Annotated in this window: 35 protein-coding genes and 2 pseudogenes; 22 read left to right on the forward strand and 15 right to left on the reverse strand. The window is 64.1% G+C overall.

Annotation, left to right across the window (positions count from 1 at the left end; genetic code table 11):
• Positions 1 to 409 (forward strand): AMP-binding enzyme (locus JZZ72_RS10875; RefSeq protein WP_210014453.1); only part of this gene is annotated, 409 nt, incomplete at its 5' end.
• 90 nt (positions 410 to 499) lie between these two features.
• Here the strand turns inward: JZZ72_RS10875 and JZZ72_RS10880 are convergent.
• Both JZZ72_RS10880 and JZZ72_RS10885 read right to left on the reverse strand, forming a co-directional pair.
• Entirely contained in the window at positions 500 to 1,807 is a 1,308-nt protein-coding gene (locus JZZ72_RS10880) for an NAD(P)/FAD-dependent oxidoreductase (RefSeq protein ID WP_054914947.1), read from the reverse strand.
• Between the two features lie 27 nt (positions 1,808 to 1,834).
• On the reverse strand, positions 1,835 to 3,199 hold the full coding sequence (locus JZZ72_RS10885; RefSeq protein ID WP_210014454.1) for a glutamine synthetase family protein: 1,365 nt from the start codon (positions 3,197 to 3,199) through the stop codon (positions 1,835 to 1,837).
• 444 nt (positions 3,200 to 3,643) lie between these two features.
• On the opposite strand from JZZ72_RS10885, the gene hrpA reads away from it, so the two are divergent.
• The 6 genes from hrpA (at position 3,644) to JZZ72_RS10915 (ending at position 12,458) form a co-directional block, all read left to right on the forward strand.
• Positions 3,644 to 7,555, forward strand: coding sequence for an ATP-dependent RNA helicase HrpA (hrpA, locus tag JZZ72_RS10890; protein ID WP_210014455.1), 3,912 nt, complete (start codon positions 3,644 to 3,646; stop codon positions 7,553 to 7,555).
• 194 nt (positions 7,556 to 7,749) lie between these two features.
• A complete protein-coding gene (locus JZZ72_RS10895) occupies positions 7,750 to 8,871 on the forward strand; it encodes a beta-ketoacyl-ACP synthase III (RefSeq protein ID WP_043864158.1) in 1,122 nt (373 codons plus the stop codon).
• 12 nt (positions 8,872 to 8,883) lie between these two features.
• Complete coding sequence (locus tag JZZ72_RS10900) at positions 8,884 to 9,492, forward strand: RNA polymerase sigma factor (RefSeq protein WP_210014456.1); 609 nt, start codon at positions 8,884 to 8,886, stop codon at positions 9,490 to 9,492.
• Positions 9,486 to 9,719: an anti-sigma factor family protein gene (locus tag JZZ72_RS10905; RefSeq protein ID WP_054914943.1), complete on the forward strand. Its 234-nt coding sequence runs from the start codon at positions 9,486 to 9,488 to the stop codon at positions 9,717 to 9,719. Before JZZ72_RS10900 ends, JZZ72_RS10905 begins: the two co-directional genes overlap by 7 nt.
• A gap of 206 nt (positions 9,720 to 9,925) precedes the next feature.
• Complete coding sequence (locus JZZ72_RS10910; protein WP_043864155.1) at positions 9,926 to 11,239, forward strand: OprO/OprP family phosphate-selective porin; 1,314 nt, start codon at positions 9,926 to 9,928, stop codon at positions 11,237 to 11,239.
• Between the two features lie 94 nt (positions 11,240 to 11,333).
• On the forward strand, positions 11,334 to 12,458 hold the full coding sequence (locus JZZ72_RS10915) for a GNAT family N-acetyltransferase (RefSeq protein WP_088514506.1): 1,125 nt from the start codon (positions 11,334 to 11,336) through the stop codon (positions 12,456 to 12,458).
• A gap of 77 nt (positions 12,459 to 12,535) precedes the next feature.
• Here JZZ72_RS10915 and JZZ72_RS10920 read toward each other — a convergent pair whose 3' ends face one another.
• The 4 genes from JZZ72_RS10920 to JZZ72_RS10935 all read right to left on the reverse strand — a co-directional run bounded on the left by JZZ72_RS10920 (position 12,536) and on the right by JZZ72_RS10935 (position 16,736).
• Entirely contained in the window at positions 12,536 to 14,365 is a 1,830-nt protein-coding gene (locus JZZ72_RS10920; RefSeq protein ID WP_058541540.1) for an ABC transporter ATP-binding protein, read from the reverse strand.
• A gap of 68 nt (positions 14,366 to 14,433) precedes the next feature.
• Complete coding sequence (locus JZZ72_RS10925) at positions 14,434 to 14,991, reverse strand: peptidylprolyl isomerase (protein ID WP_043864152.1); 558 nt, start codon at positions 14,989 to 14,991, stop codon at positions 14,434 to 14,436.
• Positions 14,985 to 15,800, reverse strand: a complete 816-nt coding sequence (locus tag JZZ72_RS10930; protein ID WP_043864151.1) for an alpha/beta fold hydrolase — start codon at positions 15,798 to 15,800, stop codon at positions 14,985 to 14,987. Before JZZ72_RS10930 ends, JZZ72_RS10925 begins: the two co-directional genes overlap by 7 nt.
• A gap of 12 nt (positions 15,801 to 15,812) precedes the next feature.
• The gene (locus tag JZZ72_RS10935; RefSeq protein ID WP_123753012.1) at positions 15,813 to 16,736 is read right to left on the reverse strand and encodes a LysR family transcriptional regulator; all 924 of its coding nucleotides are present in this window, start codon (positions 16,734 to 16,736) and stop codon (positions 15,813 to 15,815) included.
• Positions 16,737 to 16,786: 50 nt separating this feature from the next.
• On the opposite strand from JZZ72_RS10935, the gene JZZ72_RS10940 reads away from it, so the two are divergent.
• The 5 genes from JZZ72_RS10940 (at position 16,787) to JZZ72_RS10960 (ending at position 20,835) form a co-directional block, all read left to right on the forward strand.
• Positions 16,787 to 17,101 carry a hypothetical protein gene (locus tag JZZ72_RS10940; RefSeq protein WP_043864149.1) on the forward strand — a complete coding sequence of 105 codons (315 nt, stop codon included), beginning with the start codon at positions 16,787 to 16,789 and terminating at the stop codon, positions 17,099 to 17,101.
• Between the two features lie 107 nt (positions 17,102 to 17,208).
• Positions 17,209 to 17,808, forward strand: a complete 600-nt coding sequence (locus JZZ72_RS10945; RefSeq protein ID WP_210014457.1) for an FMN-dependent NADH-azoreductase — start codon at positions 17,209 to 17,211, stop codon at positions 17,806 to 17,808.
• Between the two features lie 249 nt (positions 17,809 to 18,057).
• Positions 18,058 to 18,879: a hypothetical protein gene (locus tag JZZ72_RS10950; protein WP_210014458.1), complete on the forward strand. Its 822-nt coding sequence runs from the start codon at positions 18,058 to 18,060 to the stop codon at positions 18,877 to 18,879.
• A 45-nt stretch (positions 18,880 to 18,924) separates the two neighbouring features.
• Complete coding sequence (locus JZZ72_RS10955; protein ID WP_210014459.1) at positions 18,925 to 19,863, forward strand: hypothetical protein; 939 nt, start codon at positions 18,925 to 18,927, stop codon at positions 19,861 to 19,863.
• Between the two features lie 93 nt (positions 19,864 to 19,956).
• Positions 19,957 to 20,835, forward strand: coding sequence for a carboxylate/amino acid/amine transporter (locus tag JZZ72_RS10960; protein ID WP_043864146.1), 879 nt, complete (start codon positions 19,957 to 19,959; stop codon positions 20,833 to 20,835).
• Here the strand turns inward: JZZ72_RS10960 and JZZ72_RS10965 are convergent.
• A complete protein-coding gene (locus JZZ72_RS10965; RefSeq protein ID WP_210014460.1) occupies positions 20,776 to 22,077 on the reverse strand; it encodes a mechanosensitive ion channel family protein in 1,302 nt (433 codons plus the stop codon). The two genes, JZZ72_RS10960 and JZZ72_RS10965, sit on opposite strands and share 60 nt — an antisense overlap.
• Before the next feature lie 142 nt (positions 22,078 to 22,219).
• Here JZZ72_RS10965 and JZZ72_RS10970 point away from each other — a divergent pair, with 142 nt between their 5' ends.
• A complete protein-coding gene (locus JZZ72_RS10970; RefSeq protein WP_043864144.1) occupies positions 22,220 to 23,548 on the forward strand; it encodes a DEAD/DEAH box helicase in 1,329 nt (442 codons plus the stop codon).
• A gap of 74 nt (positions 23,549 to 23,622) precedes the next feature.
• Here the strand turns inward: JZZ72_RS10970 and JZZ72_RS10975 are convergent, their stop codons facing one another.
• On the reverse strand, positions 23,623 to 23,892 hold the full coding sequence (locus JZZ72_RS10975) for a hypothetical protein (RefSeq protein WP_043864143.1): 270 nt from the start codon (positions 23,890 to 23,892) through the stop codon (positions 23,623 to 23,625).
• A gap of 128 nt (positions 23,893 to 24,020) precedes the next feature.
• On the opposite strand from JZZ72_RS10975, the gene JZZ72_RS10980 reads away from it, so the two are divergent.
• Entirely contained in the window at positions 24,021 to 24,416 is a 396-nt protein-coding gene (locus JZZ72_RS10980; RefSeq protein ID WP_043864142.1) for a hypothetical protein, read from the forward strand.
• Positions 24,417 to 24,559: 143 nt separating this feature from the next.
• Positions 24,560 to 25,444, forward strand: coding sequence for a DMT family transporter (locus tag JZZ72_RS10985; protein WP_370409175.1), 885 nt, complete (start codon positions 24,560 to 24,562; stop codon positions 25,442 to 25,444).
• On the opposite strand, the gene JZZ72_RS10990 is transcribed toward JZZ72_RS10985, so the two are convergent.
• Positions 25,392 to 26,567: an MFS transporter gene (locus JZZ72_RS10990; protein WP_210014461.1), complete on the reverse strand. Its 1,176-nt coding sequence runs from the start codon at positions 26,565 to 26,567 to the stop codon at positions 25,392 to 25,394. The genes JZZ72_RS10985 and JZZ72_RS10990 overlap by 53 nt on opposite strands.
• A 105-nt stretch (positions 26,568 to 26,672) precedes the next feature.
• Between JZZ72_RS10990 and ptrR the strand changes: the two genes are divergently transcribed.
• Together ptrR and JZZ72_RS28090 are read left to right on the forward strand one after the other, a co-directional pair.
• Positions 26,673 to 27,572 carry a putrescine utilization regulator PtrR gene (gene ptrR, locus JZZ72_RS10995; protein ID WP_088514513.1) on the forward strand — a complete coding sequence of 300 codons (900 nt, stop codon included), beginning with the start codon at positions 26,673 to 26,675 and terminating at the stop codon, positions 27,570 to 27,572.
• Between the two features lie 111 nt (positions 27,573 to 27,683).
• Entirely contained in the window at positions 27,684 to 27,809 is a 126-nt protein-coding gene (locus tag JZZ72_RS28090) for a PA1414 family protein (RefSeq protein WP_286900691.1), read from the forward strand.
• Positions 27,810 to 28,305: 496 nt separating this feature from the next.
• On the opposite strand, the gene JZZ72_RS11000 is transcribed toward JZZ72_RS28090, so the two are convergent.
• Together JZZ72_RS11000 and speB are read right to left on the reverse strand one after the other, a co-directional pair.
• Positions 28,306 to 29,685: a sodium:solute symporter gene (locus JZZ72_RS11000; protein ID WP_043864137.1), complete on the reverse strand. Its 1,380-nt coding sequence runs from the start codon at positions 29,683 to 29,685 to the stop codon at positions 28,306 to 28,308.
• Positions 29,686 to 29,823: 138 nt separating this feature from the next.
• Positions 29,824 to 30,774 carry an agmatinase gene (gene speB / locus JZZ72_RS11005; RefSeq protein WP_043864136.1) on the reverse strand — a complete coding sequence of 317 codons (951 nt, stop codon included), beginning with the start codon at positions 30,772 to 30,774 and terminating at the stop codon, positions 29,824 to 29,826.
• Between the two features lie 223 nt (positions 30,775 to 30,997).
• On the opposite strand from speB, the gene JZZ72_RS11010 reads away from it, so the two are divergent.
• The 4 genes and pseudogenes from JZZ72_RS11010 to JZZ72_RS11020 all read left to right on the forward strand — a co-directional run bounded on the left by JZZ72_RS11010 (position 30,998) and on the right by JZZ72_RS11020 (position 34,262).
• Positions 30,998 to 31,891 carry a LysR family transcriptional regulator gene (locus JZZ72_RS11010; protein WP_043864135.1) on the forward strand — a complete coding sequence of 298 codons (894 nt, stop codon included), beginning with the start codon at positions 30,998 to 31,000 and terminating at the stop codon, positions 31,889 to 31,891.
• Positions 31,892 to 32,027: 136 nt separating this feature from the next.
• Positions 32,028 to 32,309: pseudogene (locus JZZ72_RS28240) on the forward strand (PAS domain-containing protein); the annotation flags it as partial.
• A 786-nt stretch (positions 32,310 to 33,095) separates the two neighbouring features.
• A pseudogene (locus JZZ72_RS28245) lies at positions 33,096 to 33,593 on the forward strand (methyl-accepting chemotaxis protein); the annotation flags it as partial.
• Positions 33,594 to 33,668: 75 nt separating this feature from the next.
• Positions 33,669 to 34,262, forward strand: coding sequence for a tRNA-uridine aminocarboxypropyltransferase (locus JZZ72_RS11020; protein ID WP_058541545.1), 594 nt, complete (start codon positions 33,669 to 33,671; stop codon positions 34,260 to 34,262).
• Between the two features lie 6 nt (positions 34,263 to 34,268).
• On the opposite strand, the gene JZZ72_RS11025 is transcribed toward JZZ72_RS11020, so the two are convergent.
• The 4 genes from JZZ72_RS11025 to JZZ72_RS11040 form a co-directional block, all read right to left on the reverse strand.
• A complete protein-coding gene (locus JZZ72_RS11025) occupies positions 34,269 to 35,624 on the reverse strand; it encodes an HlyD family type I secretion periplasmic adaptor subunit (RefSeq protein ID WP_043864132.1) in 1,356 nt (451 codons plus the stop codon).
• An 11-nt stretch (positions 35,625 to 35,635) separates the two neighbouring features.
• Entirely contained in the window at positions 35,636 to 37,789 is a 2,154-nt protein-coding gene (locus JZZ72_RS11030) for a type I secretion system permease/ATPase (RefSeq protein ID WP_210014462.1), read from the reverse strand.
• A 28-nt stretch (positions 37,790 to 37,817) separates the two neighbouring features.
• A complete protein-coding gene (locus JZZ72_RS11035; RefSeq protein WP_043864130.1) occupies positions 37,818 to 39,191 on the reverse strand; it encodes a TolC family outer membrane protein in 1,374 nt (457 codons plus the stop codon).
• Between the two features lie 225 nt (positions 39,192 to 39,416).
• Positions 39,417 to 39,665 (reverse strand): hypothetical protein, encoded by a 249-nt coding sequence (locus JZZ72_RS11040; protein WP_153046109.1) that lies wholly within the window; start codon positions 39,663 to 39,665, stop codon positions 39,417 to 39,419.
• Between the two features lie 36 nt (positions 39,666 to 39,701).
• On the opposite strand from JZZ72_RS11040, the gene JZZ72_RS11045 reads away from it, so the two are divergent.
• Positions 39,702 to 41,959, forward strand: a 2,258-nt coding sequence (locus JZZ72_RS11045) for a retention module-containing protein (RefSeq protein ID WP_210014473.1), incomplete at its 3' end; no start/stop codon positions are given.

Raw genomic sequence — 41,959 nt, forward strand, 5'->3', positions numbered from 1 at the left:
TGCCGACGGCTGGCTCAAGACCGGTGATATCGCGGTGATCCAGACCGATGGCTACATGCGCATCGTCGACCGCAAGAAGGACATGATTCTGGTGTCTGGCTTCAACGTTTACCCGAACGAACTCGAAGACGTGCTGGCGACCCTGCCGGGCGTGTTGCAGTGCGCCGCCATTGGCGTGCCGGACGAGAAATCGGGCGAACTGATCAAGATCTTCATCGTGGCGCGGCCGGGTGTGACCCTGACCAAGGACCAGGTGATGGAGCACATGCGCGCCAATGTCACGGCGTACAAGGTGCCGCGCCTGATCGAGTTCCGCGATGCCTTGCCGACCACCAACGTGGGCAAGATCCTGCGGCGCGAGTTGCGCGATGAAGAGTTGAAGAAGCTGGGCCTCAAGAAGATCGCCTGAGGTTTAACCTTCGGGCCTCATCGCGGGTCAAGCCCGCTCCCACAAGGACAGTAGTGATCCCTGTGGGAGCGGGCTTGACCCGCGATGTTTTCAACGCAGTTTCTCAAGCATCTGGTAGTACCACATCCCCGCCGCCAGCAATGGGTTGCCCAGCACATCGCCCATCGGCACCTTGATGTGGCTGCAGCCGGCAAAGGTATCGAATCGGCTCAATGTGCCGGTGATCGCTTCGGCCATGATCTCGCCCATGATGTGGCTGGTGGCAATGCCATGCCCCGAATACCCCTGGCAGTACCACACGTTGTCCGACAGCTTGCCCAACTGCGGAATGCGGTTGACCACGATGCCCATCGCGCAGCTCCACTGGAACTCGATCGGCACGCCCTTGAGCGCCGGAAAGGTCGCCTCGATGCACGGGCGCAGCTCCCCCGCGATATCCCGCGAATCACGTCCCGAATAATTGGCCCCGCCACCGAACAGCAGGCGCCCGTCTGCGGTCATGCGGTAATAGTCGAGCACGAAGCGGCAGTCGTACACCGCCAGGTCCTGCGGGTTGAGCTTGCGGGCCAGCTCGCCCAGTGGGGTGGTGGTCACGATGCCGCCCATGGCCGGGAAGATCTTGCCCTTGAGCTGGGGCTTTTCCAGCTTGTGGTACACGTCGCCGGCCAGCATCACCTGGCGTGCGTTGACCCGGCCCTTGGCCGTGACAACCGCAGGTTTGTCACCATGCACGATCTCCAGCACTTCGGAGTTTTCGAAGATCAGCGCGCCCAGCTGGTGCGCCGCCCGCGCCTCGCCCAGGCACAGGTTGAGCGGGTGCAGGTGCAGGTTGCGCAGGTTCTTCAGCGCGCCCAGGTACAACGGGCTGTCCAGGTGCTGGCGCACCGCCTCGCGGTCGAGCATCTGCACCTGCTCGCCCATGCCGCGCCGCTGGGCTTCGTCGGCGAAGGCCTGCAGTTCGGTCATGTGCGCAGGCTTCATGGCCGCGTGCAGGTGGCCGTGCTTGAGGTCGCAGTCGATGGCGTAGCGTTCGACCCGTTGCTGGATGATGTCGTGGCCGCGAAAGCGCAGTTGCCAGATGAAATCGTCCACGTCATCGCCCAGGCGCTTGCGCATCTGTTTGCGCATGGCCTCGTCACCCGACAGGCTGCCGGTGACCTGGCCGCCGTTGCGCCCGCTGGCGCCCCAGCCGATACGGTTGGTTTCGACGATGGCCACCTTCAGGCCGCGCTCGGCCAGTTCCACCGCGCTGGCCACGCCGGTGAAGCCGCCACCGATGATCACCACGTCGACCTCGACCGTGCCCTGCAGGGTCGGGTACTGGGTGGTGTCGTTCAGGCTGGCGGTGTAGTAGGAGGCGCTGCGCTGGGCGGTGCCGTGGTTGAGGGCTGCATTCATGGGTGTGTTCCTTGAAGAATAGGGGGCTCAGGCCTGGGTCAGGTACCAGCGCCAGTCCTGCTCGCCGACCTCGGCCATGAACTGGCGGTACTCGGCGCGCTTGACCGCCAGGTACACCCCGAGGAAGGCCTCGCCGAACGCTTCGCGCGCCCAGCTGGAGCGCTCCAGCGCGGTCAGCGAGGTCAGCCAGTCGGTGGGCAGCAGCGTCTTGGCCTGGGCGTAGCCGTTGCCCTGCACCGGGGCGCCGGGGTCCAGTTGCTGGCGGATGCCATGGTGGATGCTGGCCAGAATGGCTGCGGCTGCCAGGTACGGGTTGGCATCGGCGCCGCAGATGCGGTGTTCGATATGTCGGGTATTGGCCGGCCCGCCGGGCACGCGCAGGCTCACGGTACGGTTGTCCACACCCCAGGTCGGCGCCAGCGGTGCATAGCTGTTGGCCTGGAAGCGGCGATAGGAGTTGGCGTTGGGGCAGAACAGCAGCAGCGAGTCGAGCAGCATGGCCAACATGCCGCCCACCGACTGGCGCAGCAGGGGCGTGCCGGCCTTGTCTTCGCTGGCGTACAGGTTGTGGCCGGCGGCGTCGGCCAGGCTCACGTGCATGTGCATGCCGGTGCCGGCCAGGTGCTCGAACGGCTTGGCCATGAAGCAGGCCTGCATGCCGTGCTTGTGTGCCACGCCCTTGACCAGGCGCTTGTAGCGCACCGCCTGGTCCATGGCCAGCAAGGCGTCGCCGTGCTCCAGGGTGATCTCCACCTGGCCGGGGGCGTATTCGGAAATCGCGGTACGCGCAGGAATGCCCTGGGCCTTGCAAGCGCTGTACAGGTCGGCCAGAAACGGTTCGATCTGCTCCAGCTCGCGCAGGCCGTATACCTGGGTAGCGCGGGGGCGACCGCCGTCGGTATCCAGTGCCGGTTGCGGGTGGCCCAGGTGATCGCGCTTCTGGTCGAGCAGGTAGAACTCCAGCTCGCAGGCCATTACCGGCTCATGGCCATCGGCCTTGAGCGCGTCGATCACCTTGGCCAGCAGTTGGCGTGGATCGGCGACGCTGGCCGGCAGGCCTTCGCTGGGGTGCATGCTCACCTGCACTGCCGCCGTGGGGATCTGCCGCCACGGCATGCGCACCAGGCTGCCGGCCAGCGGGTATGCGCGGCAGTCGATATCGCCCACGTCCCACACCAGCCCCGAGTTCTCCACATCGTCGCCATTGAGGGTCAGGCCGAGGATGGTGCTGGGTAGCGGCCGCCCGCTTTCATACACGGCCAGCAACTCCTCGCGGTGCAGCAGCTTGCCGCGGGGCACGCCGTTTGCGTCGAGGATGAACAACTCGATCATCTCGATATCGGGGTTGGCGGCCAGGAAATCCTCGGCCTCGGAAACAGGGGCAAACTGCATGGTGCACTCGCTTACGCCGTGACGGCGTACAGGATCGCGCGCCAGTGGGCACGTCGATCGGTCGACAGGGTTGGCCGCAACCGGGCCAGCGGTATCAGTGGGGTGCGAGGGCGGTATCTGGTGGGCGGGCATGGCGGCAATGCCACAAGGCCCAGAACGCGAGGATGCTATTGAACAGCGGATTTTCACCGGGGCGCGCCCGCACCTTCGGGAACGAAGGGCGCATCAGGGGGCGGGGCGTACACGCTGGCAAAGTCATGCACGGATACTCCCACGCGTGGGAAGGTTCATTAAATCGGCCTTTGTATACCTTCAGTTAATCAATGGCTAAACAATGGCCCTGCATGGCGAACCGTGCCGTGGCAGGGCAAATCTGCGACAATCCCCGACCAAACTACGCCGATCATGTGAAAGCAGGCTCACCTGCATTATTAAAAAGACGTCATGACTGACCAGAACGCCGCCATCGAGCAACTGCTGAAAAACCTTGACCACGCCATGATCGCCGAGCGCCATCGGCTGCGTCGGCAACTGCATGACCTGCGCAAGCGCCCCGACGAGGCCAAGCTGGCCCAGTGGGCCGCCCGGGTACAGGCCTCCTGCGATCAGGTCGCCGCGCGCAAGGCCAGCGTGCCGCGCATCCACTACGACGACAGCCTGCCGATCGCGGCCAAGCGTGACGAAATCAAGAAGGTGCTGGCCGCCCACCAGGTGCTGATCATCGCGGGCGAAACCGGCTCGGGCAAGACCACCCAGTTGCCCAAGATCTGCCTGGAACTGGGCCGCGGCCAGCATGGCCAGATCGCCCACACCCAGCCGCGCCGGATTGCCGCGCGCAGCGTGGCCACCCGCGTGGCCGAAGAGCTGGGTACGCCGCTGGGCGCGCTGGTCGGCTACCAGGTGCGCTTCGAAGACCAGAGCGATGCCAACACCCTGGTCAAGCTGATGACCGACGGCATCCTGCTGGCCGAAACCCAGCACGACCGCTTTCTGGAACGCTACGACACGATCATCGTCGACGAAGCCCACGAACGCAGCCTGAACATCGACTTCCTGCTCGGCTACCTCAAGACCCTGCTGCCGCGGCGCCCCGACCTCAAGGTCATCATCACCTCCGCGACCATCGACCTGGAGCGCTTTTCCAGGCACTTCAACGATGCGCCGATCATCGAGGTGTCCGGGCGTACCTACCCGGTCGAGACCTGGTACCGGCCGCTGACCAGCGAGCAGGACGAGGAGGGCAACCGCGTCGAGGACGATCTGACCGTCGACCAGGCGATCCTGGCCACCCTCGACGAGATTGCCGCCCATGAGCGCAGCATCGGCAAGGGCCCGGGCGACGTGCTGGTGTTCCTGCCCGGCGAGCGCGAAATTCGCGATGCCGCCGAGATGCTGCGCAAGGCACAGCTACGCCACACCGAAATCCTGCCGCTGTATGCACGGCTGTCGCCGGCCGAGCAGCAGAAGATCTTCCAGTCCCATCCGGGGCGGCGCGTGGTGCTGGCCACCAACGTTGCGGAAACCTCGCTGACCGTACCGGGCATCCGCTACGTGATCGACAGCGGCACGGCGCGCATCAGCCGCTACAGCTACCGTGCCAAGGTGCAGCGCCTGCCCATCGAGGCGGTGTCCCAGGCCAGTGCCAACCAGCGCAAGGGCCGTTGCGGGCGGGTCGAACCGGGCATCTGCGTGCGCCTGTACAGCGAGGACGACTTCAATGGTCGGCCCGCCTTTACCGACCCCGAGATCCTGCGCACCAACCTGGCTGCGGTGATCCTGCAGATGCTGCACCTGCGCCTGGGCGAGATCGACGCCTTCCCGTTCATCGAGCCGCCGGATGGCAAGGCCATCAGCGACGGCTTCAACCTGCTGCAGGAACTCTCGGCAGTCAATCGCGAGAACCAGCTGACCCCGCTGGGCCGCCAGCTGGCGCGCCTGCCGGTGGACCCGCGTCTGGGCCGCATGCTGCTCGAAGGCGCCAAGCAGGGCAGCCTGCAGGAGTTGCTGATCGTGGCCAGTGCACTGTCGGTGCAGGACCCCCGCGAGCGTCCGCCCGAGCGCCAGCAGGCTGCCGACCAGGCCCATGCGCAGTGGAAGGACAGCGACTCGGATTTCGCCGCGCTGGTCAACCTGTGGCGCGGCTTCGAAGAACAGCGCCAGGCCCTGACGGCCAGCCCGCTGCGCAACTGGTGCCGCAAGAATTTCCTGAATTACCTGCGTCTGCGCGAATGGCGCGATGCACACCGGCAACTGAGCCTGATCTGCCGCGACCTGCAGTTGAGCATCAACAAGGAGCCGGCCGACTACCCGCGCCTGCACAAGGCGATTCTGTCCGGGCTGCTCAGCCAGATCGGCCAGAAGACCGAGGACGGCGACTACCTGGGCGCACGCCAGCGGCGGTTCTGGGTACACCCGTCCTCGGGCCTGGGCAAGAAACGCCCGCAATGGCTGATGACCGCCGAACTGGTCGAGACCACCAAGCTGTATGCGCGCATGGTGGCCAAGATCGAGCCGGACTGGATCGAGCCGCTGGCCGGGCACCTGATCAAGAAGAACCACTTCGAACCGCACTGGGAGAAGAAGCGCGGCCAGGTGGTGGCCTTCGAGCAGGTCACGCTGTACGGCATGATCGTGGTTGGCCGGCGCCCGGTGCACTACGGGCCGATCGACCCGCAGGCCTCGCGCGAGCTGTTTATCCGTCAGGCCCTGGTGGGCGGTGAGATCCAGTCGCGGGCCAAGTGCCTGGCGGCCAACACGCGCCTGCTCGAGCAGCTCGACGAGCTGGAGGCCAAGGCCCGCCGGCGCGACATCCTGGCTGATGAAGAGACCCTGTACGCCTACTACGAGGCGCGCCTGCCGGCCGAGATCCACCAGACCGCGACCTTCGACAGCTGGTACCGCGTCACCAGCCAGAAAGACCCGCAGTTGCTGATCATGCGCGAAGAGGACGTGCTGGCCCGCGAGGCCAGTGAAGTCACCGCCACGCAGTACCCCGATACCCTGCGCATCGGCGACCTGAGCCTGGCGCTGAGCTATCACTTCGAGCCCAACCACCCCCGCGACGGCGTTACCGTGAGGGTGCCGGCGCCGCTGCTGCCCAGCCTGCCGGGCGAGCGCCTGGAATGGCTGGTGCCGGGGTTGCTGGAAGCCAAGTGCATTGCGCTGGTACGCAACCTGCCCAAGGCCTTGCGCAAGAACTTCGTGCCGGTGCCCGACTTCGTCAAGGCCGCCTTGCAGCGCATGACCTTCGCCGACGGCTCGCTGCCCCAGGCGCTGGGCCGCGAACTGCTGCGCATGACCGGTGCGCGGGTCAGCGACGAGGCCTGGGCCGAGGCGGCTGCGCAGGTGGAAGGCCATTTGCGCATGAACATCGAAGTGGTCGATGCCCAGGGCAAGTTCCTGGGTGAAGGCCGCGACCTGACCGAGCTGACGGCGCGCTTCGTTGCTGCCAGCCAGGCCGCGCTGGCCGTGCCGCAATCGGCCAAGGCCCAGCAGCCGGTGCAAGCCAAGGTGTTTGCCGAGGTGGCCCAGACCGCCCAGCAGAAGATCGCCGGGCTGTCGATGACGGTGTACCCGGCGCTGGTGGAAGAGGGCGGTACGGTCAAGGAAGGGCGCTTCTCGACCCAGGCCGAAGCCGAGTTCCAGCACCGCCGAGCCTTGCAGCGGCTGCTGCTGCAGCAACTGGCCGAGCCGGCGAAGTTCCTGCGCGGCAAGCTGCCGGGGCTGACCGAACTGGGCCTGCTGTACCGCGAGCTGGGGCGTGTCGATGCGCTGGTCGAGGACATCCTGCTGGCCAGCCTGGACACCTGCATCCTCGACGGCGAGAGCAGCCTGCCGCGCGACGGTGCCGGGCTTGCTTCGCTGGCCGAACGCAAGCGCGGCCACTGGGCCGATCACGCCGAGCGCCTGGCCCGCCTGACCCTCGAGATACTCAAGCTCTGGCACGGTCTGCAGAAGCGCTTCAAGGGCAAGATCGACCTGGCCCAGGCCGTGGCGCTCAACGACATCAAGCAGCAACTGGCCAACCTGGTGTACCCGGGTTTTGTGCGGGAAACCCCGGGCATCTGGCTCAAGGAACTGCCGCGCTACCTCAAGGCGGTGGAGCTGCGTCTGGAAAAACTCGGTTCGCAGGTGCAGAAAGACCGCGTGTGGAGCGGCGAGCTGAGCGGTCTGTGGGCACAGTACAAGGCGCGTGCCGACAAGCATGCCCAGGAGGGCAAGCGCGACGAGCAACTGGTGCTGTACCGCTGGTGTATCGAGGAATACCGCGTGTCGCTATTTGCCCAACAGTTGGGTACCAAGGTACCGATTTCCGACAAGCGCCTGGCCAAGCAATGGAGTCTGGTGGAAGCCTAATCCCCGGAACTTGTGGCACACTTGGCGAACTTCGCTACCGTGTCAGGTACCTGCCACGGTAGCTACAGAATGCAGCACAGCGTACTGCCCCGCTCGTCGGGTGCATTGCCTGTATTAATTGGTACTTTCGTGCCATTTGACCGACAGAACAGGCCGTTGCCCGGCAGGCAGCGGCCCCGAACAGAGGAACGACCGTGCATAACGTCGTCATCAGCGGCACCGGCCTGTACACCCCGGCCAACAGCATTTCCAACGAAGAGCTGGTCGAGTCTTTCAACACCTATGTGCAGCAGTTCAACGCCGACAATGCCGCTGCCATCGAACGGGGCGAAGTGCAGGCACTGGCCGAGTCGAGCGCTGCGTTCATCGAGAAGGCCTCGGGCATCAAGAGCCGCTTCGTGATGGACAAGGCCGGCATCCTCGATCCGCAGCGCATGAAGCCGCGCCTGCCGGAGCGTAGCAACGACGAGCCGTCGATCCTCTGCCAGATGGGCGTGGCAGCCGCCGAACAGGCCCTGGCGCGTGCCGGGCGCACCGCAGCCGATGTCGACGCGGTCATCGTCGCCTGCTCCAACCTGCAGCGTCCTTATCCGGCAATCGCCATCGAAGTGCAGCAGGCTTTGGGTATCGCCGGTTTCGGTTTCGACATGAACGTGGCGTGTTCGTCGGCGACCTTCGGCATTCAGGTCGCCTGCAACAGCGTGCAACTGGGTCAGGCCCGTTCGGTGCTGGTGATCAGCCCCGAGATCTGCACCGGCCACCTGAACTTCCGTGACCGTGACAGCCACTTCATCTTCGGCGACGCCGCCACGGCGGTGCTGGTCGAACGTGCTGACCTCGCTACCTCGGCGCACCAGTTCGATATCGTCAGCACCAAGCTGCTGACCCAGTTCTCCAACAACATCCGCAACAACTTCGGCTTCCTCAACCGCGCGGCGGAAGAGGGTATCGGTGCGCCGGACAAGCTGTTCGTGCAGGAAGGCCGCAAGGTGTTCCGCGAGGTGTGCCCGATGGTGGCCGAGCTGATCGGCCAGCACCTGAGCGAAAACAACCTCAACGTCAGTGACGTCAAGCGCTTCTGGCTGCACCAGGCCAACCTGAGCATGAACCACCTGATCGTCAAGAAGCTGCTGGGCCGCGACGCGCTGGTCGAGGAGGCCCCGGTGATTCTCGATACCTACGCCAACACCAGTTCGGCCGGCTCGGTGATCGCGCTGCACAAACACCAGGACGACCTGCCCAAGGGTGCCCTCGGGGTGCTCAGTTCGTTCGGTGCCGGCTACTCGATCGGCAGCGTGATCCTGCGCAAACGTTGATCGCCCACGCCAGTGACGGCTGACGAACAGCGCTTGCTCGACCGCCTGCTGGCGGGAGAGCAGCGCGCGTTCGCCGAACTGGTTCAGACCTGCCAGGGCGCCATGCGCGCGGTGGCCTATGCCATCGTCGGCGAACGTGGCGCCGACGAGGTGGTGCAGGATGCCTGGCTGGCGGCGGTACGCGGTCTGGCGGGCTTCCAGCGCCGCTCCAGCCTCAAGACCTGGCTGCTGACCATCACCGCCAATACGGCCAAGACCCGTTACCGGCAAGACCGCCGCGAGGTGCTGCTCGACGACCTGCCGGCCCCCCATGGCAGCATCGACGACGCGCGTTTTGCCAGCGACGGTCACTGGCTGCTGGCGCCTTCGGCATGGCACGAAGACAGCCCCGAGGCCCTGCTCAGCCAGGAGCAGTTGCGCGAATGCCTGGAGCACACCCTGCTCAGCCTGTCGCAACTGCAGAGCAGTGTGCTGTTGTTGCGTGAGCGCCAGGGCCTCGAACTGGTGGAAATCTGTAATCTGCTCGACCTGTCGCTCTCCAATGTACGTGTGCTGCTGCACCGTGCACGCCTCAAGGTCTTCGCGACCCTGGAACATTTCGAGGACACCGGCCAATGCTGACCTGCAAGCAACTGGTCGCCTGCTCCAGTGATTACCTGGACGGGCAACTGACCCTGGGCGAGCGCCTGATGACGCGCCAGCACCTGCTGTTCTGTCGCAATTGTCGTCGCTTCATCAAGCAGTTGCGCCTGGCCCAGGCAACCCTCAAGGCGCTGCCGCCGGCGCCTGTGGAGGGGGCCGAGGCCCTTGCGGCGCGGCTGGCCGCCGAGCGCCGGGCAACGCGCTGAAACCCCGCAACCAGCCCTGCAACGGGGCTGATTGTCTTATTCACATTCGAAGTAAAAAGTTCCCCTGTCACTAAATATTTATCTAACAGCCACTGATCTGAAATAACCCCCCGCCAAGATTCGTCCCCAGCACAAGTGGCCTGAGCCGCGTGTTTTTTCAACGTAATCAAGACCATAAACGTTATGAACGTAGGGGAGTTCCTTCGATGATCCGTAAGCACTTCGCAGGTTTCGCAGCCAGCGCCTTGGCAATGGCCGTTACCGCCCAGGCTTTCGCGGGCACCGTGACTACTGACGGCGCCGATATCGTAGTCAAGACCAAGGGTGGCCTGGAGGTCGCTACCGCTGACAAGGAATTCAGCTTCAAGCTGGGTGGCCGGGTCCAGGCCGACTACAGCCGCTTCGACGGTTTCTACACCAAGAACGGCGATACCGCCGATGCGGGCTACTTCCGCCGTGCCTACCTGGAACTGGGCGGTGTGATGTACACCGACTGGGCCTACCAGATCGCCTACGACTTCTCGCATAACTCCGGTGGCGACAACCGTTCCGAAGACGGTTACTTCGACGAAGCGTCGCTGGCCTACAACGGCTTCAAGCCGGTATCGATCAAGGTCGGTCGCTTCGATCCCGAGTTCGGCCTGGAAAAAGCCACCAGCTCCAAGTGGGTGACTGCCCAGGAGCGAACCGCTGCCTACGACCTGGTGGACTGGACCAACTCGCACAACGGCGGCTTCGGTATCCAGGCATCGGGTAACGCCGGTGACTCGCTGTACGGTTCGGCCGGCCTGTTCGCCAAGGACGCCACCAACCAGGACAAGGACGGCGACAGCTCCAAGCAGTTCAACCTGCGCGGTGTGTTCGCACCGATGCACGAGGCCGGCAACGTACTGCACGTTGGCCTGAACTACGCCCAGCGCGACCTTTCCGACACCGCGTTCGACGGCCGTATCCGCAGCCGCCTGGGCATGCGTGGGGTGAGCACCGACGGTGGCCAGGACGCCGGCAACAACGGCAACCGCCTGGTGCTGGGCGGCAACGCCACCACCCCGGCCGGTGCCTACGACACCGACAAGGCCTGGGGCCTGGAAGCCGCCTACGCGCTGGGCCCGTTCTCGGTGCAGGGCGAGTACATCAAGCGTGATGTTCAGGCAGACGACTCGGCCTTCTCCGACATCAAGGCCAAGGGTTACTACGGCCAGGTGGCCTACACCATCACCGGTGAAGCGCGTGGCTACAAACTCGGCAAGTTCGACAGTATCAAGCCTTCCAACAAGCAGATTGGTGCGTGGGAAGTGTTCTACCGCTACGACCACCTGAGCGTCGACGACAACAACGGCGCATTTGCCGACATCGGTGACGTGGAAGCCAAGGTGCACAACCTGGGTGTGAACTGGTACGCCAACGAGTCGATCAAGCTCAGCGGCGTGTACGTCAAGGCCAAGACCGACAACGCGCAGAACGCTGCCGGCGACGACAGCGGCGACGGTTTCGTGATGCGCGCGCAGTACGTGTTCTAAGCGTTACCCCTGCAACACACTCCTTCATCCGTTAGATCTTCGCCCCGCACCTGCGGGGCTTTTTTTTGCTCGCACGAGGGGGCAGACTGCGCGCATGCCCATCTCAATTCTGCCGCACCTTGCCGATATCGACGCCGCCACCTGGGATGCCCTGGTGCCGGATGCCCAGCCGTTCCTGCGCCATGCCTTCCTGCGCAGCCTGGAAGACAGCGCCAGCGTCACCCCACGCACCGGCTGGGCACCGGCCCACCAGGTCCTGACGGACACTCAGGGCCAGGTGCGGGCGGCCATGCCGGCCTACGTGAAGACCCATTCGTTCGGCGAGTACGTGTTCGATCACGGCTGGGCCGACGCCTGCGACCGCGCCGGTATCGACTATTACCCCAAGCTGCTGTGCGCGGTGCCGTTTTCACCGGTCAGCGGCGCGCGCCTGCTGGGTGACGCGCAGGCGGCGGGTGAGCTGATCGACGGCGTCAGCGATGCTTTGCTCGAACAGGGGCTGTCGGGCCTGCACGTGAACTTCACCGACCCGGCCAGCGACGAAGTATTGCGTGGGCGTGCGGGCTGGATGGAGCGCCTGGGGTGTCAGTTTCACTGGCGCAACCAGGGTTATCGGGACTTCCAGGATTTTCTCGACAGCCTCAGTTCGCGCAAGCGCAAGCAGATGCGCAAGGAACGCGAGCAGGTGGCGGGGCAGGGTATCGAGTTTCAGTGGTACCACGGCCATGAGCTAAGTGAGGCGCAGTGGGATTTCGTGTACGCATGCTATGCCAACACCTACGCCGTGCGCCGCCGTGCCCCGTACCTTACCCGGGCGTTTTTCAGCCTGCTGGCCGAACGCATGCCCGCGTCGATCCGCGTGGTGATGGCGCATCAGGGCGGGCGGGCGGTGGCGATGGCGTTCAGCCTGGTGGGTGGTGACAGCCTGTATGGGCGCTACTGGGGCTGCCTGGCGGAGTTCGACCGGTTGCATTTCGAGACGTGCTTCTATCAGGGTATGGACGTTGCCATTGCCGAAGGGTTGCAGCGTTTCGATGCCGGGGCGCAGGGCGAGCACAAGCTGATTCGCGGGTTCGAACCGGTGATCACGCGGTCCTGGCATTACCTGCTGCATCCGGGGTTGAAGGCGGCCGTGCAGGACTTTCTGGCGCAGGAGCGGGTGGGGGTGCTGGGGTATGCCGAGGAGGCGCGTACGGCGCTGCCCTTCAGGCAAGTCTGAACGCCGAGCCAGCACCCGCAGGCGCAGTGAAATCCCTGTGGGAGCGGGCTTGACCCGCGATACCGTCGCCGCAGTGTTCAATCGACCCCGACAAACCCACCCGTCTGGTGATGCCACAACCGTGCGTACAGCCCCTGGTGCGCCAGCAGTTCGGCATGGGTGCCCATCTCGGCAATCCGCCCCTGCTCCAGCACCACCAGCCGGTCCATCCGCGCGATGGTCGACAGGCGGTGCGCAATGGCGATCACCGTCTTGCCCTGCATCAGGGTCTCCAGGCTCTCCTGGATGGCTGCCTCCACTTCCGAATCCAGCGCCGAAGTGGCTTCGTCCATGATCAGGATCGGCGCATTCTTGAGCAGCACCCGCGCAATCGCGATGCGCTGGCGCTGGCCGCCGGACAGTTTCACGCCACGCTCGCCCACATGCGCATCGAAACCGGTGCGCCCCTGGGCATCGGACAGCTGAGGGATGAACTCATCGGCCCGCGCCCGGCGCACCGCCTCCCACAACTCCTCTTCTGTCGCATCCGGCCGGCCATACAGCAGGTTGTCGCGAATCGAGCGGTGCAGCAGCGAGGTGTCCTGGGTGATCATGCCGATCTGTGCGCGCAGGCTGGCCTGGCTCACCTGGGCAATGTCCTGGCCGTCGATCAGGATACGGCCACTTTCCAGGTCGTACAGGCGCAGCAGCAGGTTGACCAGGGTGGACTTGCCGGCGCCCGAGGGGCCGATCAGGCCGATCTTCTCGCCGGGGCGAATGTCCAGGGTCAGGTTGCTGATGATCCGGCTGCCCTGACCGTAATGAAAGTCGACATTGTCGAAGCGCACCGCGCCGCGATCGACCTTGAGCGCCGGAGCATCTGGCGGATCGGTGACGGTGACCGGCTGGGCGATGGTCTTGAGGCCATCCTGCACCATGCCGATGTTCTCGAAGATGCCGTTGACCACCCACATGATCCAGCCCGACATGTTGACGATGCGGATCACCAGGCCGGTGGCCAGGGCGATGGCGCCCACGGTGATCAGCGACTGGCTCCACAGCCACAGCGCCAGGCCGGTGGTGGTGACGATCAGCAGCCCGTTGAGGCTGGTGATGACCACATCCATGCTGGTGATCACCCGCGAGGCCAGCTGGGTCTTTTCGGTCTGCTCGCGAATCGCTTCGCGGGCGTACTGGCGCTCGAAGTCGGTGTGGGCGAACAACTTGAGGGTGGCGATGTTGGTGTAGCCATCGACAATGCGGCCCATCAGTTTGGAGCGCGCATCCGATGACACCACCGAGCGTTCCTTGACCCTGGGCACGAAATAGCACAGTGCGCCGATGTAGGCGAAGATCCAGACGGTCAGGGGCAGCATCAGGCGCCAGTCGGCCTCGGCGAACAGTACCAGCGAGCTGATCGCGTAGATCAGCACGTGCCACAGGGCGTCCACCGCCTGCACGGCCGAATCGCGCAGCGAGTTGCCGGTCTGCATGATGCGCTGGGCGATGCGCCCGGCAAAATCGCTCTGGAAGAAATTGAGGCTCTGCTTGAGCACATGGGTGTGGTTCTGCCAGCGGATCATGCTGGTCATGCCCGGGCTGATGGTCTGGTGCACCAGCAGGTCGTGCAGGCCGAAGAACAGCGGGCGCAGCAGCAGCGTGACCACCACCATCCAGATCAGCTCGCTGGCGTGATCGCTGAAGAAATCGGGGTTTGGCGCGCCCTGGGCCAAGTCGATGATACGGCTCAGGTAACTGAACAGCGCCACTTCGATGAGCGAAGCCACCAGCCCCACCACCAGCAGTGCGGCAAAGCTGGGCCACACCTGGCGCAGGTAGTAGAAATAGAACGGCAGGACCTTGCCCGGCGGCGATGCGGTCGGTGCTTCGCGAAAGATGTCGATCAGCTTTTCGAAATAGCGATACAACCTCAAAACTCTAACTCCTGTCTGACTCGACCGGGCCGGTCGTGGTTCACGTCCCTGTGAACACGGGCTCAGTCAATGCGTTTGGCGGACTTGATCAGCACGGGATCGACCGGTACATCGGCCATGCCGTTCTTGCGCGTGGTCGGCGAGTTGACGATCTGGTCGACAACGTCCATACCCTTGACCACCTTGGCGAACACGGCGTAGCCGGCATCGCGGCCCGGATCAAGGAAGGCGTTGTCGGCCACGTTGATGAAGAACTGGCTGGTGGCCGAGTTCGGGTTGGATGTGCGGGCCATCGACAGGGTGCCGCGGGTGTTGTGCAGGCCGTTGCTGGCCTCGTTGCGGATCGGGTCCTTGGTCGACTTCTGTTGCATCTGCGCGGTGAAGCCGCCGCCCTGGACCATGAAGCCCGGGATCACGCGGTGGAAGATGGTGTTGGTGTAGAAGCCGCTGTCGACATACTCGAGGAAGTTCTTGGTCGAGATGGGCGCCTTGACCGGGTCCAGTTCCACTTCGATCTGGCCGAAGCTGGTGTCGAGCAGTACGTGCGGGGCTTTTTCGGCAGCCATCAGGCTGGTGGCGAAGACGACCGAGCAGGCGCCAAGCAGAAGTTTTTTCAGCATGAACTCAATGATCCTTGAGAAGTGGTTGAAGCCGTTGCCAGAAACTGCAGCAGGGTCTGGTTGAACAGCCGGGGTTGATCCAGCGGTGTAGCGTGCCGTGAATCTTCGATGACCGCCAGTCGTGCTTGAGGAATAAGCGCGACGTAGCGCTGCTTGAGCTGTATCGGGGTGTAATCGTGGTCGGCGCTGATGACCAGCGTAGGACAGCGGATCTGGCCCAGGCGTTCCTGTACCCCCCAGCCGACGATGGCATCGAAGCTGGCCAGGTACGCACGCTTGTCGTTGCGCGCCCAGCGCTCGGCCATCTTGCGTCGCAACTCGGCCTGCTCCGGCTTGGGAAACAGGCGTGCGGCCAGGCCTTTGCCGATGGTCTCCAGGCTTAGCAGGCGGGCTAGGCTCCAGCGCTTGAACCATTGCCAGTAATCGTCGCGGCTGCGCAGCTTGACCTCGGGTGCGCTGTTGACGATGCACAGGCTGCGCAACCGGTGGGGATGGTCGACGGCAAACTGGAAGCCGATCATGCCGCCCATCGACAGGCCAGCCAGGTGCACCGGGCCGGTGTTCAGGTGCTCCAGCAGGGCCAGCAGGTCGGCGCTGAAGCCGGCGATGCTGTAGCGCTCGCGAGGCTTGTCGGAGCGCCCGTGGCCGCGCACATCGAGCAGGATCACGCGGTACTGACGGGCCAGCTCCGGTACCTGGTATTCCCAGTCCTGGCAGCTCGAGCCCAGGCCGTGCAGCAGTACCAGGGGCTCGCCCTGGCCATATTCCTCGTAATGCAGGGTGCAACCTTCATGTTCGAAATAGGCCATGGGCGTTACCTGTCAGGCTTGGGCGGGGGCGGCGAAGGGCGCGTCCAGCGGCGCAGTGTCGAAGTTGCGCAGCAACTCGATGAGGATCTGCGTGGCCGGGCCCAGGGGTTTGTCCTTGTTCGAGTAAAGGTAGAACAGCGGGTGACGGCTGCCACCCTGGTCCAGCGGCAGTGGCTTGAGCACGCCTTCGCGCAGTTCGCGCTCGATCAGGTGGCGTGGCAGCCAGGCAAAGCCCAGGCCGCTGCTGACGAAGGTGGCGGCGGTGGCCAGGCTGCCGACCGTCCAGCGCTGTTCGGCGCCCAGCCAGCCCACATCCCGCGGTTGTGCCCGGCCAGAGTCGCGGATCACCACCTGCAACTGGCTCTCCAGGTCCTGGAAACTGAGCTCGCGGCCCAGGCGGTGCAGGCTGTGCTCGGGGTGTGCAACGGCCACGAACTCCACCGCGCTCAATTCGGTGCCCAGGTAGCCGGGGATGCTGAAGCCGCTGATGGCAAGGTCCGCCACCCCTTCATGCAGCACTTCCTCGACCCCTGACAGCACCTCCTCGCGCAGGCGCACCCGGCAGCCGCGACTTTGCGGCATGAACGCACTCAGGGCACGTACCAGTCGGGCATTGGGGTAGGCGGCATCGACCACCAGGCGCACCTCGGCTTCCCAACCCTGCTCCATGTGATGGGCGAGGTCTTCGAGTTGGCTGGCCTGCTTGACCAACTGGCGCGAGCGGCGCAGCAGCACGCTGCCGGCATCGGTGAGCACCGCCTTGCGCCCGTCGATGCGCAGCAACGGCACGCCGAGCTGGTCCTGCATGCGGGCCACGGTATAGCTCACCGACGATTGGGAGCGGTGCAGGGCTTCGGCGGCCTGGGCAAAGCCGCCGTGGTCGACCACCGCCTGCAGAGTCCGCCACTGATCCAGGGTAACGCGCGGCGCTTTCATCTTCGGCTCCTGTTGTCCTAAGCTGGCGCACTTTCATGGAGAGCGCCGTTATGAAGAAAATCTGTGTTGCACTGCTGGCCCTGCTGCCGCTGACGGCCCTGGCCTACCCCATCGACGTGACCAAGAACACCGACGGGGTGAAGCTTGACTACACCACCTACGACACCGACCGTGACATCGGCTCGATCAGCCTGAACAACTACGGCGATGTGGCAGCGACGTGCAAGGTCACCTTCCGCAACGGCCCGGAGGCCCCCAGGGTACGGCGCATACAGGTACCGGCGAAAAAGAGCGTCGACGTGACGGCCAAATTCAACCGCGAAATCCTCAAGCTGCGCATTGCGCTGGACTGCAAACCGCAATAAAACAGGTTAACTGATAGATTTAACCCAGTTTTTACGCTTTTTTATCGATAGGTCAATCTCTAATCTTGCCTCCATCGACTTAGCGAACTTGCCGATGGAGGCAACCCATGTCCCGCGTACTGATCATCGAAAGCAGCGCCCGCCTGCAGGACTCCGTGTCTCGTCAGCTGACCCGTGATTTCATCAGCCAGTGGCAGGCGGCCAACCCGGCCGACCAGATCAGCGTGCGCGACCTGGCATTGAACCCGGTACCCCACCTGGACAGCCATCTGCTGGGTGGCTGGATGAAGCCCGAAGCCCAGCGCAGCGCCGAAGAAGTGCAGGCACTGGCACGTTCCAACGAACTGACCGACGAAGTGCTGGCCGCCGATGTACTGGTGCTGGCGGCGCCGATGTACAACTTCACCATCCCCAGTACGCTGAAGGCCTGGCTCGACCATGTGCTGCGTGCCGGCGTCACCTTCAAATACACCCCGACCGGCCCGCAGGGCTTGCTGACCGGCAAGCGCGCCTATGTGCTGACGGCCCGCGGCGGTATCCACGCCGGGGCCGGTAGCGACCATCAGGAGCCCTACCTGCGCCAGGTGATGGCCTTCATCGGCATTCACGACGTGACGTTCATTCACGCCGAGGGCCTGAACATGGGCGGCGACTTCCACGAAAAAGGCCTGAACCAGGCCAAGGCGCTGCTGGCTGCGGTAGCTTGAGCCGTACCGATTTTCCCCCCGCCTGACACCTTTGCTCCTTTGGGTGTACCTGCCCGGTCAGACACTGGTTTGACCGGGCTTTTTTGTGGGTGGTTATAAAACTTGTCATTGCCAGGTTGATTGTTTATAGAGAACTGACAGTTTTGTCAGGTGCGCGCTTGAATTCCTATCTGTTTATATACAGGTGATGGACAGACTTTCCGCCGTGAAAGTTTGTAACTTGCCTCGCGGATATAAGGATGCGTACCTATGCCTGCTAAAATTGAGTCCAAGCTATATGCCTGGGATGCCCCGACGATCGACTGTTCGATTCCACATCCCGATTACCCCCAAGACCCGTCAAGAAGGTATTTCCTGATAAGGGGGATCTACAACTGCGGCAGCAATACGGATTTTTTGTCAGTCAGGACGCTCATATCAGCCGGTATGTACGCCGGTGACAGGGTCAGGGTAAGAATTGTCGAACCTTCCGGTATCATCTTCGATTTGCCCGTGCAGGTCATCAAAAACCCGCCGCAAGCGCTGTACTCTTCTTGTCCAAAAGCGCTGATGTACAGCAGTTCCGGTCAAACGGCACAGGTAAATTTCGCGCTGAGCAGGAATGGCGGAGCATGGGTGGTTTCGCAGAGTCGTTACTATACGGTGGAAGTCCAAAGTTTAGGTCCATTGGACCCGCCAAAACTTGCGCGCGGTTCTCGCGTGGCCACGGTTACCTATACCAAATGGCACCCCTCACACAAGGTTCGTCTAAGAGGTTTCACCATGACAGGGCATGAGGACCTGGGGTGGAAATCCATGGAGGGTGGTTCTGCCGAGTTTCCAATTCCACTGAGCTGGTTTCAGCAGAACAGAGGCCAGCCAGTGTGGCTCAATTATGCGCTTGAAGCGGTTACGGGCTCGGACTACCAATTTTCCAGGCTGCTTTATATCCCGAGCCTGGAGGTGCCCCCGGCATCTGAGGCGGCGCCTGAGGTCCCTGCGAAAGTGCCGGTGAAAAAACCTGCGAAGGCGTCAGAAGCACCTGCGAAAGTGCCTGGCAAACCTGCGAAACGCCCGCCAAGCAAGGCGTGACCCGCAAGCAAGGGTTCAAAGCCGGCGCGAGCGCAGGGAGGCACCATGTTGAACACGTTCACACTGTTGCTGTTGATCAGCCTGATGACAGCCTGCGCCAACCGGGCGCCGGTGCAGCCTGCCAGTGACGAGTTTGCGCAGGCAAGCTCGGTGCCGCCAACGGTCCAGGCCGCTGCGTTGCAGTCCCGTGCAGGTACGGCGGCTGTTTCCGGAGCCACGGTTGCACGCCACCTGCAGGAACGTTACCGCGACACCCGGCAGAACTGTAACGCCTCCAGCGCGCCGGCCTTTCTGTGCAGCGGCATCCTCATGCGCGCTACGCAGAACAGCCCGGCGTTTCATTCGTGGAACCCGAACCCCACCGCCTCGGGCGTGTCGTTCTCCTACCTGCGCGCCGACTCTGCGTTCAGTCGGTTGGCCTATGGGTACACTAACGGCTTCATCTTCGTGCCTATCTTGTACGCCAACAATCAATACAAGCCCCGTGTGTTGTGCTCGTTTCCTGTGGACGCCGATTCCAACAGGCGAGAATCGCAGGGGTGCGGGCAGAATGTCGGTTACCCCACGGTGAGTCGCGAGTGCAGGGCGCAGGGCATCGGTACAGCCGAACAATGGCTGGCGCATTACAACGCCAACCGGATCAATGCACGCCAGTGCGGCTTCAATGTTCGCGATGAACTCAACAAAGAAGGCGCCATCGCGTTCTATCAGAGCCTGCGTGCCAGAAACCTGCCCGGCGCCAACCTTGGTGGCATCCAGAACGAAGTGCGCATGGCCCTGTGGCCGCAGAACATCGGTCGGCAATTGCCGATGGAAGCCTTCTTCTATATTGGCGGGAGCGCGAGCGGAAGGGCGGGTGCGCAGGCGGATCAGCGGGACTTCTTCAGCCAGACGGGCATCCTGGTGCCGATCATCGCGGTGACCTTGCCCTCTGGCGCCACCCCCGCACGCTTCCAGTTCATCACGGCCGATCAGACCCGTTGAGCCTGCTGGCACCTTGAGTGCAGGCCTTTCAAAAGCGGTTGCCGGCCCGTTGGTCAACCGCTAAGGTCGCCGCCTGCATATCAGGGGGCATACATGGGCTACTTATTGATCGTCGCGCTGATCCAGGCGTTTTCCTTCAGCCTGATCGGCGAATACCTGGCCGGGCATGTCGACAGCTACTTCGCGGTGCTGGCGCGGGTACTGCTGGCCGGCCTGGTGTTTTTGCCGTTGACCCGCTGGCGCAAGGTCGAGCCGCGCTTCATGCGGGCCATGCTGCTGATCGGCGCGTTGCAGTTCGGCATCACCTATGTGTGCCTGTATTTGAGCTTTCGTGTGCTGAGCGTGCCCGAAGTGCTGCTGTTCACCATTCTTACACCCTTGCACGTGACCCTGATCGAGGATGCCCTGAACCGGCGCTTCAACCCGTGGGCACTGGTGGCCGCACTGGTGGCGGTGGGGGGCGCAGCGGTGATTCGCTTCGACCGTATCAGCCCGGACTTCTTCATGGGCTTTGTGCTGCTGCAACTGGCCAACTTCACCTATGCCGCCGGTCAGGTGCTGTACAAGCACCTGGTTGCCCGTTACCCCAGTGACCTGCCGCACTACCGACGCTTCGGCTACTTCTACCTGGGCGCCCTGCTGGTGGTGCTGCCGGCCTTCCTGCTGTTCGGCAACGCGCAGCATCTGCCCAGCACCGACGTGCAGTGGCTGGTGCTGCTGTTTCTGGGATTGTGCCCGACGGCGCTGGGGCTGTACTGGTGGAACAAGGGCGCCTGCCTGGTTTCAGGCGGCACCCTGGCGGTGATGAACAACCTGCATGTGCCGGTCGGGCTGTTGCTCAACCTGCTGATCTGGAACCAGCACGAGCCGCTGGGCCGGCTGTTCATCGGTGGTGCGGTGATACTGGCCTCGCTATGGCTCAGCCGACTCGGTGCTCAACGCCCGTTGCTCGCGAATGGCACCGGCCGGTAGCAGCCCGGCGCGCAGGTCGCTGCCGCTGGGTTGCTGGTACAGGCCCAGACCGAACTCGGGCATCACGGCCAGCAGGTAGTCGAAGATATCGCCCTGGATACGTTCATAATCGGCCCAGGCGGTAGTGCGGGTGAAGCAGTAGATTTCCAGGGGCACGCCCTGGGCGGTGGTCTGCATCTGACGCACCATGCAGGTCATGTTCGGCTGGATGTCCGGGTGGCTTTTCAGGTACGCCAGGGCATAGGCGCGGAAGGTGCCGATGTTGGTCATGCGCCGGCGGTTGGCCGACAGTGCTGCCACAGGGCCCTGGGCTTCGTTCCAGGCCTGCAGTTCGCTGCGCTTGCGGGCCATGTAGTCGGTGAGCAGGCGCACCTTGCTCAGGCGTTGTTCTTCTTCATCGGTCAGAAAGCGCACGCCGCCAGCATCGATGAACAGGCTGCGCTTGATGCGCCGACCGCCGGCCTGCTGCATGCCACGCCAGTTCTTGAACGATTCGGACATCAAGCGCCAGGTGGGGATCGAGACAATGGTCTTGTCGAAGTTCTGCACCTTGACCGTGTGCAGGGTGATGTCCACCACGTCGCCGTCGGCGCCCACCTGGGGCATCTCGATCCAGTCGCCGACGCGCAGCATGTCGTTGCTGGTCAGTTGCACGCTGGCCACGAACGACAGCAGGGTGTCCTTGTACACCAGCAGGATCACCGCCGACATCGCACCCAAGCCCGACAGCAGCAACAACGGCGAGCGGTCGATCAGGGTGGCGACGATGATGATCGCGCCGAACACGAACAGCACCATCTTGGCCAGTTGCACATAGCCCTTGATCGAACGGGTACGCGCATGTTCGGTGCGGGCATAGATATCGAGCAGGGCATCGAGCAGTGCACTGATGGCCAGCACCAGGAACAGGATGGTGAACGCCAGCGCCACGTTGCCCAGAAAATGCTGGCTGGTGGCGCTGAGCTCCGGCACCAGCTTGAGGCCGAACTGCACCACCAGCGAGGGCACCATCTGCGCCAGGCGCTGGAATACCTTGTTGTGCAGCAGGTCGTTGAGCCAGTGCAGGGCCGGCTGGCGGCTCAGCAGCCGGACGGCGTGCAGGATCATGAAGCGTGCCACACGCCCCAGTACCAGGGCGGCCAGCAGCAGTACCGCCAGGCCCAGGCCGGCGTGCAGCAGCGGGTGCTGATCGAGGGTGCCCCACAGATCCAGGGCGTTTTGCCAGAACAATTGAATATCCATGCCTTAGTAAAGGTGTCCGCAAAAAGAGTGGAAGTGCAATTAGAACGCGGAAAGTCGTGACAATGCCAAAAGAAATTCGGCGTGAGCGCCGGAAAACGTTACCCTATATGGCTGAATTTCTGCACTTGCCCGAGGTACACCCGTGTTTTCCCAATTCGCCCTGCACGAACGCCTGCTCAAAGCCGTGGCCGCACTGAACTTTGTCGAGCCCACGCCTGTGCAGGCGGCGGCCATCCCCCTGGCGCTGCAAGGGCGTGACCTGCGGGTGACGGCGAAAACCGGTAGCGGCAAGACGGCCGCCTTCATGCTGCCAGTGCTCAACCGCCTGGTGGACCTGAAGCAGAGCCGTGTCGAGATCCGTGCCCTGGTGCTGCTGCCGACCCGCGAGCTGGCCCAGCAGACCCTCAAGGAAATCGAGCGTTTCGCCCAGTTCACCTACATCAAGGCCGGCATGATCACCGGTGGTGAAGACTTCAAGGAACAGGCCGCCATGCTGCGCAAGGTGCCGGACATCCTGGTCGGCACCCCGGGGCGCATGCTCGAGCACCTCAATGCCGGCAACCTGCACCTTGAACATGTGCAGGCTGTAGTGCTGGACGAAGCCGACCGCATGCTCGACATGGGCTTTTCCGAAGACGTCGAGCGTCTGTGCAACGAGTGCGCGAACCGCGAGCAGACCCTGCTGTTCTCGGCTACCACTGGCGGTGCCGGCCTGCGCGACATGATCGGCAAGGTACTCAAAGACCCCGAGCACCTGATGCTCAACACCGTCAGCCAGCTCAACGACGGCACCCGCCAGCAGATCATCACCGCCGACCACAACCAGCACAAAGAACAGATCGTGCAGTGGCTGCTGGCCAACGAGACCTACCAGAAGGCAATCATCTTCACCAATACCCGGGTGATGGCCGACCGTATCTACGGTCACCTGGTGGCCAAGGACATCAAGGCATTCGTGCTGCACGGCGACAAGGACCAGAAGGACCGCAAGCTGGCCATCGAGCGCCTCAAGCAGGGCGGCGCCAAGGTGCTGGTGGCGACCGACGTCGCGGCCCGTGGCCTGGACGTGGACGGCCTGGACCTGGTGATCAACTTCGACATGCCGCGCAGCGGCGACGAATATGTACACCGTATCGGTCGTACCGGGCGCGCCGGCAACGAAGGCCTGGCAGTGTCGCTGATCTGCCATGGTGACTGGAACCTGATGTCGAGCATCGAGCGCTACCTAAAGCAGAGCTTCGAGCGCCGCACCATCAAGGAAGTCAAAGGCACCTATACCGGGCCGAAGAAGGTCAAGGCGTCGGGCAAGGCCGCCGGGGTCAAGAAGAAAAAGACCGACAAGAAGACCGACAAGAAGGTGGTGGCCAAACGCAAGCCGACCGCCAAGCCCAAGCCCAATGCTCCCTCCCTGGTGAGCCAGGACGGCATGGCACCGCTGAAGAAGCGCAAGCCGGCACCGGCTGCCGAGTAAGGTTGCAGGGCCTATTCGCCGGCAAGGCCGGCTCCTACAGGAGCTGTCTTGCCAGCGAACGCGTCATCCTCGATTCAGACCTTCTTCTCTGCCGCCTTCAGTTCCTGCATGCGCTTGTCGATCAGCTGGCATTTGTCCGGCAGGTCCTTGCTCTCGGTTCCCAGCTTCATCCCCTGCAATTCTTCATTGATCTCCTTGGCCTTCTGCGGGTTCTGCTCCGTCAGTTTGCTGACCTCCTTGGCCAGCTCCTCGCGTTTCTGCGTGGCCTCTTCCAGCGTGCAGGCCCAGGTGGGCACGGCAAATAGAAGGGCAGCGGCAGCGGTGATGCTCATCAGCGTTTTCATGGTCGGACCTCGTGTTCCATTACGGGCGAAGGTGTTCGGTGGAGGGCTGTGCCGGCCGGAAAGTTCAGTCGAACCGCTGCCGCGCGCGCCTGTCACACCCTTACATCCCCTTGCTGGAGGTTGGACCGATGAGCACTACCTATGACTGGGACCTGATGGAGCGCCTGCTGCACGAAGTGCAGAACGGCGCCGGCCACAGCTTTACCCCGCGCCCGTATGCCGAGCAGCATGCTGCCGGCCTGGCTGCCAAAGGCGATGCAGTGCCGGAGCTTGATCATCTGAAGACCAAGGCCTGCGAATACGAGAAGCTGCTGTTCGAGCGCGGCTTTATCGAGACGCGCCCTGAAGAGGAAGGGGGCAATGGCGAGAACTTCGTCCTTACCCAACGAGGCTCGCGCCTGCTCAGCCTTATCGACAGCGCAATCCCGGGCAATGATCATCCGCGCCAGGTGTTGAACGAGCAGGCTGATGCACTGGATGAGGCGACCTTCGACGAAGTGGCGTCAAAGGCACAAATCGCCTGATCGGGCTGGTAATCGCTGGCAGCAGGCCCTGATAATCGGCGCTGGATCCACTATTGCCGAGAGCCTGCCATGCCGTGCCGCGATAATGGGGGTCGCCCTTGAGCGCCCTTCGTAAGAATACCGACACCTTCGCTCTGCAGGTCATGCTGGGCCTGTGCCTGATCTGGGGCATCCAGCAGGTCATGATCAAGTGGGCCGCGCCGGACATTGCACCGGTGATGCAGGCCGCCGCGCGCTCGGGCATCTCGGCACTGATGGTCGCGTTGCTGATGTGCTGGCGGGGTGGCTGGGAACAGCTGGGCACCACCTGGAAGGGCGGTCTGCTGGCCGGTTCGCTGTTCGGCCTGGAGTTTCTGCTGATAGCCGAAGGGCTGCAACTGACGTCCGCGGCGCACATGTCGGTGTTCCTCTACACCGCGCCGGTGTTCACTGCGTTGGGGCTGCACTTCATGCTGCCCAGCGAGCGCCTGCGCCCGCTGCAGTGGCTCGGCATCCTGCTGGCGTTCGCCGGCATTGCCGTGGCCTTTGCCGGCGGACTGTCGCTGGACAACCTCGATGGGCGCATGCTGCTGGGCGATGCGATGGGCGTGATGGCCGGCATGGCCTGGGGCGCGACCACCGTCGTGGTGCGGGCTTCGCGCCTGTCGGAGGCACCGGCTACCCTGACCCTGTTCTACCAACTGATGGTCGGCTTCGTCGGCCTGCTGCTGATCGCGGTGCTGACCGGGCAGGTCGGCCATGTGACGCTGACCGCCACATCGATCAGCAGCGTGCTGTTCCAGGCGGTGGTGGTGTCGTTCTTCAGCTACCTGACCTGGTTCTGGCTGCTGCGTCGCTACCTGGCGTCCAACCTGGCGGTGTTCTCGTTCATCACCCCGTTGTTCGGGGTGACGTTCGGCGTGTTGCTGCTGGGCGAGCCGTTGAGCCTGAACTTCATCCTGGGCGCCGTCTGCGTGTTGCTGGGCATTACCCTGGTCAGTGCCGAGCAGTGGGTACGCAGGCGTCTGCGGCGCCTGCTCGGCCAGTAGCCGGGCGCAACAGCAGGGCCCCGGCGACGATCAGGCCGCTGGCGGCCACTACCAGCGCCGGTTGCAGGCTGGCGCTGAACTGATTGCTCAACGCCGCCAGCAGCGGGCCGTTGAGTTGGCCGAGGGCGAAGCAGGTGGTCAGCAGGCCGGCATTGCGGTGGGTGGCGTGGGGGGCCAGTTCGCGCGAGCGCTGCATCACCAACTGCATGCAGGCCAGAAACGGCGTGCCGCACAGCAGTACACCCAGCGCCAGGCCGGCGCCGCTGCCCAGCAGGCAGGCCAGTACCCCAGCGGCCTGCAGCCACAACGTTGCCATCAGCCAGCGCGCCGTGCTGCCGTGGTGCGGGCGGCGCAGGCTGACCAGCACCACACCCATGGCGGCAGCCAGGCCGAAGGCCGGCCAGAACAGGTCGGCCAGCCACTGGCCGTGAAAACGTGCGCTGGCCATCTGTGACATGAAAGTGGCCGGAATGATGTATCCCACCCCGTACAGTGCATAGATCAGCCCCAGCCGCCCGATGCCGGGTGTCGCACCCTGCGCGGTGGCCTTGTGCGCGGGCACTGGTTGCGGGCGTGGCAGCGCGGGCTGGATCACCAGCAGCATCAGCAGCGCCACGGCGGCGTAGATCAGCCACAGCGGTGCCGAACCCAGCCCCTGCAGATTGGCGCCCAGTGCCAGCATCCCCGTGAGCAGGATACCCATGCCAGGGCCGGCGAACACCAGTGCGCCAAGACGCGGTTGCCGGCTTTGAGCGGCCAGGTGCTGAGTCATGCCGGTGAGCGTCACCACCACCCACGCACTGGCGATGCCGGTGCCCAGGCGCAGCGCCATATGCGGCCAGAACCCGTGGGCCCAGAACGAGGCCAGGGTCAGCAGCACACACAGCCACAACCCGGCCAGCAGGCGCCTGCGCACCTGGGCGGGGCGGTGCGCGAACATCGCGTCGAGGGCGCCGAGCAGGTAGCCCAGGTAATTGGCGGCAGCTACCAGCCCGGCGGCGGTCAGGCTGATCTGGCCTTCGCTGATCAGGTGCGGCAGTTGCGGGGTGAGGGCGAATCGGCCGATGCCCATGGCCATCATCAGGGCAACGAAGCTGGCCAGCAGGCGCATTGTCGAGGACATGGTCCGGGTTCCTGTGCGATGAGCGTTGACCGTCAGGCTACTGCGGGTTGACTTTCATAAAAATTGAATAATTATGAGAAACTTGTTCAGTTTTGGAGAATTGCCGTGGAGCTGAGTCAACTGCGCATCTTTCAGGCGGTTGCCGAAGAGGGGTCGATCACCCGCGCGGCCGAGCGCCTGCACCGCGTGCCCTCCAACCTGTCCACGCGCCTGCGCCAGCTGGAAGAGCAACTGGGTGTGGAGCTGTTTCGGCGCGAGCGCCAGCGCCTGCAGCTGTCGCCGGCTGGCAAGGTGCTGCTGGACTACAGCGCACGCATGCTGGCGTTGCATGACGAAGCCTTTGCGGCGGTTCAGGGGGGCGAGCCGGCGGGGAATTTCGTGCTGGGCAGCATGTACAGTTCAGCGGCCATTCATCTGCCTGAGTTGCTGGCGCGCTATCACCGAGCTTACCCGGCGGTGAACCTGCAGGTGCAGACCGCCCCCAGCGGCGAATTGCTCGAAGGGCTGCTCAGCGGGCGTCTCGACGCGGCGCTGGTGGATGGGCCGCTGGCCCTGGCCGGGCTCGATGGGGTGCCCTTGTGCGAGGAGACCCTGGTGCTGCTCACCGAGGCCGACCACCCGCCGGTGCACAGTGCCCGGGACGTGGCTGGGCGTGCGGTGTTCACGTTTCGCCAGGGATGCTCGTACCGCATGCGGCTGGAGGCCTGGTACGCCCATGATCGTGCGGCGATGGGGCGGGTGATGGAAATCGAATCGTATCCCAGCATGCTTGCCTGCGTGATCGCCGGGGCGGGTGTGGCGTTGATGGCGACCTCGATGCTTGAAAGCCTGCCGGGCCGTGAACGGGTCACGGTGCACCCGTTGCAGTCGCCGTTCGACCAGACCACCACCTGGCTGATGTGGCGCAAGGGCATGTGCGGGGCCAACCTGAGTGCCTGGATAGCGGTGCAGGAAGCGGTGAAGGGGCAGGTGAGCGATGATGCCGAGGTGGCCCTGCGTGCCTGACTGAAATCAATAGAGAAGTTTTTACCCGGGCGTGATGCTGCACATGGGGCTATGATGAGTTTGTAGCGCCGCCGCCGTACTTCGCGCGCAGATGACCCGTGAGGGGGAGTTATGAGAAACGATCTGTTCAACTGGCTCCACGACCTGGCTGTGGCACTGGGGCTTGTCCCGCCACCCATGCAGCCTGTACCGATCCCTACCGATGAGGAGCAACGCAAACGCCAACCTCGGCGCTAGCGTGCTGCTGAAACCGACGCATTGCGCAATGCGTCGGTATTCTTTTGCGATTTTTCAGCCGTCCCCATTCCCACAAAATCCCTGAAAGGCTTTGGCTTTGGCTTTAGTTCTTGATCTTGATCTTCCCGTCCCCCAGGAGGCCGAATGGAACCTGCGCGTAGTGGGGTGGAGGGCCATGGATGGCCCGTAAAGCGCCGACGGGCAGGGATGCCCGTTCGGCGTGGCCCCACGGAGCGTTGGTGGAATGAGGGGACCCGTAGCGAAGCGTAGGGCCGGATGATGGACGGGAGCGGTTTTGCTTACTTTTTCCAAGAAAAAAGTAAGCCGCTGTAAGAGCGGAAGGGGCCCTTGCTGGCTGCATCCATGCTGGATAAGCCTGCGCTTGCCGATGTTACAGAGCCTATTGCTGACCCAGGCGCGTTGCTGCCTTCGCGGGGCAAGGCCCGCTCCTACAGGTCGTCCATGACCCTCCGCCCCGCTACCCGGGCGGGGCGTCCTATGCCAGATTCACCGCGCCTACCGGCCGACGCGACATCAAACTCACCACCACAAAACTCACCAACCCGATCGCCAGGCTGTAGTAGATCGGCGTATTGGCATCCATCCCATCCTTGAACATGAACACCAGCGCCGTCACGAACCCCAGCCCCATGCTGGTGATTGCCCCGGCCGTGGTTGCACGCTTCCAGTAGATTGCCCCGATCAACGGCACCAGCATGCCGCCCACCAGCAGGTTGTACGCCAGGGTCAATGCACTGATCACATCCACTACCACCAGCGCTATCCCCAGCACCGCAATACCCGTAAGCAAGGTAAACAACCGGTTGATGCCAAGGCTCGACTGCTTGCCGCCACGCAGCTTGGGCAGCAGGTCTTCGGTCAGCACCGTGGAGGCAGCCAGCAAGCCGGCACTGGCGGTGGACATCATCGCCGCCAGGGCCGCGGCAATCACCAGCCCACGGATGCCGTCGGGCAACGCTGACTTCACGATTGCCGCAAACGCATTGTTGGCATTGCCCAGGTCAGGCAGCAGCACATGCGCACACATGCCGATCAGGGCACACACCAGGCCGTAGATCACGCAGTACACACCGGCCGTGGTACCAGCCCGCTGGGCGACTTTTTCGTCACGGGCAGTGAACACGCGCTGCCAGATGTCCTGGCCGATCAGGATGCCGAAGAAGTAGATCAGGAAGTAGGTGATGATGGTGTCCCAACCAATGGTGGTCAGGTTGAAGCTGGCAGCCGGCAGCTTGGCCACCAGTTCGTCCCAGCCGCCCACCCGGTACAGGCAGATCGGCAGCAGGATGAACATCAGGCCCACGGTCTTGATCACGAACTGCACAATGTCGGTCAGGGTCAGCGACCACATGCCGCCAATGGTCGAGTAGACCACCACCACGCCACCACCGAGCAGGATGGCGCCCCAGAACGGCAGGTCGAACAGCACCTGCAGCACGGTGCCGATGGCCAGGGTAGAGGTCACGGCGATCATCAGGGCGTAGGCCAGCATGATCACGGCGCTGGCCTGGCGGGCCATGGGGTTGTAGCGCTTTTCCAGCACCTGGGTCACGGTGAAGATGCGCAGGCGCAGCAGCGGCTTGGCCAGGAACAGGTTCAGGGCAATGATGCCCAGGCCCAGCGCGGCGCACAGCCAGAAGCCGGAAATGCCGTGCACATAACCCAGCTTCACGGTGCCGACGGTAGAGGCGCCGCCCAGCACGGTGGCGGCCATGGTGCCCATGTACAGGCTTGGGCCCAGGTTGCGCCCGGCCACCAGGTAGTCTTCGTGGGTCTTCGCGCGGCGCATGCCGAACCAGCCCAGTACCAGCATGCCGGCGGCGTATATCAGTACAACGAATATGTCCAAGGCCATGGGGTGTCTCCGATTATCTTTATTATGGTGAGATCGATCGCCGGTGGCGTGCGCCAGGCGTCATTCATCCGCAAGCGGGCCGCGTGTACGGCCCGCCGAAAGGCTCCATCCGGGGGTGAAACTCCAGGCCGATGGCCGTTAGCGATGCGCTACGCCAGGCAGAACACACAGCATTTCGTACAACAGGTTGGCGCCGAGCAACGAGGTGTTGCCGGTGGTGTCGTAGGGCGGCGAGACCTCCACCAGATCGCAACCGATCAGGTCCAGCCCCTGGCAGCCACGGATGATCTCCATCGCCTGGATGGTGGTCAGGCCACCGATTTCCGGGGTGCCGGTGCCTGGTGCCCAGGCCGGATCGATGCCGTCGATGTCGAAGCTCAGGTAAACCGGACCACCACCGACCTTTTCACGCACTTCGGCCATCAGTGGCTCCAGCGACTTGTGCCAGCACTCCTCGGCCTGCACCACGCGAAAGCCCTGCTTGCGGCTCCAGTTGAAGTCTTCGGCGGTGTAGCCCTGGGCGCGCAGGCCGATCTGCACCACGCGGTCGCAGTCCAGCAGGCCTTCTTCGACGGCGCGACGGAAGGTGGTGCCGTGGGCGATCTTCTCGCCGAACATGTGATCGTTGACGTCGGCATGGGCATCGATGTGCACCAGCCCGACCTTTCCGTGCTTCTTGTGGATCGCGCGCAGGATCGGCAGGGTGATGGTGTGGTCGCCGCCCAGGGTCATGGGGATCACGTCGTGCTCGAGGATCTCGTCGTAGGCCTCTTCGATGATGCGCACCGCGTCGAGCAGGTTGAAGGTGTTGATTGCCACGTCGCCGATGTCGGCGACCGACAGCGAGTCGAACGGGGCGGCGCCGGTGGCCATGTTGTACGGGCGGATCATCACGGATTCGGCGCGGATCTGGCGCGGGCCGAAGCGGGTGCCGGAGCGCAGCGAGGTGCCGATGTCCAGCGGGATGCCGATGAAGGCAGCGTCCAGGCCGGCGGCGCTGGGCAGGTGGGGAAGACGCAGCATGGTGGCGATGCCGCCGAAACGCGGCATTTCGTTGCCGCCCAGTGGTTGGTGAAGAATCTTGTCCACGGTCGGGCCTCACGGTTTGGATTGTTCTAGTTGTTGGAACCTGTCCGGCCACCCTGCGAACAGGTGCAGCAATGCGCGAGGACAGGTGCATTGGCGCAGAGTCTGCAAAAGGTAGTGCGCCAAGAGAATCGCTACAGGCAAATACTTACTTCAGGTTTTCATGAACTAATGGCGATCAGCGGGTAGACTGGCGCGTATTCGTTGCCCTGTTGGAGCCCTTGCCATGGCCTCGGCGCTGCCTGATCTGAAATTGCTGCGCATCTTCGTCAGCGTGGTACGCCACCAGGGCTTCGCCAATGCCCAGCGCGAGCTGAACCTGTCCACGTCCGCCATCAGTACCTACATGAGCCAGCTGGAGTCGGCGCTGGGTATCGTGCTGTGCCACCGTGGGCGCGGCGGCTTCAGCCTCACCAGCAAGGGCGAACTGTTCCATCAGGAGACCCTGCGCCTGCTGGCCGAAATGGACGGTTTCGAGCAGTACGCGGCGGCGCTCAAGGGCGAGCTGCGCGGCACCCTGAACCTGGGGGTGATCGACTCCACGGTCGGCGATCGCGCACTGCCGCTGGCCGACGCCATCGGTGCCTATAGCCTCGAACACCCGGCCGTGCACCTGCACCTGTCGGTGTCCAGCCCCTACGAACTGCAACTGGGGGTGCAGGACAACCGCCTGGACCTGGCCATCGGCGCTTTCTCCACGCGCATGAGCGGGCTGGTGTATCAGCCGTTGTACCGCGAGCAGCATTGGCTGTACTGCAGCAACCGGCATTCGCTGTTCACCGAGCGGCGCATTCCCGAACAGGTGATCACCCAGCAGCGCATGGTCGGTCGAGGCTACTGGAGCCAGGCCGAACTGGCCCGCCACGGCTTCAAGCACAGCGCCGCCACGGTCGAGAGCATGGAGGCACAGCTGATCCTGGTACTGTCGGGGGCTTACATCGGCTACCTGCCTGAACACTATGCCCAGGCCTGGGTGGACAAGGGCGACCTGCGGGTGCTGTCGCCGGCGACCTTCGGCTATCAGGCGCCGTTCTCGCTGATCATTCGCCGGGGCCGCAGCCGCGAACCCTTGATCCAGACCTTTCGCGACCGCCTCAAGGCGCAGCTCACGCCAGCCTGATCGGATGCGCATGAAAATCTTTTGCGCAAATAGAAGAAAAATCCTTCAGACAAGCCCTACAAGCCCGTAAATGCTCTGCTAAACCTGTTCTTGCTTGTTGAAAATTCCCAACATCTTCCAAGCAGGGATCGCCGAGATGCGTACGAATCTGCCCGTCACTGAGCATGAAAGAACCTTCCCGAGCGATCAGCGCCTGATATCCACCACCGACCTCAACAGCCGCATCACCTACTGCAACGACGCCTTCGTCAGCATCAGCGGTTTTACCTACGACGAACTGGTGGGCCAGCCCCATAACCTTGTACGCCACCCGGACATGCCGCCCGCGGTGTTCGGGCACATGTGGGACACCCTCAAGCAAGGCAAGCCCTGGATGGGGGTGGTCAAGAACCGCGCGAAGAACGGCGATTTCTACTGGGTCAGTGCCTACGTGACGGCCATCTACGAGGATGGCCGTATCAGTGGCTACGAGTCGGTGCGCTCGGTGCCCACCCCGGACCAGATCCGTCGAGCCACGGCGTTGTATGCACGCTTGCGCCAGGGCCGGGGCGCCATGTCCTGGGCCGCGCGTGCAGCGGTGCAACTGGAGCTGGGCTGGCCGCTGGTAGGGGCGGCGCTGCTGTCGGCCGCCGGCTACCTGTGGCTGCCCCAGTACGCGGCGCTGGGCGTGTTGATGGCCAGCCTGCTCAGTGCCTGGTACCTGATCGAGGCCCATCACGACCGGATGATCCGGCGTACCCTGGCCGAGCACCCCAGGGCCTTCACCAGCCCGCTGGTAGCGCTGACCTACAGTGACAACCGGGGCCTGCAGGGGCAGTTGGACCTGGCGATCATCAGTGAGGAAGCGCGCCTGCAGACCGCGCTCACGCGGCTGGTGGACGCCGGCGTCGGGGTCAAGGCACGGGCCACGCAATCGAGCGACCTGTCCGGGGCCCAGGCGCAGATGCTCGACCGCCAGCGCTGCGAGACCGACCAGTCGGCGGCCGCCATTGCGCAGATGGCGGCGACCATCCAGCAGGTCACCCACAACGTGCAGGACACCGCCACGGCGGCGTCCGATGCCGACCAGTTGGCCCGCCAGGGCAGCGACCTGGCACAACGAAGCCTGCAGGCAATGGGCAGCATGGCCGATGCGGTGACCGAGATCGGCCAGGCGGTGAACGAACTGGCCGGGCAAACCCAGTCCATCGGCAGCGTGGTGGATGTGATCACCTCGATCGCCGAGCAGACCAACCTGCTGGCGCTCAATGCCGCCATCGAGGCGGCGCGGGCCGGCGAGCAGGGCCGCGGTTTTGCCGTGGTGGCCGACGAGGTGCGGTCGCTGGCGCAGCGCACGCGGGTCTCGACCGAGGAAATCCACCAGATCATCGCCAGCCTGCGTGCCGGGGCCGAGCGGGCGGTGAGCAGTGCCAGCCGCGGCGAGCAGATCTCGCGTGACAGCGTGCACAGTGTCGAGGCCGTGCAGACCGCGCTGGTGGGCATCAGCCAGGCGGTCAGCCGCATCACCGGCATGAGCCAGCAGATGGCCACGGCGTCGGAACAGCAGAGCCATGTGGCCGAAGACATCAACCAGCAGATCACGCGCATCGCCCAGCTGTGCGACCACAGCGCCGGGCAGGCCAAGCAGGGCGCCGAGATCAGCCAGGACCTGCAGCGCATGGCCGACTACCTGTACAGCCTGGCCGAACGCTTCAATCGCTGAATCCGCGCGTTGACCCAGGGCGGTGAGGTATTTCGCGGGCCTGCTGTGGCACACTTCGCGCCCCAGGAGAACCCGATGTCCAGAATTCACTGCGAGCGCTGCCTGCGCCCACAAACCCATTGCCTTTGCGCGTTGATCCCCCGCCTGGACAGCCGCACCCGTGTACTGCTGCTGCAGCATCCCAGCGAAGTGAACCATGCCTTGAACACCGCCAGGCTGGCGGCGCTTGGCCTGCGCAATGCCGAGTTGCGGGTGGGCGAGGTGTTCGAGGATCTCGAGCAGTGGCTGACGCAGCCGGGGTATCGCACCGGCCTGTTGTTCCCGGGTGAGGGCGCGCAGGCGCTGCAGGCTTATGCTGGCGATGAGCGACCGTGGTTGCTGGTGGTGCCCGACGGCACCTGGCGCAAGGCGCGCAAGTTGCTGCATGTGAACCCTTTGCTGGCAACGTTGCCACGGGTCACGCTGGGGGCGTTGCAGCCGTCGCGCTACCGGTTGCGCAAGGCACCCGGGGAGGGCGCCTTGTCGACCATCGAGGCAGTGACGCAGGCGTTGAACGTGCTGGAGGCGCCGGCGCTGTTCGATGCGCTGCTGCGGCCGTTCGATGCCCTGATCGAGGGGCAGATTGCGGCGATGGGGCAACAGACCTACGAGCGCAACCACCTGCGTTGATGGGCGCTAGCGCTCGCGCAACGCCTCGGTGCGTGCCTTGAGCACCGGCTTGAGCAGGTAATCCAGCACGCTCTTGTGGCCGGTGATGATGTCCACCGTGGCGGTCATGCCCGGGATGATCAGCAACGGTTTGTTGTCCCCCCCCAGGTGGTTCTTGTCGGTGCGCACCTGGATCAGGTAGAACGCGTTGCCCTTGTCGTCCGTCACCGTGTCGGCGCCGATCAGTTCCAGCTTGGCCTTCAGGCCACCATAGATCGTGTAGTCGTACGCACTGAACTTGACCATCGCGGTCTGCCCGGGGTGCAGAAAGGCCACATCCTGTGGGCGCACCTTGGCCTCGATCAGCAGGTTGTCTTCCAGCGGCACGATCTCCAGCAGGTCGCTGCCCGGCTGCACCACACCGCCAATGGTGTTGACCTTGAGCAGCTTGATGATGCCGTGCACCGGCGACACCACGGTGGTGCGGGTGACACGGTCGTCGATGGCGATGCTGGTGGCGGTGATCTTCGAAAGCTCGGTGCGCTTGTCGTTGAGTTCCTTGGCCGCCTCCGAGCGAAAGCCTGCCTCGGATTCCTCGATCTTGCTGCGGATCTCCGCCGCCGCCGCTTCGGCCCGCGGAATCGCCAGGCTGGTGGCGTTCAGCGAGCCGCGAGCCTCCACCGCGCTGCGCTTGAGGCGCAGGATCTCCACCGGCGAAATCGCGCCGGTGCCCACCAGCGGCGTGGACATGTTCAGCTCTTGCTGCAGCAATGCCAGGCCCGAGCGGTACTGCTCCAGTTTGGAGCGAAACTCGGCCAGTTCCTGGGTTTTCTGCCGCAGTTGCTCGTTGAGCGTCTGTTTCTCGCTGGTGAGGCGGCGCTGGCGCGACTGGTACAGCGACAGTTCGTCCTCGGCCACCTGCGGGGCCTTGCTGCGTACCACCTCCGAGAGCTGGAAGGGGCGGCCCTCGGCCTCGGCGGACAGGCGCTCGACCTGTGCGGTCAGGGCATAGCGGTCGGCTTCGCTTTCGCCCTTGTTCGACAGAAAGCGCGTGTCGTCCAGGCGCAGCAGGGTGTCGCCCTTGTTCACCATCTGCCCCTCGCGCACGAAGATCTCGGTGACGATGCCGCCCTCCAGGTTCTGGATCACCTGCACCTTGCTCGACGGGATGGCCTTGCCTTCGCCCATGGTGACTTCATCGAGCACCGCGAATTTGGCCCACACCAGTGCCACCAGCAGCAAGCCTGCCGCCAGCCACACGGTGATGCGCGACAGGCGGGGCGAGTCCTGCAGCGTCGCGCCGGCCAGGTCTGGCATGTACTCGCGTTCGGCAGTCTTGCCGAAGCTGCGGATGTAATCGCCCAGGCCGGACAATGCAGACATGCTGATACCCCTCAGAGTGCAGAGCCGACACGGCCCTTGCGCAGTGCGTCGATGACCGCGTCCTTGGGCCCGTCGGCCACCACCTTGCCGTTGTCCAGCACCACCAGGCGGTCGACCAGGCTGAGCATCGAGGTGCGGTGGGTGACCAGCAGCAGGGTCTTGCCCTGCACCCAGCCGTGCAGGCGCTGGCGCAGCTGGTCTTCGCTGCTGTTGTCCATATGGCTGGTGGGCTCGTCGAGGATCAGGATCGGCGGTTCCAGCAGCATCGCGCGGGCCAGCAGCACGGTCTGGCGCTGGCCGCCGGAGAGCAGCATGCCGCGCTCGCCCACCGGCCGTTCGAAGCCTTGCGGGTGCTGGCGGGCCAGTTCGCTCACGCCGGTCATCTCGGCCACTTCGAGCATGCGCGCATCGCTGACGTAGCGTGCGCCCAGGGTCAGGTTGTCGCGCAGGCTGCCGGCCAGCAGCGGCAGGTCATGGGCCACGTAGCCGAGCTGCTGGCGCAGGTCGGCGATGTCGAGCTGGCGCAGGTCGAGGTTGTCGAGCAGGATCTGCCCCTCTTCGGGTTCGTAGAAGCCCATCAGCAGGCGTGCCAGGGTGCTCTTGCCCGAGCCGCTGCGACCGATGATGCCGATGCGTTCGCCCGGCTTGACCGTGAACCTCACGTTGTCCAGCGCTGCGGCGTTCTGCCCGTTGTAGCGGAAGGTCACCTGGCTGACCTGCAGCGCGCCGTGCAACTGGGTGCGCTCCAGGGTCTGCTGGCCAGCAGGGCGTTCCTGGGGCAGGGCCATCAGCGCGTCGGTGCTGTGCATGGTCAGCTGGGCCTGCTGGTAGCGGGTGATCAGCCCGGCGATCTGGCCCAATGGTGCGAGCACGCGGCTGCCGAGCATGTAGCTGGCCACCAGGGCACCCACGCTGAGGTTGCCGGCAATGATGCTGTACACCCCGGCGACGATGGTGGCCATGCCGCACAGCTGCTGGATGAACAGGGTGCCGTTGGTGGCCAGTGCCGAAAGGTTGCGCGCCTGTACGTCGAGGCGGGTGAGGGCGCCGTGGGTGCTTTCCCACTGGTGCTGGCGCTCGCTTTCGGCCCCGCAGGCCTTGAGGGTTTCCAGGCCGCCCAGGGTCTCGATCAGCAGCGCCTGGCGCAGCGCGCCCAGGCTCAGGCTTTTTTCCACGGTATCGCGCAAGCGTGCCTGGATGAACAGCGCAAAGGCGATGGTGATCGGAAAGGCCACCAGCGGAATCACCACCAGCCAGCCGCCCAGCAGGCCGATCACCAGCAGCATCAGCACCACGAAGGGCAGGTCGATGACGCTGGTCAGGGTCACCGCCGTGAGGAATTCGCGCAGGCCCTGGAAGTCGTGGATGCTCTGGGCGAAGCCGCCGATGGTGGCCGGGCGGGCCTTCATCGACATGCCGGTGATGCGCTCGAACAGGGTGGCCGACAGGATCAGGTCGGTCTTCTTGCCGGCCTGGTCCAGCAGGTGCGCACGCACCACGCGCAGCACCAGCTCGAACAGGGTGCCGAGCATCAGGCCGATGACCAGCACCCACAGGGTGGAGGTGGCCTGGTTGGGCACCACCCGGTCGTAGGTCTGCATCACGAACAGCGGCACCATCAGGCCCAGCAGGTTGATCAGCAGGCTGGCCAGCAAGGCGTCGCTGTAGAGCCAGCGCGACTGCTTGAGGGTGTCACGGAACCAGGCGTTGACCCTGGGCAGCAGCGGTGTGCGCAGGTCTTCGACCTCGTGGCGCGGGCGTGCGAACAGGGCCTGGCCGCTGTAGACGTCGGCCAGCTCCTGGCGGCTGACCCACTGCTCGCCGCCTTCGGCTTCACTGGGCAGTATCAGGGCTTGGTCGTTCTCGCCCCAGCGCCGCAGCACGGCGCTGCGGCCATCGGCAAGCAACAGCAGCACCGGCAGGTTGAGCGCCGAGATCGCGCCCAGCTCGCGGCGCAGTACCCGTGCCTGCAGGCCGGCCCGGGCCGCTGCGCGCGGCAGCAGGTCGAGGCTCATGCGTTGTTCGGCCAGCGGCAGGCCGGCACACAGGCTGCTGCGACTGACCGCAGCGCCGTGCAGCTTGCACAGTATCAGCAGCCCGTCGAGCAACGGGTCATCGAAGCTCTGGCGCGGGTCGGCGGTGCCGGCCGGCTGCATGCTGGTCATGGGCGGCTCCTCGGGCGGTCGAACGTGTTCAACGCAGGTCTGGCAGCGTGGCGTCGCTTCTGACTTCGCTGCGTGCAATGGCCTCCGGTGGCAGCGAGATCTTCTGTTTGCTCAGCAACTCGCCCATGTTGGCCAGCACCCGGTACATCGAGAACTCCTCGGTGTAGCGCACTTCGGTGTAGCGACGGTTGGCGTTGTACAGCTCGTTCTCGCTGTCGAGCAGGTCGAGCAGGGTGCGTTGGCCCAGGCCGAACTGATCCTGGTAGGCGGCGCGCACACGGGTGGTGGTGTCGGCGTATTCGCGTGCAGTCGGGGTTTGCAGGCGCGCGTTGGTCATGGCGTTCCACGACAGCGCGAGGTTTTCGTTGAGGGTGCGCAAGGCGTTGTTGCGGATGTCCATAGCCTGGTTGATCTTGTGCGCATCCGACTGCAGGCGGGCCTTGTCGCTGCCGCCCTTGAACAGGTTGTAGCTCATCACCACGCCGGCTCGCCAATCGCTGTTGGCATGCCCGGGTTCACCGGCGATGTTGTTGTTGGCGCCGGTGGCGAGCTCTGCATCCAGGCGCGGGTAGAACGGCGACTTGGCCACTTCGTACTGTTGCTCGGCGGCCTGGATGTCGGCCTGGGCCGACTTGAGGTAGGGGTTGTTCTGCAACATGGCCTGGCGCGCCTGGGTCAGGTCGCCGGGCATCTCGCCCTTGATCGACACCGGGGTTTCCAGCTCGTCGGGGGCACGCCCGACCACGCTGATGAAGTTGGCTTCGGCATCGGCCAGGTCGACCTGGGCGGTGTACAGGTTATTGTCGGCCAGCGCCCGGCGTGCGGTGGACTGGTCGAGGTCGGCATTGCTGCCCACGCCGCGCTCGCTGCGCAGGCCGATCTGGTCGTTGACGCGCAGGTGTGCCTGCAGGTTGTTCTTGGCCAGGGTCACCAGCTCGCGGCGCTTGAGCACTTCCAGGTACACCTCGATGGCGCGCAGGGCGATGGTCTCGGAGGTGGCCTGCACGTAGTAGGCGCGTGAATTGACCACGGCCTCGGTGCGGCCCACTTCATTGGCGGTATTGAAGCCGTCGAACAGCATCTGGCGCAGGCGCAGTTCGGACTGGGTGTAGTTCAGGGTTTCCTTGTTGTGATTGCGGCTGCCGTCGGCGTTGAAGCCGCGGGTGTTGGTGTTGTCTGAACGTTCGCGTCCGTAGCCGGCCACCAGGTCGACGGTGGGAAAGTAGCCCCCTCTGGCCACCTTCACATCCTCGTCGGCGGACAGCCGGCTATTGATCCCGGCCTTGTTCTCCGGGTGGTAGTCCACGGCGCTCTGCACGGCTTGTGACAAGGACATGGCCTGCGCGTTGGCACAGATCATGGCGAACAGAATCGCGCTGCTGATGGGGGTCAAAACGCGCATGGATGACATCTCCCTGATTTCTTGTGGTCTCTCAATCGCCAAAAAAATGACGAAAAATGGAGGTCAAACCGTTTCAGGCTTGTAACAACAGAGCTAAGAACATTTAACGGCCAACCTAAGAAGTATTTCTCATAACCGATATGCGAAAAAAAACTTATGCGCTGTGCTCAAAGCAAGACATTGTTCTCTTCAGATAGCTCGAAAACAGGCGCAGATGTTGGCCTGTCAGGGCGTCCGATAAAGTTCCTCGTTTTTTGCAGCATTGGGTTTGGAGTGAGCGGAGGAGAGGTCAACGCGGCGAAATATGGCGACAAAATTTTGGCTCATGGCCGATTGCCAGATCGCAGCGTGGCTTAACCGGAGCATGGGCAGGCCGAATGCATTGATTTCGTTGAGATCGGTGCGTGCGGTCGCAAGGTTGTTCTCCGAGTCGGCCGGGCATTGCCCGCGCCAGGTTTCGCGATACCCCGGCACGTGTTTGCGAAAACCTTCGGCAATGGAGGCATGCTCATGGCTAATTTGATCGGTGTGGTCAGCAAGGTTGTCGGCCAGGTATTCGCGGTAGCGGCCGATGGCGGTCGACGTGCCCTGGTGGAAGGCGACCGCCTTTATGCCGGGGAACAACTGGAAACCGGCGCGGCCGGGGCAGTGGCGGTGCACCTGGAAAACGGTGCCGAGCTGACCCTGGGCCGTGACAGCAGCCTGCAGCTGTCTCCCGACCTGCTGGCCAACCATGCCTCGCACGTGAACGCGCCCGAGACGGTGACGCCCAGCCAGGCACAACTGACCGATGTGGAGAAACTGCAGCAGGCCATTGCGGCGGGCGCCGACCCCAGCCAGGAGGGCGAAGCTCCGGCGGCGGGCCCCGGCAACGGCGGTTCGCCAAGCGCATTGGGCGGCGGCCATTCGTTCGTGCAGCTCACCGAGGTGGGAGGGCACCTGGACCCGGTGATCGGCTTTCCGACGGCGGGTTTCAACAGCATCCCCGAGATTCCCGAACCCTGGATTGGCGCGCGGGGTGATGACCAGGGCCCTGGCGGTTTCGTGCCGCCGGTGATCCCGCCGGTTGAGCCGCCCATCGACCACCCGGTGACACTGGACGGGCTGGAGGTGAATGGCGGTGAACTGACCGTGTACGAGAAGAACCTGGCCGATGGCTCAAGCCCCGATAATGGCGCGCTGACCCAGAGCGGCAGCTTTACCGTGCATGCCCCCGATGGCCTGCACACGCTTACCGTCGGGGGCATCAACGTGGTGATCGGCGGGGTGGTCAGTGGTTTTCCGCAATCGATCACCACGGGGCTGGGCAATACCCTCACCATCACCGGCTACAACCCCGCCACAGGCGTGGTGAGCTACAGCTACACCTTGCTCGACAACGAAGCTCATCCCGCTGGCCAGGGCATCAACAACATCGGTGAGAGCTTCAGCGTGGTGGCCATCGACAGCGATGGCAGCAAGGCCACCGGCAGCCTGGACGTGAACATTGTCGATGACGTGCCGCAGGCCAGGCCCGACAGCGCCTCGGTAGTCGAAGGCGGTACCGTCACCGGCAACGTGCTGCACAATGACAGCCTGGGCGCCGATCGCCCGCCGGTCGAGCACACGGTGGTCGGTGTGCGGGCCGGCTCCGATACCTCGACATCGGCCATCGGCTCGCTGGGCGTGAACATTGCGGGTACCTACGGCACGCTGGTGCTCAACGCCAACGGCGAGGCGGTGTACAAGGCCGACCCCAACGCCGTGCCGCCAGCGGGCGCGACCGATGTGTTCACCTACACCATCCGCGATGCGGACGGTGACGAAAGCACCACGACCATCACCATCAACGTCACCGACAGCAAGCTCGTCGCCTGCCCGGACAGCGTCACGGTGTATGAAAAGGCCCTGGACCTGGTCCAGGACCCGCAAGACCTTGCGCCGGGCACAGTGGTGGGCAGCAACCCGGGCTCGGCGGGCGAGACCGCGACCGGAACGCTGGCCGGCTCGGTCGGTGGTGGCTCCGGCGCGCTGACCTTCACGCTGGTGGGCAGCAGCACCGGCGCCTACGGGCAGATCCAGATCAACGCCGACGGCAGTTACAAGTACACCCTGACGTCCGCGCCGCAGGTGGGCGGCGGCAACGACGGGGCCAATGTGGTCACCTCCGAAACCTTCACCTACAAGGCTACCGACGCGCTGGGCAACAGCGTCACCAGCACCATCGTGATCAAGATCGTGGACGATGTGCCACGGGCAGAGTCGGACAGCACCACGGTGGTGGAGGGCGGTACGGTCACCGGCAACGTATTGGACAACGACACGCTGGGTGCAGACGGTGCAGCCCAGGGCGGTGCGGTGGTGGGTGTGCGGGCGGGCGCCGACACCTCGACCTCGGCCATTGGCTCGCTGGGCGTGAGCATTGCCGGTACCTACGGCACGCTGATCCTGAATGCCAATGGCGAGGCGATCTACAAGGCCGACCCCAACTCGGTAGCGCCAACCGGCGCCAAGGACGTGTTCACCTACACCATCCGCGACGCGGACGGTGACGAAAGCACCACGACCATCACCATCAACGTCACCGACAGCAAGCTCGTCGCTTGCCCGGACGATGACATCAAGGTGTACGAGCGCGGGCTGGACCTGGTGCAGGACGCCTGGGACCTGGCGCCTGGCACGGTAGAAGGCAGCGCGCCGACCAGGGCCACGGAAACCTCGGTCGGCAACCTTCAAGGCCGGGTGGGCGGTGGCTCCGGTGCCCTGACCTACAGCCTGGAAGGCAGCGC

The organism is Pseudomonas palmensis (assembly GCF_017848315.1).
GTDB classification, from domain to species: Bacteria; Pseudomonadota; Gammaproteobacteria; order Pseudomonadales; family Pseudomonadaceae; genus Aquipseudomonas; species Aquipseudomonas palmensis.

Coding starts and splice junctions, on each gene's coding strand:
- JZZ72_RS10980 (WP_043864142.1), top strand. CDS start 24,021: ATGAGCACTACCTATGACTGGGACCTGATGGAGCGCCTGCTGCACGAA.
- JZZ72_RS10945 (WP_210014457.1), top strand. CDS start 17,209: ATGTCCCGCGTACTGATCATCGAAAGCAGCGCCCGCCTGCAGGACTCC.
- JZZ72_RS10885 (WP_210014454.1), bottom strand. CDS start 3,199: ATGCAGTTTGCCCCTGTTTCCGAGGCCGAGGATTTCCTGGCCGCCAAC.
- hrpA (WP_210014455.1), top strand. CDS start 3,644: ATGACTGACCAGAACGCCGCCATCGAGCAACTGCTGAAAAACCTTGAC.
- JZZ72_RS10975 (WP_043864143.1), bottom strand. CDS start 23,892: ATGAAAACGCTGATGAGCATCACCGCTGCCGCTGCCCTTCTATTTGCC.
- JZZ72_RS11030 (WP_210014462.1), bottom strand. CDS start 37,789: ATGACCAGCATGCAGCCGGCCGGCACCGCCGACCCGCGCCAGAGCTTC.
- JZZ72_RS10905 (WP_054914943.1), top strand. CDS start 9,486: ATGCTGACCTGCAAGCAACTGGTCGCCTGCTCCAGTGATTACCTGGAC.
- JZZ72_RS10955 (WP_210014459.1), top strand. CDS start 18,925: ATGTTGAACACGTTCACACTGTTGCTGTTGATCAGCCTGATGACAGCC.
- JZZ72_RS11025 (WP_043864132.1), bottom strand. CDS start 35,624: ATGTCTGCATTGTCCGGCCTGGGCGATTACATCCGCAGCTTCGGCAAG.
- JZZ72_RS10910 (WP_043864155.1), top strand. CDS start 9,926: ATGATCCGTAAGCACTTCGCAGGTTTCGCAGCCAGCGCCTTGGCAATG.
- JZZ72_RS11000 (WP_043864137.1), bottom strand. CDS start 29,685: ATGGCCTTGGACATATTCGTTGTACTGATATACGCCGCCGGCATGCTG.
- JZZ72_RS10925 (WP_043864152.1), bottom strand. CDS start 14,991: ATGCTGAAAAAACTTCTGCTTGGCGCCTGCTCGGTCGTCTTCGCCACC.
- JZZ72_RS10985 (WP_370409175.1), top strand. CDS start 24,560: ATGCTGGGCCTGTGCCTGATCTGGGGCATCCAGCAGGTCATGATCAAG.
- JZZ72_RS11010 (WP_043864135.1), top strand. CDS start 30,998: ATGGCCTCGGCGCTGCCTGATCTGAAATTGCTGCGCATCTTCGTCAGC.
- JZZ72_RS10950 (WP_210014458.1), top strand. CDS start 18,058: ATGCCTGCTAAAATTGAGTCCAAGCTATATGCCTGGGATGCCCCGACG.
- JZZ72_RS28090 (WP_286900691.1), top strand. CDS start 27,684: ATGAGAAACGATCTGTTCAACTGGCTCCACGACCTGGCTGTGGCACTG.
- JZZ72_RS10965 (WP_210014460.1), bottom strand. CDS start 22,077: ATGGATATTCAATTGTTCTGGCAAAACGCCCTGGATCTGTGGGGCACC.
- JZZ72_RS10960 (WP_043864146.1), top strand. CDS start 19,957: ATGGGCTACTTATTGATCGTCGCGCTGATCCAGGCGTTTTCCTTCAGC.
- JZZ72_RS10990 (WP_210014461.1), bottom strand. CDS start 26,567: ATGTCCTCGACAATGCGCCTGCTGGCCAGCTTCGTTGCCCTGATGATG.
- JZZ72_RS10940 (WP_043864149.1), top strand. CDS start 16,787: ATGAAGAAAATCTGTGTTGCACTGCTGGCCCTGCTGCCGCTGACGGCC.
- JZZ72_RS11020 (WP_058541545.1), top strand. CDS start 33,669: ATGTCCAGAATTCACTGCGAGCGCTGCCTGCGCCCACAAACCCATTGC.
- JZZ72_RS11035 (WP_043864130.1), bottom strand. CDS start 39,191: ATGCGCGTTTTGACCCCCATCAGCAGCGCGATTCTGTTCGCCATGATC.
- JZZ72_RS10930 (WP_043864151.1), bottom strand. CDS start 15,800: ATGGCCTATTTCGAACATGAAGGTTGCACCCTGCATTACGAGGAATAT.
- JZZ72_RS10915 (WP_088514506.1), top strand. CDS start 11,334: ATGCCCATCTCAATTCTGCCGCACCTTGCCGATATCGACGCCGCCACC.
- JZZ72_RS10935 (WP_123753012.1), bottom strand. CDS start 16,736: ATGAAAGCGCCGCGCGTTACCCTGGATCAGTGGCGGACTCTGCAGGCG.
- JZZ72_RS10880 (WP_054914947.1), bottom strand. CDS start 1,807: ATGAATGCAGCCCTCAACCACGGCACCGCCCAGCGCAGCGCCTCCTAC.